This is a genomic window from Kitasatospora sp. NPDC041917 (assembly GCF_055589745.1).
Genome location: NZ_JBVJBI010000040.1, coordinates 1 through 57,671, shown reverse-complemented (window position 1 = coordinate 57,671; position 57,671 = coordinate 1). Strand labels below are relative to the sequence as shown.

Annotated in this window: 47 protein-coding genes, 1 rRNA gene, 1 pseudogene and 3 riboswitches; of the genes and pseudogenes, 21 read left to right on the top strand and 28 right to left on the bottom strand. The window is 73.3% G+C overall.

Annotation, left to right across the window (positions count from 1 at the left end; all coding sequences use genetic code 11):
• The first annotated feature begins 8 nt into the window (after positions 1–8).
• Genes ACZ6EM_RS32870 through ACZ6EM_RS32860 form a run of 3 tightly spaced genes read left to right on the top strand, consistent with a single transcriptional unit; the run spans position 9 to position 4,011 of the window.
• Complete coding sequence (locus ACZ6EM_RS32870; protein WP_401048902.1) at positions 9–1,532, top strand: APC family permease; 1,524 nt, start codon at positions 9–11, stop codon at positions 1,530–1,532.
• Entirely contained in the window at positions 1,529–2,824 is a 1,296-nt protein-coding gene (locus tag ACZ6EM_RS32865; protein ID WP_465773965.1) for a CaiB/BaiF CoA transferase family protein, read from the top strand. The genes ACZ6EM_RS32870 and ACZ6EM_RS32865 overlap by 4 nt, the downstream gene beginning before the upstream one ends.
• A gap of 26 nt (positions 2,825–2,850) precedes the next feature.
• A complete protein-coding gene (locus ACZ6EM_RS32860) occupies positions 2,851–4,011 on the top strand; it encodes an acyl-CoA dehydrogenase family protein (RefSeq protein ID WP_465773974.1) in 1,161 nt (386 codons plus the stop codon).
• 137 nt (positions 4,012–4,148) lie between these two features.
• On the opposite strand, the gene ACZ6EM_RS32855 is transcribed toward ACZ6EM_RS32860, so the two are convergent.
• The 5 genes from ACZ6EM_RS32855 to ACZ6EM_RS32835 form a co-directional block, all read right to left on the bottom strand.
• Positions 4,149–5,201: an ABC transporter permease gene (locus ACZ6EM_RS32855; RefSeq protein ID WP_465773964.1), complete on the bottom strand. Its 1,053-nt coding sequence runs from the start codon at positions 5,199–5,201 to the stop codon at positions 4,149–4,151.
• A 192-nt stretch (positions 5,202–5,393) separates the two neighbouring features.
• Positions 5,394–6,998, bottom strand: coding sequence for an alpha-amylase family glycosyl hydrolase (locus ACZ6EM_RS32850; protein ID WP_452178256.1), 1,605 nt, complete (start codon positions 6,996–6,998; stop codon positions 5,394–5,396).
• 206 nt (positions 6,999–7,204) lie between these two features.
• Positions 7,205–7,933, bottom strand: a complete 729-nt coding sequence (locus ACZ6EM_RS32845) for a bifunctional 4-hydroxy-2-oxoglutarate aldolase/2-dehydro-3-deoxy-phosphogluconate aldolase (protein WP_465773963.1) — start codon at positions 7,931–7,933, stop codon at positions 7,205–7,207.
• Positions 7,930–9,576, bottom strand: coding sequence for an N-acyl-D-amino-acid deacylase family protein (locus ACZ6EM_RS32840; protein WP_401048840.1), 1,647 nt, complete (start codon positions 9,574–9,576; stop codon positions 7,930–7,932). The genes ACZ6EM_RS32845 and ACZ6EM_RS32840 overlap by 4 nt, the downstream gene beginning before the upstream one ends.
• Positions 9,576–10,877: a type III PLP-dependent enzyme domain-containing protein gene (locus ACZ6EM_RS32835; RefSeq protein ID WP_401048842.1), complete on the bottom strand. Its 1,302-nt coding sequence runs from the start codon at positions 10,875–10,877 to the stop codon at positions 9,576–9,578. The genes ACZ6EM_RS32840 and ACZ6EM_RS32835 overlap by 1 nt, the downstream gene beginning before the upstream one ends.
• A gap of 230 nt (positions 10,878–11,107) precedes the next feature.
• Between ACZ6EM_RS32835 and ACZ6EM_RS32830 the strand changes: the two genes are divergently transcribed.
• From ACZ6EM_RS32830 to ACZ6EM_RS32815, 4 genes are all read left to right on the top strand, one after another.
• Positions 11,108–12,247: a sugar kinase gene (locus ACZ6EM_RS32830; RefSeq protein WP_401048843.1), complete on the top strand. Its 1,140-nt coding sequence runs from the start codon at positions 11,108–11,110 to the stop codon at positions 12,245–12,247.
• A 31-nt stretch (positions 12,248–12,278) separates the two neighbouring features.
• A complete protein-coding gene (locus ACZ6EM_RS32825) occupies positions 12,279–13,028 on the top strand; it encodes an IclR family transcriptional regulator (protein WP_359907796.1) in 750 nt (249 codons plus the stop codon).
• Between the two features lie 34 nt (positions 13,029–13,062).
• Complete coding sequence (locus ACZ6EM_RS32820) at positions 13,063–13,491, top strand: RidA family protein (RefSeq protein WP_359907799.1); 429 nt, start codon at positions 13,063–13,065, stop codon at positions 13,489–13,491.
• 128 nt (positions 13,492–13,619) lie between these two features.
• Positions 13,620–14,339, top strand: coding sequence for a DUF2470 domain-containing protein (locus tag ACZ6EM_RS32815; RefSeq protein ID WP_465773962.1), 720 nt, complete (start codon positions 13,620–13,622; stop codon positions 14,337–14,339).
• A 63-nt stretch (positions 14,340–14,402) separates the two neighbouring features.
• On the opposite strand, the gene ACZ6EM_RS32810 is transcribed toward ACZ6EM_RS32815, so the two are convergent.
• Positions 14,403–15,953 (bottom strand): APC family permease, encoded by a 1,551-nt coding sequence (locus ACZ6EM_RS32810; RefSeq protein WP_465773961.1) that lies wholly within the window; start codon positions 15,951–15,953, stop codon positions 14,403–14,405.
• 387 nt (positions 15,954–16,340) lie between these two features.
• Complete coding sequence (locus ACZ6EM_RS32805) at positions 16,341–17,333, bottom strand: M23 family metallopeptidase (RefSeq protein WP_380551407.1); 993 nt, start codon at positions 17,331–17,333, stop codon at positions 16,341–16,343.
• Positions 17,334–17,335: 2 nt separating this feature from the next.
• A riboswitch (cyclic di-AMP (ydaO/yuaA leader) is annotated at positions 17,336–17,473 on the bottom strand.
• Positions 17,474–17,827: 354 nt separating this feature from the next.
• Here ACZ6EM_RS32805 and ACZ6EM_RS32800 point away from each other — a divergent pair.
• Positions 17,828–19,369 carry an MFS transporter gene (locus ACZ6EM_RS32800; protein ID WP_465773960.1) on the top strand — a complete coding sequence of 514 codons (1,542 nt, stop codon included), beginning with the start codon at positions 17,828–17,830 and terminating at the stop codon, positions 19,367–19,369.
• Between the two features lie 7 nt (positions 19,370–19,376).
• On the opposite strand, the gene purB is transcribed toward ACZ6EM_RS32800, so the two are convergent.
• Positions 19,377–20,816 (bottom strand): adenylosuccinate lyase, encoded by a 1,440-nt coding sequence (gene purB / locus ACZ6EM_RS32795; RefSeq protein ID WP_359907812.1) that lies wholly within the window; start codon positions 20,814–20,816, stop codon positions 19,377–19,379.
• Positions 20,817–20,925: 109 nt separating this feature from the next.
• On the opposite strand from purB, the gene ACZ6EM_RS32790 reads away from it, so the two are divergent.
• On the top strand, positions 20,926–23,055 hold the full coding sequence (locus tag ACZ6EM_RS32790) for a HelD family protein (RefSeq protein ID WP_465773959.1): 2,130 nt from the start codon (positions 20,926–20,928) through the stop codon (positions 23,053–23,055).
• Positions 23,056–23,104: 49 nt separating this feature from the next.
• Here ACZ6EM_RS32790 and ACZ6EM_RS32785 read toward each other — a convergent pair whose 3' ends face one another.
• From ACZ6EM_RS32785 to ACZ6EM_RS32775, 3 genes are all read right to left on the bottom strand, one after another.
• Entirely contained in the window at positions 23,105–23,560 is a 456-nt protein-coding gene (locus ACZ6EM_RS32785; protein ID WP_359907818.1) for a MarR family winged helix-turn-helix transcriptional regulator, read from the bottom strand.
• A gap of 82 nt (positions 23,561–23,642) precedes the next feature.
• On the bottom strand, positions 23,643–24,059 hold the full coding sequence (locus tag ACZ6EM_RS32780) for a DUF3037 domain-containing protein (RefSeq protein WP_401048041.1): 417 nt from the start codon (positions 24,057–24,059) through the stop codon (positions 23,643–23,645).
• Entirely contained in the window at positions 24,056–24,811 is a 756-nt protein-coding gene (locus tag ACZ6EM_RS32775; protein ID WP_359907824.1) for a HipA family kinase, read from the bottom strand. Before ACZ6EM_RS32775 ends, ACZ6EM_RS32780 begins: the two co-directional genes overlap by 4 nt.
• Positions 24,812–25,015: 204 nt before the next feature.
• Between ACZ6EM_RS32775 and ACZ6EM_RS32770 the strand changes: the two genes are divergently transcribed.
• Positions 25,016–26,374 (top strand): NAD(P)/FAD-dependent oxidoreductase, encoded by a 1,359-nt coding sequence (locus ACZ6EM_RS32770; protein WP_452178247.1) that lies wholly within the window; start codon positions 25,016–25,018, stop codon positions 26,372–26,374.
• 80 nt (positions 26,375–26,454) lie between these two features.
• Here ACZ6EM_RS32770 and ACZ6EM_RS32765 read toward each other — a convergent pair whose 3' ends face one another.
• Complete coding sequence (locus ACZ6EM_RS32765) at positions 26,455–27,654, bottom strand: GDSL-type esterase/lipase family protein (protein ID WP_401053769.1); 1,200 nt, start codon at positions 27,652–27,654, stop codon at positions 26,455–26,457.
• A 273-nt stretch (positions 27,655–27,927) separates the two neighbouring features.
• Positions 27,928–29,265: an aminotransferase class I/II-fold pyridoxal phosphate-dependent enzyme gene (locus tag ACZ6EM_RS32760; protein WP_452178245.1), complete on the bottom strand. Its 1,338-nt coding sequence runs from the start codon at positions 29,263–29,265 to the stop codon at positions 27,928–27,930.
• A gap of 34 nt (positions 29,266–29,299) precedes the next feature.
• Between ACZ6EM_RS32760 and ACZ6EM_RS32755 the strand changes: the two genes are divergently transcribed.
• From ACZ6EM_RS32755 to ACZ6EM_RS32730, 6 genes are all read left to right on the top strand, one after another.
• Complete coding sequence (locus tag ACZ6EM_RS32755; protein WP_452178244.1) at positions 29,300–29,971, top strand: pyridoxamine 5'-phosphate oxidase family protein; 672 nt, start codon at positions 29,300–29,302, stop codon at positions 29,969–29,971.
• Positions 29,972–29,985: 14 nt separating this feature from the next.
• Positions 29,986–30,735, top strand: a complete 750-nt coding sequence (locus ACZ6EM_RS32750; RefSeq protein WP_401045551.1) for an FMN-binding negative transcriptional regulator — start codon at positions 29,986–29,988, stop codon at positions 30,733–30,735.
• A 117-nt stretch (positions 30,736–30,852) separates the two neighbouring features.
• Positions 30,853–32,265 (top strand): sugar porter family MFS transporter, encoded by a 1,413-nt coding sequence (locus ACZ6EM_RS32745; protein ID WP_401045554.1) that lies wholly within the window; start codon positions 30,853–30,855, stop codon positions 32,263–32,265.
• Positions 32,266–32,322: 57 nt separating this feature from the next.
• The gene (locus ACZ6EM_RS32740; protein WP_387688261.1) at positions 32,323–33,024 is read left to right on the top strand and encodes a dienelactone hydrolase family protein; all 702 of its coding nucleotides are present in this window, start codon (positions 32,323–32,325) and stop codon (positions 33,022–33,024) included.
• Positions 33,025–33,133: 109 nt separating this feature from the next.
• Entirely contained in the window at positions 33,134–34,402 is a 1,269-nt protein-coding gene (locus ACZ6EM_RS32735; RefSeq protein ID WP_401045559.1) for an MFS transporter, read from the top strand.
• 100 nt (positions 34,403–34,502) lie between these two features.
• Positions 34,503–35,030: an HAD domain-containing protein gene (locus tag ACZ6EM_RS32730; protein WP_359907848.1), complete on the top strand. Its 528-nt coding sequence runs from the start codon at positions 34,503–34,505 to the stop codon at positions 35,028–35,030.
• Here the strand turns inward: ACZ6EM_RS32730 and ACZ6EM_RS32725 are convergent.
• Complete coding sequence (locus tag ACZ6EM_RS32725) at positions 35,008–35,796, bottom strand: CPBP family intramembrane glutamic endopeptidase (protein ID WP_380352367.1); 789 nt, start codon at positions 35,794–35,796, stop codon at positions 35,008–35,010. The two genes, ACZ6EM_RS32730 and ACZ6EM_RS32725, sit on opposite strands and share 23 nt — an antisense overlap.
• Before the next feature lie 106 nt (positions 35,797–35,902).
• Positions 35,903–37,408 carry a glutamate-cysteine ligase family protein gene (locus ACZ6EM_RS32720; RefSeq protein ID WP_401045569.1) on the bottom strand — a complete coding sequence of 502 codons (1,506 nt, stop codon included), beginning with the start codon at positions 37,406–37,408 and terminating at the stop codon, positions 35,903–35,905.
• 378 nt (positions 37,409–37,786) lie between these two features.
• Between ACZ6EM_RS32720 and ACZ6EM_RS32715 the strand changes: the two genes are divergently transcribed.
• Together ACZ6EM_RS32715 and ACZ6EM_RS32710 are read left to right on the top strand one after the other, a co-directional pair.
• The gene (locus ACZ6EM_RS32715; RefSeq protein WP_401045563.1) at positions 37,787–38,359 is read left to right on the top strand and encodes a hypothetical protein; all 573 of its coding nucleotides are present in this window, start codon (positions 37,787–37,789) and stop codon (positions 38,357–38,359) included.
• A gap of 456 nt (positions 38,360–38,815) precedes the next feature.
• Positions 38,816–39,007: a DUF5999 family protein gene (locus tag ACZ6EM_RS32710; RefSeq protein ID WP_188300053.1), complete on the top strand. Its 192-nt coding sequence runs from the start codon at positions 38,816–38,818 to the stop codon at positions 39,005–39,007.
• Positions 39,008–39,127: 120 nt separating this feature from the next.
• On the opposite strand, the gene gcvP is transcribed toward ACZ6EM_RS32710, so the two are convergent.
• Positions 39,128–42,028, bottom strand: coding sequence for an aminomethyl-transferring glycine dehydrogenase (gene gcvP, locus ACZ6EM_RS32705; protein WP_380352369.1), 2,901 nt, complete (start codon positions 42,026–42,028; stop codon positions 39,128–39,130).
• Between the two features lie 103 nt (positions 42,029–42,131).
• A riboswitch (glycine riboswitch) is annotated at positions 42,132–42,264 on the bottom strand.
• A gap of 1 nt (position 42,265) precedes the next feature.
• Positions 42,266–42,369, bottom strand: a riboswitch (glycine riboswitch).
• Positions 42,370–42,595: 226 nt separating this feature from the next.
• Here gcvP and ACZ6EM_RS32700 point away from each other — a divergent pair.
• The 3 genes and pseudogenes from ACZ6EM_RS32700 to ACZ6EM_RS32690 form a co-directional block, all read left to right on the top strand.
• A pseudogene (locus tag ACZ6EM_RS32700) lies at positions 42,596–42,979 on the top strand (PRC-barrel domain-containing protein); the annotation flags it as partial.
• 147 nt (positions 42,980–43,126) lie between these two features.
• Positions 43,127–43,846 carry a DUF2382 domain-containing protein gene (locus ACZ6EM_RS32695; RefSeq protein WP_465773973.1) on the top strand — a complete coding sequence of 240 codons (720 nt, stop codon included), beginning with the start codon at positions 43,127–43,129 and terminating at the stop codon, positions 43,844–43,846.
• 201 nt (positions 43,847–44,047) lie between these two features.
• Positions 44,048–45,544, top strand: a complete 1,497-nt coding sequence (locus tag ACZ6EM_RS32690) for an MFS transporter (RefSeq protein WP_465773958.1) — start codon at positions 44,048–44,050, stop codon at positions 45,542–45,544.
• A 141-nt stretch (positions 45,545–45,685) separates the two neighbouring features.
• Here ACZ6EM_RS32690 and ACZ6EM_RS32685 read toward each other — a convergent pair whose 3' ends face one another.
• The 12 genes from ACZ6EM_RS32685 to rrf all read right to left on the bottom strand — a co-directional run.
• Positions 45,686–47,101, bottom strand: coding sequence for a DNA polymerase IV (locus tag ACZ6EM_RS32685; RefSeq protein ID WP_380548855.1), 1,416 nt, complete (start codon positions 47,099–47,101; stop codon positions 45,686–45,688).
• 66 nt (positions 47,102–47,167) lie between these two features.
• Positions 47,168–47,890, bottom strand: coding sequence for a SanA/YdcF family protein (locus ACZ6EM_RS32680; protein WP_465773957.1), 723 nt, complete (start codon positions 47,888–47,890; stop codon positions 47,168–47,170).
• Between the two features lie 94 nt (positions 47,891–47,984).
• Complete coding sequence (locus ACZ6EM_RS32675) at positions 47,985–48,629, bottom strand: MerR family transcriptional regulator (RefSeq protein ID WP_401046369.1); 645 nt, start codon at positions 48,627–48,629, stop codon at positions 47,985–47,987.
• A 223-nt stretch (positions 48,630–48,852) separates the two neighbouring features.
• A complete protein-coding gene (locus ACZ6EM_RS32670) occupies positions 48,853–49,329 on the bottom strand; it encodes a bifunctional nuclease family protein (RefSeq protein ID WP_224276619.1) in 477 nt (158 codons plus the stop codon).
• 97 nt (positions 49,330–49,426) lie between these two features.
• Positions 49,427–50,122: a transcriptional regulator FtsR gene (gene ftsR, locus ACZ6EM_RS32665; protein WP_359915026.1), complete on the bottom strand. Its 696-nt coding sequence runs from the start codon at positions 50,120–50,122 to the stop codon at positions 49,427–49,429.
• 179 nt (positions 50,123–50,301) lie between these two features.
• Positions 50,302–51,183, bottom strand: coding sequence for an FHA domain-containing protein (locus tag ACZ6EM_RS32660; RefSeq protein ID WP_359915009.1), 882 nt, complete (start codon positions 51,181–51,183; stop codon positions 50,302–50,304).
• Positions 51,184–51,412: 229 nt separating this feature from the next.
• On the bottom strand, positions 51,413–52,525 hold the full coding sequence (locus ACZ6EM_RS32655; RefSeq protein ID WP_465773956.1) for a DUF881 domain-containing protein: 1,113 nt from the start codon (positions 52,523–52,525) through the stop codon (positions 51,413–51,415).
• A 109-nt stretch (positions 52,526–52,634) separates the two neighbouring features.
• Positions 52,635–52,967, bottom strand: coding sequence for a small basic family protein (locus ACZ6EM_RS32650; RefSeq protein WP_030062488.1), 333 nt, complete (start codon positions 52,965–52,967; stop codon positions 52,635–52,637).
• Positions 52,964–54,052, bottom strand: coding sequence for a DUF881 domain-containing protein (locus tag ACZ6EM_RS32645; RefSeq protein ID WP_465773955.1), 1,089 nt, complete (start codon positions 54,050–54,052; stop codon positions 52,964–52,966). The genes ACZ6EM_RS32650 and ACZ6EM_RS32645 overlap by 4 nt, the downstream gene beginning before the upstream one ends.
• 192 nt (positions 54,053–54,244) lie before the next feature.
• Positions 54,245–56,740 (bottom strand): sugar phosphate nucleotidyltransferase, encoded by a 2,496-nt coding sequence (locus ACZ6EM_RS32640; protein ID WP_401046365.1) that lies wholly within the window; start codon positions 56,738–56,740, stop codon positions 54,245–54,247.
• Positions 56,741–56,864: 124 nt separating this feature from the next.
• Positions 56,865–57,485 carry a CDP-alcohol phosphatidyltransferase family protein gene (locus tag ACZ6EM_RS32635; RefSeq protein ID WP_465773954.1) on the bottom strand — a complete coding sequence of 207 codons (621 nt, stop codon included), beginning with the start codon at positions 57,483–57,485 and terminating at the stop codon, positions 56,865–56,867.
• A gap of 99 nt (positions 57,486–57,584) precedes the next feature.
• Positions 57,585–57,671 (bottom strand): 5S ribosomal RNA (rrf, locus tag ACZ6EM_RS32630); the annotation flags it as partial.

Below are 57,671 nucleotides of genomic sequence, written 5' to 3'. Positions count from 1 at the left end.
AGCAGGTCATGACCGATGCCAGTGCACGTGCCACCGTCCACTCCCCCGACCCGGACGCCGAACGGCTGGCCGCCCTCGGCTACACCTCCGAGTTCAAGCGCGACATGAGCCTCTGGGCGAACTTCTCGCTCGGCTTCACCTATCTCTCCCCCGTCGTTGGCGTGTACACACTCTTCGCCACCTCACTTCAGACCGCCGGGCCGCCGATGGTCTGGAGCTTCCTGATCGCGGGCCTCGGCCAGCTGCTGGTGGCCCTGGTGTTCAGCGAGGTGGTCGCCCAGTTCCCGGTGGCCGGCGGGGTGTACCCGTGGGCGCGCCGGCTCTGGGGCCGCACCTGGGGCTGGCTGACCGGCTGGACCTACCTGCTGGCACTGATGTCCACCATCGCGGCCGTCTCCTACGGCGCCGGCCCGTACGTGGCCGCCCTGCTGGGCGTCGAGCCGAGCACCGCGACGACCGTCTGGTGCGCACTGGGCCTGCTGGCGCTCGCCACCGTGATCAACCTCGGCGGCACCCGGGTGCTGTCGGCGGCGGCCGTGTTCGGCTTCGCCGCCGAGTTGCTCGGCGCCCTGGCGGTCGGCGCCTGGCTGCTGCTGACGCACCGCTACCACGGCCTCGGCGTGGTCCTCGACCGCTTCGGCGCGGGCGGCGACGGCGACTACGCCGACGCCTTCCTGGCCGCCGGGCTGATCGCGGTCTTCCTGTTCTTCGGCTTCGAGGCCTGCGGCGACGTCGCCGAGGAGGTGCCGGACCCGGGTCGACAGATCCCCAAGTCGATGCGGCGCACCATCTACGTGGGCGGCGCTGCGGCGATCGGGGTCAGCCTGGCCCTGGTGATGTCGATCCAGGACATCGGCGCGGTGGTCTCCGGCGACGACAAGGATCCGGTCGCCAAGGTGCTGCACGACGCCTTCGGCGCGGTCGGCGCCCGGGTGGTGATCGGCGTGGTGCTGATCTCCTTCCTGTCCTGCGTGCTCAGCCTCCAGGCGGCGGCGAGCCGGCTCGCCTACTCCTTCGCCCGGGACCGGATGATCGTGGGCAGCCGGCTGCTGGCCACCGTCTCGGACCGGCTGCGGGTGCCGCCGTACGCGCTGCTGCTCGCCGCGGCGCTGCCCGGTGTGATCATCGTGGGTGCCTCGGCGCTCTCCGAGGGTGCCCTCACGAAGATCATCTCCTTCTCCAGCATCGGCATCTACCTGGCCTTCCAGATGGTGGTGCTGGCCGCCCTGCGGGCCCGGCTGCGCGGCTGGCGCCCGAGCGGGGACTTCCGGCTCGGCCGCTGGGGCCTGGCGGTGAACATCGGCGCGCTGGTCTACGGCGTCGCCGCGATCGTCAACATCTGCTGGGGCCGCACCCCGGACGCCGCCTGGTACGACAACTACCTCGTGCTGCTCTCGGCGGTGGTCGTGCTCGCGGCCGGCGGCCTCTACCTCCTGCTGGCCCGCCCGCACCTGCGCGGCGACGCCCCCTCGGGCGACGCGACGGCCGCGCCCGGGGCCACCTCCGCCGAACCGGCCCGGGGGCGGGCATGACCGGACTCCCGCTGGACGGCGTCCTGGTCGCCGACTTCGGCCGGGTGCTCGCCGCGCCCTACCTGACCATGCTGCTGGCCGACCTCGGCGCCGACGTGATCAAGGTCGAGCAGCCCGGCACCGGCGACGACACCCGCGCCTGGGGCCCGCCGCACGCCCAGGGCGAGGCCACCTACTTCCTCTCCGTCAACCGCAACAAGCGCTCCCTCACCCTCGACCTGCGCGAACCGGCCGACCATGCCCGCGCCGTCGAACTCATCCGCCGCGCCGACGTGCTGGTGGAGAACTTCCGCCCCGGCACGATGGCCCGCCACGGCCTCGACCCCGACCGCGCCCAGGCCCTCAACCCGCGGCTCGTCTACTGCTCGATCACCGGCTTCGGCCCCGGCAAGGGCGCCGAACTGCCCGGCTACGACCTGCTGGTGCAGGCCGTCGGCGGTCTGATGTCGGTGACCGGCCCGGCCCCCGGCGAACCGGTGAAGACCGGCGTCGCACTGGTGGACGTGCTGACCGGGCTGCACGCGGCGGTCGGCGTGCTGGCCGCACTGCGCGAGCGCGAGACCACCGGCCGGGGCCAGCTGGTGGAGCTGAACCTGCTCTCCACGCTGCTCTCCGGCCTGGTCAACCAGTCCGCCGGCTACACCCTGGCCGGCGCGGTGCCGGGCATCCTCGGCAACCGCCACCCGTCCATCGCCCCCTACGAGGTGTTCACCGCCGCCGACCGCCCGCTGGTCGTCGCGGTCGGCAACGACCGGCAGTTCGCCGCGCTCTGCCGGGGCGTGGGCGCCCCCGAGCTGGCCGCCGACCCCCGCTTCGCCTCCAACTCCGACCGGGTCGCGCACGTCACCGTGCTGGCCCGCGAGCTCACCGCCCGGCTCGAACGCCGCACCGCCGCCGAGTGGTTCGCGGTGCTCACCCCGCTCGGCGTGCCCTGCGGCCCGGTCAACGACCTGGCCGAGGCCTTCGACCTCGCCGACTCGCTCGGCCTGCGGCCCCGGGCGCCGCTGCCCGGCCCGGACGGCCGCCCGCTGGACCTGGTCGCCAACCCGATCGGCCTCTCCCGCACCCCGCCCCGCTACCAGTTGCCCCCGCCCCGGCTCGGCGAGCACACCGCCGAACTCACCGCCTGGCTGGACACCCCGCACGACCGGCCTCCGCACGGCGGGTCTCCCTACGAGCAGCCTCCGCACGACCGGCCTCCGCACGGCGGGTCTCCCTACGAGCAGCCTCCGCACGACCGGCCGCCGCACAACCCTCCCCCGCACGACCAGGACTTCGAGGACCGCCCATGAGCACCCCGCACGGCACCGGCACCGCCATGTCCGACCCGCTCGACCTGATCGACTTCGCCACCCTCCTCACCGAGGAGGAGCGCGAGATCCAGGCCACCGTCGCCCGGTTCCTCGCCGACCGGGTCCGCCCGCACCTGCCGGAGTGGTTCGACAACGCCCACTTCGCCCGCGAACTCGCCCCCGAACTCGGTGCGTTGGGCCTGCTCGGGATGCACCTGGAGGGCTACGGCTGCGCCGGCACCAACGCCGTCTCCTACGGCCTGGCCTGCCTCGAACTGGAGGCCGCCGACTCGGGCTTGCGCAGCTTCGTCTCGGTCCAGGGCTCGCTCTCGATGTACTCGATCCACCGGTGGGGCTCGGAGGAGCAGAAGCAGGAGTGGCTGCCCGGGCTCGCCGCCGGCACCGCGATCGGCTGCTTCGGCCTCACCGAGCCGGACTTCGGCAGCAACCCGGCCGGGATGCGCACCCGCGCGGTGCGCGACGGCTCGGACTGGATCCTCGACGGCACCAAGACGTGGATCACCAACGGCGGCATCGCGGACGTCGCCACCGTCTGGGCGAACACCGAGGACGGCGTGCGCGGCTTCCTGGTGCCGCGCGGCACGCCCGGCTTCACCACCCGCGACATCGGGCGGAAGCTGTCGCTGCCCGCCTCGGTCACCTCCGAGCTGCACCTGGACGGCGTCCGGCTGCCCGCCGAGGCCCGACTGCCGGGCGCGAAGGGGCTGCGCGGCCCGCTGTCCTGCCTGAACGAGGCGCGGTTCGGCATCCTGTTCGGCGCGGTCGGCGCGGGCCGGGACTCGCTCCAGGCGGCGCTGCGGTACGCGGACTCGCGGGTCCAGTTCGACCGGCCGATCAGCGGTTTCCAGCTGACCCAGCGCAAGTTCGCCGACATGGCGCTCGCGCTCGGCAACTCCGCGCTGCTGGCCGTCCACCTCGGCCGGCTCAAGGACGGCGGGCGGCTGCGGCCCGAGCAGGTCAGCGTCGGCAAGCTCAACAACGTGCGGGAGGCGCTGGCGATCGCCCGCGAGTGCCGCACGGTCCTCGGGGCCAACGGCATCTCGCTGGAGTACTCGCCGATCCGGCACGCCAACAACCTGGAGTCGGTGCTGACCTACGAGGGCACCAGCGAGATCCACACGCTGGTGGTCGGCCAGGCGCTCACCGGGCAGGCGGCCTACCGGTAGGGACACCCCGGGCGCGCCCCCTCCCCGGGCCGCGCCGAGGCCCGCGTCCGGCTTGTCCAGAGCCGGGCGCGGGCCGCCCCGTTCCCACCCGGTGCCGATGCCCGTGGCGCCGGGTGGAGTCTCTCCGGGGAGTCCGGTCAGACCGCGACCGTCTCCTCCATCTCCTCCTCGGCCTCCTGCGGCGTTTCCACCGGACGGCGCCCACGCCCCTCGTACATGGCCGCGGCCACCAGGGCGGCCCCGCCGAGCAGCAGCCAGACCAGCAGGGTCACGACGTGCCCGCCGAGGCCCGCGCCGCCGTCGAAGTACATGATGCTGCGAGCGCCCTCCAGGAAGCCCGCGCCCGTCCAGAAGCCGTGCAGGCCTCCGAAGAATCCGTTCTGCAGTTCGGGCCGGTAGATGCCGCCGGAGGAGGTGAAGTTCAGCATCACGAACAGCACCATCAGGGCCAGCGTGGTCCACTTCTTCAGGAAGCTGTGCAGGCCGATGCCGATCAGCACGATGCCCGCCGAGTAGAGCCAGCCGAGCGCCCAGATCGCCGCGCAGTCGTGGTCGACCACGTGGAAGACCGGCCCGGCGGTGACGATCCCGATCACGCTGACCACCAGCGAGACGGCCACTCCGACCAGTGCCCGGATCTTCACACTCAGCCCCGCGCCGGCCGCGCCGATCGCCGCGACGCTGGCGTAGGAGCCGATGCTCAGCGCGACCAGCAGGAAAAACAGGCCCTGTCCGGTCGGGTCGCCCTTGGCCGGGGTGGTCAGGTCGGTCACGTGCAGCGGCACGCCCTGCCTGTCGGTGACGTTGGTGAACACCGCGGTGGCGGCCACCACGGAGGTGTCCGAGTTGCCCTTGGCGACGATCAGTTCGGGGCTCTTGGCGTCCGGGACGAAGGCGCCCACCAGGTCCCGGTCGCGCAGTTGCTGCTCGGCGGCGGCCCGGTCGTCCACGGTGCGGACGTCGAGCGCGTCCCCGGCCTTGCCCTGGATCGCCTGCGCCAGGCCCTGCGCCTGCGGCGTGGTGCCGACCACGGCCACCTTGAGGTGGTGCGGCTCGGGCTGGTGGAAGGCGCCCTGGTAGGCGAGCGCCATGCCCAGGCACATCAGCAGCGGGGTGATCAGGTGGGTGGCCAGGTGCTTGAGCGAGTGCCCCAGGGTGGGCGCTGCGGCGGGGTTCCGGGGTGTGCTCATGGCGTTCGTACCGTCCTCCGGTGGTGTTCTCTCGATGAGGAGAAGGTGGGAAATGCAACCAATGCAGGTGGTAAATGCAACCATCTATCGATGCAGCTTACAACTATCCGACATCATTCGGAAGCCCGGCCGCCGACCGGCCACCGCCCGGCCGGCGACCGACCGGCGGCCAGGCCCTGCCCGGGGCGACCGTCAGCCCAGCTCGAACACCCCGTACGAGAACCCGTCCGCCCGCAGCTCCCCGTCCACCAGCCGCACGCCCTGCACCTCCAGCGGCCGGACACCCCGCGCCCACCGGTCACCCTCCGGCAGACCCGGCAGCCGTACGGACGCCGGCTCCCGGCCCGGGTTGACCGCCACCAGGTACCGCCCGGCCCGGGTGTACACCAGCGGGTAGCCGGCGTGGCGGACCTCCAGCCCACCGGCCGCACCCAGCCCCGGGTGCGCCCGGCGCAGTGCGATCAGCCGCCGCACGGTGTGCAGCAGCGAGGTCGGGTCGGCGCGCTGGGAGAGCACGTCCGGGCGGTGCGGGTCCGGGTCCACCGGCAGGTACAGCCGCTCGGGCGGGGCGCTGGAGAAGCCCGCGGTCGGGCCGGGCGTCCACTGCATCGGGGTGCGCGAGCCGGCCCGGTTGAACCGCGGGCCGAGCACGCTGCCCTCGGTGTCGGGCAGGCCCGGCAGGTAGCGCATACCGATCTCGTCGCCGTAGTAGACGGCCGGGAGGGTGGGCCAGGTGAGCAGGAAGGCGAAGGCCGGGGCGAGTTGCTCCGCGCCGCGCGGGCCGGTGGCCAGGCGGGAGAAGTCGTGGTTGGCGGTGGGCAGCACGATGTGCCCGCCGCCCTCGGTGAGTTCGGCCGCCGAGCGCCAGGCGTCCAGGAAGGGCTGCGGGGTGCCGCGGCCCTCGGCCTCGAAGTAGCAGGCCTCCTGGTGCCAGAACTCCTCGACCGTCCCGCCGTTGTTGTTCCAGAGCGAGCGCAGCGGCAGGCCGTGGTCCTCCCCGCCGAAGTGCAGGAAGAAGTCCGCATGGAAGCCCGCCGCGACGGCGGCGGCCGGGTCGCCCCACTCGGCGAGCAGGGCGGCCTCGGGGTGGCCGCGGTCCAGCCAGTCGCGCAGCTCGGTCCAGAGCTTGGCGGTCTCCACCTTGCCCGGGTCGTCCTTGACCAGCGAGTACGCCATGTCCACCCGGAAGCCGGACACCCCGAGGCCGAGCCAGTGCGCCATGATCGCGCGCAGCGCCGCCCGGTTGGCGCGCGGGCCGTCCGCGTCCACCGCCTGCCGCCAGGGCTCCTCCGAACTGCTGCGCGCATAGCCGAAGTTGAGCGCCGGCTGACAGTCGAAGAAGTTCGGCCGGTACCAGCCGGGGCGGCTGCCGGGCGAGGCCACGAAACCGTCCACCGGGCGGTCGGACCAGATGTAGCGGTGGTCGGACGGGTCCTCGGCGGAGGCCAGGAACCAGGGGTGGCGGTCGGAGGTGTGCCCGGCCACCAGGTCCAGCAGGACCCGGACTCCCCTGCGGCGGGCGGCCTCGACCAGGGCCACCAGGTCATCGGTGCCGCCGTAGCGCGGGGCGGGGGCGAGGTAGTCGGTGACGTCGTACCCGGCGTCGCGGAACGGCGAGGCGAAGCAGGGGTTGAGCCAGACGGTGTCGATGCCGAGCCAGGCGAGGTGGTCCAGGTGCCCGGCGATGCCGGCGAAGTCGCCGATGCCGTCGCCGTCGGAGTCGGCGAAGCTCTGCGGGTAGATCTGGTACAGCACGGCGTCGGCGAGCCAGTCGGGGCCGGGGCGGGTCGAGGTCATGGGGGGTTCCTCCTGCCGGGGTCCGGGGGCCCGGGGCTGGCCGGGCGGGGCTGAGCCGGGACGGGCTCGGCCGGGGCCGAGCCGGGTGCCCCCGATTCTCGTCCAATCCCGGCCGTCCCGACAGCCCGCCTCGCCCCGTCACCGCCTTCTTCACGGGGCCCGCACCCGCGCCGCCTTCTTCACGGGACCCGCGGCGACGGCGCCCCCTACGAGGCCGCCGCCGCGCAGGCCGACGTGAACGCCCGGGCCCGCCGGGTGATCTCCGCCCAGTCCCCCGCCGCGACCACGTCCGGCGGCACCACGTCCGTCCCCGCGCAGACCGCGAGCGCGCCGTGCGCCAGGAACTCGGCGGCGTTGCCCGCGTTCACCCCGCCGGAGGCCACCAGCGGCACGTCGGGGTAGGGGCCGCGCAGGTCCTTGAAGTAGCCGGGGCCGAAGGCCCGGGCCGGGAAGATCTTGACGGCGACGGCGCCGAGGTCCACCGCGTGCGCGACCTCGGTCGGGGTGAGCGCCCCGAGCACCACCGGCACCCCGGCGGCGGCCGCCGCCTCGGCGACCTCGGGCCGGCAGCCGGGGGTGACCAGGAAGGCCGCCCCCGCCTCGACCCCGCGCCGGGCCTGCTCCGCGGTCAGCACCGTCCCGAGGCCGACCCGCCAGCCGGCCTTCGAAGCCTTCAGTAGATGGTCCGTCACATTCGGTGTGGTGCAGGTGAATTCGGTGAGGTTGATGCCTCCCTCGGCGAGGGCGGCGCAGAGCGCGGCGGCGTCCGGGATCCGGGGTGCGCGGACCACCGCGATCACCGGTTCGTCGCGCAGGAAGGAGCAGCCGGTAGCGGCGGCGGAACCGGTCGCGGAGAGATCGGCGGTCGCGGACGGACCCGTCTCGGACGGACCGGCCGGGGCCGGGAGATCGGTCGGGGCGGAGAGCTCGGTCATATGGCCAGGGTTCCTCGATCGGTGCGGCGCAGGGCGCGCCCGGGGCGGGCGCCGGTGGTGCGACCCTGCCGGACGACGGCGGTGCCGTTGACGTACACGTACTCGATGCCCTCGGCGGGCAGCCGGGGGCGCTCGAAGGTGGCGGCGTCCCGGACCTTCCCGGGGTCGAGGAGCACCAGGTCGGCGTGGTGGCCGGGGGCGATCCGGCCGCGCCGGTCCAGCCCCAGCCGGGCTGCCGGGCGGCCGGTCATCCGGGCGATCGTCTCCTCCAGCGTCAGCACGCCCAACTCCCGGCTGTAGTGGCCGAGGTAGCGGGGGAAGGTGCCCCAGGCCCGCGGGTGCGGCCGGGCCCCGACCAGCAGTCCGTCGCTGCCGACGGTGTGGGCGGGGTGGCGCATGATGGCCCGGACGTTCTCCTCGTGCCCGACGTGCTGGAGGATCGTGGTGGAGAGTTCGTCCCGGCGCAGCAGGTCCAGGAACACCTCGGTGCCGGTCCGTTCCTCCTCCTCGGCCAGTTCCGCGACGGTGCGGCCGACCGCGCCGTCGAGCGCGGCCGAGCGGACGCCGGAGATCTGGATCGTCGTCCAGTCGGTGACCACGCCGTGGCAGCCGTCGCTGCCCTTCTCCTCCACCTCGTACCGGATCCTCGCGCACTGCGCGGGGTCGGCGAGCCGTGCCAGCGTCGCGGCCGGGCCGCCCTCGGTGGCCCAACTCGGCAGCAGGGCGGCCAGGGTGGTGGATCCGGGCAGGTAGGGGTAGCTGTCCAGGGTGAGGTCGACGCCGTCGGCGAGCGCCCGGTCGAGAAGCTCCAGCAGCTCGCCGGCCCGGCCCCGGTTGACCCCGAAGTTCATCGTGGCGTGGGTCAGGTGCAGCGCGCAGCCGCTCCGCCGGGCGATCTCCACCATCTCCGCGTAGCCCTCCAACGCCCCGGCGCCGTAGGAGCGTTGGTGCGGGGCGTGGAAGCCGCCGTAGGCCGCGACGACGGTGCACAGCTCGATCAGCTCGGCGGTGTCGGCGTACATCCCGGGGGTGTAGCTGAGGCCGCTGGACATGCCGACCGCGCCGTCCAGCAGGCTCTTCGCCAGCACCTGCCGCATCCGGTCGAGTTCGCCCGGGGTGGGCGGACGGTCGGCCCAGCCCATGGCGAGCATCCGCAGCGTTCCGTGCGGGACGAGGTAGCAGGCGTTGACGGCCGTTCCGGTGCGGTCGATCCGGTCCAGGTAGCCGGCGACGTCCCGCCAGTCCCAGTCGAAGCCGTCCGGATCGCCGTTCCAGCCCGCTGTCTGGCGGCGCAGCGCGGGCAGCGTGACGTCGTCCACCGGGGCGTAGGACAGGCCGTCCTGGCCGAGGACCTCGCAGGTGACGCCCTGGGTGACCTTGGCCGGGTGCTCGGGTTCGAGCAGCAGGGCGAGGTCGGAGTGGGCGTGCATGTCGATGAAGCCGGGGGCCAGCACCAGGCCGTCGGCGTCGACCTGGTCGGGCGCGTCGAGGCCCTCGCCGATCTCGGTGATCAGACCGTCGGCGATCCGGACGTCGGCCCGGTAGCGCTCCGCGCCGGTGCCGTCCACCACGGTGGCGCCCCGGAAGACCGTCGCGCCGCCGCCGTCCCGCCCACCCCTGGCGACCGTTCTCTCCCCGGGCATCAGAAGAACGTCCTGACCAGGCCGGTGACCTTCGGCTCGGCCGCGTCCGCGGAGTCCAGCACCGGGATCGCCGTCCACTTGTCGAAGGCGGTGCACGGGTGCGAGACGCCCAGCCGCAGCACCGCGCCGATCGGCGCGAGGTCGCCCGCGTCGCGCAGGAAGGCGTGCTGGTCGTTGAGCGCGGTGATCCGCGCCGCCGTTCCGGTCAACTCCACTCCGCCGCGCACCCGTTGCGGCTCGGGCAGGCCCTCGTCGAAGGGCAGGTCGCGCTTGCCGGCGTCCAGCAGCGCGAGCTGCGGCTCGGGCCGGGACACCACCCGGGCCCAGCCGTGCAGCGCACCGCGGAACGGCGTCCGCCCACCGTCCCGGGCGAGCGGCGAGATGCCGCGGTAGAAGCCGTCGTCGTGGGCGATGTACGCGCCCGAGCGCAGCACCGTGAACGCCTCCGGCAGGTCCGCCAGCTCCTCGACCACCAGGTCGAAGTAGGCGCTGCCGCCGGCCGAGACCACCGGCCGGGTGCCGTCCGGGTAGGCGCTCGCCAGCCGGCCGTGCAGGTCGCCCAGCTCCCGCAGGTAGCGGCGGACGGCGGCGAGTCCCTCGGCCGAGGCGTCGTGCGCGATCGCGCCCTCGTACCCGCCGACGCCCGCCAGGCGCAGGGTGGGGGCGCGCAGCACGGCGGCGGCGACCTCGACGGCAGCGTCCACGCCGCGGGCGCCGGTCCGTCCGCCGGGGCCGCCGAGCTCGACCAGCACCTCGACCGGCCGCTCGGCGCCGGCGGCGCGCAGCGCCTCGTCCATCAGCCGGACGCTCTCGGTGGAGTCGACCCAGGACAGGAAGGCGAAGTCCGGGTCGGCGGCGAGTTCGTCGGCGAGCCAGGCGAGGCCGGCCGGGTCGAGCAGGGTGTTGGCGAGCAGGATGCGCTGCACCCCGAAGGCCCGGGCGACCCGCACCTGGGGCAGGTTGGCGAGGGTGATGCCGTGGCTGCCGGCGTCGAGCTGCGCCTGCCAGAGGGCGGGCGCCATGGTGGTCTTGCCGTGCGGGGCGAGCGCGACGCCCGCCTTGGCGCACCAGTCGGCCATGGTGCGGACGTTGTGGTCGACGGCGGCGCCGTCGAGGGTGAGCATCGGGGTGCCGAGCGAGGAGAGGGTGGGGCCGGTGACGAGCCATTCCCGGGTGCTGCGGCCCCACGACTGCGGTGGAGCGGCCTTGAACCGCCAGTCGAGCGGTTCGTCGGCCAGGGCGGCCACCGCGCCACGGGCGATGCCCGGTCCGGTGACACTGCTTGCGAAGGTCTGCTCCACCGTGTTCCTCCATCCGCACAGGTTGCAACATGCGCAACGAGGGTTGCACATGCTGGCAACACGGTTCTAGCATCGGCGCCGGATCAAGGTCAACGGACCCGACTCCCGGTCAACGGGGTCGGCTCACGTGAGCGCTCTCGGACGACGCGGCACTCACACGCTCACACGCAGCGGAGTCGGCCCGGTGGGCCCGCTCTCGACGGAACGGCCGCAGACGAGGAGCCCCGCACATGCCGCGACAGGACACCCAGGGCCCGACCCGCCCCGGTCCTCCCCCGACGGCCGTGTGCGTGGGCGAGTCGATGGCCGTCCTGCTGCCGGACCGCCCGGGCCCGCTGGAGTCGGTGGAGAGCTTCCGGCTCTCGGTCGGCGGAGCGGAGTCCAACGTGGCGGGCGCACTGGCCGCCCACGGCGTGCCGACCGCCTGGATCAGCCGGGTCGGCGACGACGGCTTCGGCCGCCGGCTGCTCGCCGAGGTGGCCGCCCGCGGCGTGGACGTCTCGGCGGTCGCGGTCGACCCGCACCGCCCGACCGGCCTCTACCTCAAGGAGGTCGGCGGAAGCACCGGCGACCACCACGACCTCGGGCCCGGCCGCAGCAGGCTGCACTACCACCGGCGCGGCTCCGCGGCCGCCGCGCTCTCCCCCGACCTGCTCGCCGACCCGGCCGCCGCCGCCCTGCTGGCCGGCGCCCGGCTGCTCCACCTGTCCGGGATCACCGCCGCGCTCTCCGACGACTGCCTCGCCCTGCTGCGCGCCCTGCTCGCCGACCGCCGCCCGCACCGCCTGGTCAGCTTCGACCTCAACTGGCGCCCCTCGCTCTGGCGCGAGCGCGACCCGGCCGTGCTGCCGCCGCTGCTGAACGCCGCCGACCTGCTGCTGCTCGGCGCCGACGAGGCCGAGGCCGCCTTCGGCACCGGCGACCCGGCCGCCCTGCGCCGCCGCTTCCCCGCCCCGGCCACCCTCGTGGTCAAGGACGCCGCCCGCCAGGTGACCGCCCTGGAACGGGACGGCACGGCGGTCACCGAGCCGGCCCTCGCGGTCGAGGTGGTCGAGGCGACCGGCGCGGGCGACGCCTTCGCGGCCGGCTACCTGGCCGGCACCGTCCGGGGCCTGGACCAGCGGCGCCGGCTGCGGCTCGGCCACCTGAGCGCCGCCTGCGCGCTGACCGCCCACGGCGACCAGGCCGAGCTGCCGGACGCCGCCGTGGTGGCCGCGCTGCTCGACGCCTCCCCCGCCCAGTGGGCCGCCACCCGGGTCACCGCGGAGGGCATCACCGGCCCGGCCCTGCCCACCGACGGCGCGCGCCCCGCCGACCGCACACCGTCCGCCGGACCGCCACCGTCCGCCGACCGGGCCCGGGCACAATGAGCGGGAACCCCGGCCCTCGAAGCGGAGCACGATGAGTCAGACCGTCACCCGCGCCCTGCGCATCCTCGCCGAGCTCGGCGAGGGCGAGCGTTCCCTCGACCAGCTCGCCGAGGTGCTCGGCGTCCACAAGACGACCGTCCTCCGACTGCTCCAGAGCCTCGAAGAGGAACGATTCGTCTATCGCGACGCGAGCTACCGCTACCACCTGGGCGCCGGCCTCTTCGCACTCTCCGGCCTGGCCCTGGAGCAGCGCGGCGTGCGCCGGATCGCCGCCCCGCACCTGGCCGAGCTGAACGCCGCCACCGGCCAGACCGTGCACCTGGCCGCCTACGAGGGCGGCGAGGTGGTCTACATCGACAAGTTCGACTCCCGCCACCCGGTGCGGATGTACTCCCGGATCGGCCTGCGCGCCGCCCTGCACAGCGCCGCCGTCTCCAAGGTGCTGCTCGCCGACCTGCCGCTGCCCGAGCGGCGCCGGGTGGTGGCCGGGATCGACTTCACCCCGCACACCGCGCGTACCCTGACCACCCCCGAGGCCCTGCTCGCCGAGCTGGAGAAGGTCGCCGCCCAGGGCTGGGCGCAGGACCACGCCGAGCACGAGGCCTTCATCAACTGCGTGGCCGCGCCCGTCCGGGACGCCAGCGGCCGGGTGGTGGCCGCCGCCTCGATCTCCGTTCCGGACGTCGTCCTGCCGTACGAGCAGGTGCTGGACCTGCTCCCGCAGCTGCTCGCCACCACCCGCGCCGTCTCGGCCGACTGCGGCCGCCCCGACCACAACTGACGAACCGTCGACACAGTTAAGGAATCCGAATCCCATGACCTCCGAGCACCTCCGGAACGGCGAGAAGACCGAGATCCGCACCGACGGCGCCCCCGCTCCCGCCTGGATGTTCTCCCAGGGCGTCCGCAAGGGTCCGATCCTCCAGGTCTCCGGCCAGGGCCCGCAGGACCCGGCCACCGGCGAGTACCTGCACCACGGCGACGTGAAGGCGCAGACCCGCCGCACCCTGGAGAACGTCAAGGCCATCGTCGAGGCCGGCGGCGCCACCGTCGAGGACGTGGTGATGTTCCGCGTCTACCTGACCAAGCGCGCCGACTTCCCGCTGATGAACGAGGTCTACGCCGAGTTCATCGACGAGAACATCAAGCCCGGCGGCGTGAAGCCGTGCCGCACCACCGTCTTCGTCGAGCTGCCGCAGGAGCCGATGCTGGTCGAGATCGACGCCCAGGCCGTCGTCGGCTGACGCACCGCCGCACCGAAGGGCCCGGACGCCGCAGTCGCGTCCGGGCCCTTCGCCCGTCCGGCGGCCTGCTTGCCACACCCCCACCCGCACATTAGGTTAGGCTCACCTAATTAACTGGAGGTCCGTCCATGAGCCTGCCCACCGGCGACACCGAGGTCCCCGAGCCCACCACCGCCGAACGGATCCACAGCCTGCTCGGCACGACCTCCTCACTCACCGTCCGCGCCCTCGGCGAGCACCACCACCTGAACACCCCGGTCTCCGTGCACGGCTCCCGGCTGCGCCTGCGCACCGCCCTGGACGACCCGCTCACCACGGCCGTCATCGGCGCCGCCGACGGTCTCGCCGTCGTCCTCGACGTCACCGACAACGCCCCCGTCGCCGTCCGCGACCGGGTCCGCGCCCGCCTCACCCTGGCCGGCCGGCTCCACCTGGCCCACCTCGCCGACGACGGCCTCGGCGTGCACCTGCGGGTGGACATCGCCCACGCCGTCCTCGCCACCCCGTACGGCACCGGCGCGATCACCGCCGCCGACCTCGCGCTCGCCGGCCCCGACCCGCTGGCCCGGCACGAGGCCGCGCTGCTCACCCACTTCGCCGACGACCACGCCGAGGCGCTCGACGTCCTGACCCGGCTGCTCGACCCGGCCGTGCTCACCCACGACCCCGAGGTCCGCCCGCTCGCCCTGGACCGCTACGGCCTGGTGCTGCGCCTGGACCACCCGCACGGCCACCGCGACGTCCGCCTGGTCTTCCCCGAACCGGCCCGGGACACCGAGGACTTCGGCCACCGGATGCACGCGCTGCTGGCCGCCGCCCAGTACGGCCTGCCGGTCCACCGGCGCTGAACCCGGCGCACCGCGAGCGCCGGCCGGTCACCCCTCGACCGCGCCCCAGCACCACCCGCCCGGTCACCGCTCGACCGCGTCCTCCAGCACCACCCGCCCGATCCGCGCGTACAGCTCCGGCCGCCAACGGCGCACCGCCAGCGCCAGCCCGACCCCGCCCGCGAACACCCCGATCACCAGGTACGGGATCAGCCGGAACAGCAGCGTGTGCGCCGCCGCCCCGGCCGCGGCGTCCTTGTTGAGCACCAGCAGCACCACCACCCCGGCCATCGCCACCCCGCCCACCAGCGGTGCGGCCAGCGTCCGGAACCAGTGCGCGGTCTCCGGGTGCCGCCCCCGCACGTGGAAGTACCCGACCACGGCGAAGGAGCAGAGCGTCTGCACGACCAGGATCGCCATCGTCCCGAGCAGCGCCAGCAGCGTGTACAGGTGCACGTACGGGTCCATCCCGGCCGCCAGGAACCCCGCCACCAGCCCCACCGCGATCACCGACTGCACCACCGAGGCGACGTGCGGCGAACCGTGCCGCGCATGGGTGCGGCCGAGCGCCGGGTGCAGCAGCCCCTCCCGGCCGATCGCGTACAGGTACCGGGCCGCGCACTGGTGGAAGGCCATCGCGCAGGCGAACGAGCCGGTGACGACCAGCCATTGGAACACCTTCACCGCCCAGGCCCCCAGGTGCGCGCCGAGCGGGTCGAAGAACAGGCTGTTGCCGTCCTTGCCCGGCACGGCGCCGCTCGCCACCGCGACCGCCCGCCCGACGCCGTTGCCGGACACGATCATCCAGGACACGAAGACGTAGAGCAGCCCGACACCGATCACCGACACCAGCGTCGCCCGCGGCACCACCCGCTTGGGGTCGCGGGACTCCTCGCCGTACATCGCGGTGGACTCGAATCCCACCCAGGACCAGAACGCGAAGAACAGGCCGAGCCCGGCCGCCGCCGCGCCCGAACCCCCCACCCCCCTCAGCGCGTTCAGCGGGTTCACGGCCTCGACCACGATCCCGTCCGGCCCGCCGCCGGAGAACAGCACCGCGAACGAGACCGCCCCCAGCACCCCGATCTCCAGCACCAGCGCGACCCCGAGCACCTTGGCCGTCAGGTGCAGGTCGAACCAGGCCATCACCCCGATCACCGTCGCCCCGAACAGCGCGTACCAGCCCCAGCCCAGGTCCACCCCCAGCTGCGAACGGACCAGTCCGCGCAGCGAGTACGCGAAGAAGCCGAGGGCCGAGGCCTCGGTGACGACGTACGCCAGCACCGCGAGCAGCCCCGAGGCCATCCCGACCACCCGGCCCAGCCCGTGCGAGACGTAGCCGTAGAACGCGCCGGCCGCGGTGATGTGCCGGGCCATCGCCACGTACCCGACCGAGAACACCGTCAGCACCACGGTCGCCACGATGTACGCGGCGGGCGCGCCGGCGCCGTTGCCCTGCCCGACGATGATCGGCAGGTTGCCCGTCATCGCGGTGATCGGGGCGGCGGTGGCGAGTGCCATGAACACCACGCCGACCAGGCCGACCGAGTCCGCCTTCAGCCGGTCGACGCCGCCCGTCCCCGGCCGCTCCCGCCCGGCCCTCTCCCCCGCCACGTCCCCGCTCCGGACCGCCATCCGGCCTCCTCGCCTCCCGGACCCGCCCGACCGCCGGACCGGCCGGACGCTGACCGTCCGACAGCATGGCGCGCCGGAGCAGCCCAGCGATCGGGCCGACGGCCCGCCGGAGCAGTCGAGTTGACGCCACGTTCGACCGGTCGAACGACGCTCCGGAACCCGCCGGACGGCCGGGGCACGACCGGACGGGCCCGGAAACGGCAGCGGCCGGCCCGGCCGCACGAGGAGGTCCTCGTACGGCCGGGCCGGCCTGGGCGTGTCCCGCGCCCATGTCCGCCGTGCGGCGATCACCCGGTCGAGCGGTCACCCGACATGACCATCCCGGAGGATCGATTCGCCCCGCAGCAGCGGTGGTTCCGAAAACCCTCGGGGCTCAGCGGCCCCGGGTCAGAGCGCGACGCCGTGCGCGCGCAGGTAGGCGACCGGGTTGATGTCCGAGCCGTACTCCGAGCCGTTGCGGATCTCGAAGTGCAGGTGCGGGCCCGTCACGTTGCCGGTGGCGCCGGAGAGGCCGATCTGCTGGCCGACGGTGACGGCCTGACCGATCCTCACGCCGATCGAGGAGAGGTGCGCGTACTCGGCGTAGTGGCCGTCGGCGAGCTTGATCTCGACCTCGTTGCCGTAGGCGCCGCCGTTGCCGGCCTTGACCACGACGCCGTTGGCGACGGCGCGCAGCGGGGTGCCGGTGGAGGCGACGAAGTCCTGGCCGGTGTGGTGGCCGGAGGCCCACATCGAGCCGGCCACGCCGTAGGCGGTGCCGAGCTTCGGGTTGGCCAGCGGGGCGACGAAGCCGGAGGTGGCGGCGGCGACCGGAGTGGCGGTCACGACCGCGGCCGGAGCGGCGACCTGCAGCTGGGTCTGGAGCTGGGCGGAGGGCTTGGCGGCCTCGGTCTTCACCTGGACCTGGGCCTGCGGCTTGGCGGCCTGGGTCGCCGGAGCGGCCGGCTGGGCGGGCTTCGCCGGGGCGGCCGGCTTGGCCGGGGCGGCGTCGGCGGCCGGCGCGGCGGCGTGGCCCGACAGCGCGAGCTGCTGGCCCGGGAAGATCAGGTTCGGGTTGGCACCGACGACCGAGCGGTTCTGCTCGTACAGCGCGTGCCAGCCGCCCTCGACGTTCTTGGCGTCGGCGATCTTGGACAGGGTGTCGCCGCTGACGACGCGGTAGCTCTCCTGCGCGGCCGGGGTGGCCGGGGCAGCGGCCGGCGCGGCCGACTTGGCGTCCGTGGAGGCGGCGGCCTGCGCGGCCGGGGCGGCCGGAACGGTGTGGGCCTGGGCGCTCACCGCGGTGACGAGCGGGAGGGCGAAGGAGACACCGGTGACGGCGGTCGCGATGCCGATACGGGCGGCGCGGGGCAGGGCGATACGACGAGCCTGAGCAGGCATGGAATTTTCCTCTCCGACGCCTGCGAGGTGAGCTGTCGGGTTCGGGCTGGAGTTGCCCGGCCGCATGCGCGGCTTCACCCCTAGCCGGTCCTGGACGCCCGCGCCCTGAGGCGCGAACTCCGGTCCGGCGACTTACCTGTGGGTCCCCCGCTCCTGCCGTACAGAGTTCGTTTCGAACCACCGGGCAGCGGCAGGACTCGGCGTTCCACCCGGTGGATCCGTCCGGACTGGCCGGGCGGTCGCTGAACTAAAACCCATCCGTTCGGGTGAAGCAATGTCGATCTCTTGAAAGGGCAACCATCTCCCCCGTTCCGGTGACCCTCCGCAGACCGGGCCCCACGGTGCGTACACAACCCATTCACCCCCCGCCACTGATCCACGACCCTGCGCCGAGATCGGCGACGGACCGCAGTCACCCGTTCACGCACCGCCGACCGTCAACACACCCACCGGTGACCCTTGTCACGTGCGCCCCGGCAGCGCAGGATTCGCCCGTGGCCACCTCCGAGGCCGGCACCCTGCGCCTGGGCACCGCGCAGGGTCGCTGGGTACTACTGGCGACCGTGCTCGGCTCCAGCATGGCGATGCTCGACGGCACCGTGGTGAACGTCGCCCTGCCCCGGATCGGCGCCGACCTCGGCGCCTCCCTGGCGTCCCTGCAATGGACTCTGAACGCCTATCTGCTCACCCTGGCGGGCCTGATCCTGCTCGGCGGCGCGCTCGGCGACCGGTACGGGCGGCGCAAGGTCTTCCTGATCGGCGTGGTCTGGTTCGCCATCGCCTCCGCGGCCTGCGCCGCGGCGCCGAACATCCACGTGCTGATCGCCGCCCGCGCCGTCCAGGGCATCGGCGGGGCGCTGCTCACCCCCGGCTCGCTCGCCATGCTCCAGGCCGTCTTCCACCCCGACGACCGCTCGGCCGCGGTCGGGCTCTGGTCCGGCCTCGGCGGGGTGTCCGCCGCGATCGGCCCCTTCCTCGGCGGCTGGCTGGTGGACGGCCCCGGCTGGCGCTGGATCTTCCTGTTGAACCTGCCGCTCGCCGCCGCCGTGATCGCGGTGACCACCCGGTCGGTGCCGGAGACCCGGGACGAGGCCGCCACCGGCCGCTTCGACGTGCTCGGCGCCGTGCTCGCCGCCCTCGCGCTCGGCGCGATCACCTACGCGCTGACCGCGGCGGGCGAGGGCCTGTCCCCGGCGGTCTGGGTCAGCGGGGTGATCGGGGTGGTGCTCGGCGTCGCCTTCGTGGCCGTCGAGCGCCGGGCGCCCGAACCGATGCTGCCGCTCGGGCTGTTCTCCTCCCGGCTGTTCACCGCGGTGAACCTGGTCACCCTGTGCGTGTACGCGGCGTTCAGCGGCGTCTTCTTCCTGCTGGTGGTGCAGCTCCAGATCGTGTCCGGGTTCTCGCCGCTGGTCTCGGGCTTCGCCCTGGTGCCGATCACCGTGCTGATGCTGGCGCTGTCCGCGCGCGCCGGGCGCCTCGGCAAACGGATCGGCCCGCGCGTCCCGCTGACCGTCGGCCCCCTGCTGTGCGCCGCCGGGGTGCTGCTGATGCTGCGCATCGGCCCCGGCTCCTCGTACTGGGTGGACGTGCTGCCCGCCGTCACGGTGATGGGCTGCGGGATGACGCTGCTGGTCGCGCCGCTGACGGCGACCGTGCTGGCCGCCGTCGAGGTCCGGCACGCCGGCATCGCCAGCGGGGTCAACAACGCCGCCGCCCGCGCGGCCGGCCTGCTCGCGGTGGCCGCCCTGCCGGCGCTGGCCGGGCTGAGCGGCGACGCCTACCGGGTGCCCGCCGCAGTCGACTCCGCCTTCCACACCGCGATGCTGATCTGCGCGGGCCTCCTGGTGGCCGGCGGGCTGATCGCCTCCGCGACCGTACGGGGCAATGTGCTCGCCCCCGAGGAGCAGCCGGTGGCCGAGCCGAACTGCGACTGGCCGTGCGGACCGACCGCCCCGCCGCTCGACCCCGGCCACGTCCCCACGACGCGCGAGGGCCCCGCCACCGGTCCGGCGGCAGGGCCCTCGACTCTGAACTGACCGAGCGTCAGAGGATGTCGGCCGGCGCGTACTTGGCGGCCTCCGGGTAGGCGGCCGCGACGGCCTCCACCTGGCGGACGACCTCGGCGACCTGGGCACCGGCCGCGCCGGTGAAGGACAGCCGGTCGGCCAGCAGCGCGTCCAGCGCGGCCCGGTCCAGCGGGATCCGCTCGTCGGCGGCCAGCCGGTCCAGCAGCTCGTTCTCCCGGGCGCCCGCACGCATCGCCAGCGCGGAGGCGACGGCGTGCTCCTTGATGACCTCGTGCCCGGTCTCCCGGCCGACGCCCGCGCGCACCGCGCCCATCAGCACCTTCGTGGTGGCGAGGAACGGCAGGTAACGGTCCAGCTCGGCCTCGATCACGGCGGGGAAGGCGCCGAACTCGTCGAGGACGGTCAGGAAGGTCTCCAGCAGGCCGTCGAAGGCGAAGAACGCGTCCGGCAGCGCGACCCGGCGCACCACCGAGCAGGAGACGTCGCCCTCGTTCCACTGGTCGCCGGCCAGCTCGCCGGTCATCGAGGCGTAGCCGCGCAGGATGACGGCCAGGCCGTTGACGCGCTCGCAGGAGCGGGTGTTCATCTTGTGGGGCATCGCGGAGGAGCCGACCTGGCCCTCCTTGAAGCCCTCCGTGACCAGCTCGTGGCCGGCCATCAGGCGGATGGTCTTGGCCAGGCTGGACGGCGCGGCGGCCAGCTGGACGAGGGCGGTGAGCACCTCGAAGTCCAGCGAGCGCGGGTAGACCTGGCCGACGCTGGTCAGCACGTTCTCGAAGCCGAGGTGCCCGGCGACCCGGCGCTCCAGCTCGGCCAGCTTGTCGGTGTCGCCGCCGAGCAGGTCCAGCATGTCCTGGGCGGTGCCGACCGGGCCCTTGATCCCGCGCAGCGGGTAGCGGGCGATCAGCTCCTCCAGGCGGCGGAAGGCGACCAGCAGCTCGTCGGTGATCGACGCGAACCGCTTGCCCAGGGTGGTGGCCTGCGCGGCCACGTTGTGCGAGCGGCCGGCCATGACCAGCTCGGAGTGCTGGGCGGACAGCTTGGCCAGACGCACCAGGACGGCCACCGTGCGGTCGCGCACGTGCTCCAGGGACTGGCGGATCTGGAGCTGCTCGACGTTCTCGGTCAGGTCCCGGGAGGTCATTCCCTTGTGGATCTGCTCGTGCCCGGCGAGGTCGCTGAACTCCTCGATCCGGGCCTTGACGTCGTGGCGGGTGACCCGCTCACGGGCGGCGATCGAGCCGAGGTCGACCTGGTCGATCACCCGCTCGTAGTCGGCGACGGCGGTGGCCGGCACCTCGACGCCGAGGTCCTGCTGGGCCTTCAGGACGGCGAGCCACAGGTGGCGCTCGAGGACCACCTTGTGCTCGGGGGACCACAGCTGGGCCAGGGTCGCCGAGGCGTACCGGGAGGCCAGGACATTGGGGATCTGGGGCTTCGCGCTCACGCTTCGCAAGAGTAACAGCCGAGGTCACGCCGAACGTCGGCGGCCGGGGTAGGATGGGTCAATTGAGCGCCTTTCAGATGGCGCACCGCAACCTTCTCACCGCAAGGATACCACACCGATGAGCGAACATCCAGCGGCCGCGGGAAACCCCGGCGACGCCCTCGCCACGGCCCTGCGCACCGAGCAGGCCCGCCTCACCCGGCTCTACTCCCGGCTCGACACGGTGCGCGAACGGGCCCGCCGCGTCGCCGACGGCGCCCACGACGGAGCCACCCCCGGCGGCACCCACCAGGCCCGGCTGGAACGCGAGGTGCGCGCCCGCGAGGCCGCCCGCCACGCGGCCCGGCTGGACGCGGTCGAACGCGGCCTGTGCTTCGGCCGCCTCGACGAGCGCGACGGCACCGTCCACTACATCGGCCGCACCGGCCTGACCGACGACGCGTACGAACCGCTGCTGCTCGACTGGCGCACCCCGGCCGCCCGCCCCTTCTACACCGCGACCCCCGCCCGTCCGGGCCCGGTCGTGCGCCGCCGCCACCTGCACACCCGGGGCCGCACCCTCACCGGTCTGGACGACGAGGCGCTCGACCTCGCCGGGCTGGACGAGTCCGGCCGGCGCGGCCTGGTCGGCGAGGCCGCACTGCTCGCCGCCCTCGGCCGCGAGCGCACCGGCCGGATGGGCACCGCCGTCGCCACCATCCAGGCCGAGCAGGACCGGGTGATCCGCTCCCCGCTGCCCGGCGCCCTGGTGGTCCAGGGCGGCCCCGGCACCGGCAAGACGCTGGCCGCCCTGCACCGCGCCGCCTACCTGCTGTTCACCCACCGCGCCGCACTGGAGCGCCGGGGCGTGCTGGTGATCGGCCCCAACCCCGGCTTCCTGCGGTACATCGACCAGGTGCTGCCCGCCCTCGGCGAGACCGAGGTGGTGCTGCGCACCGTCGGCGAGCTCCTCCCCGGCGTCACCGCCACCCGCACCGACGCGCCCGCCACCGCCCTGGCCAAGGGCGGCCCCTGGATGGCCGGGGTGCTCCGCCGCGCCCTGGCCGCCCACCAGACGGCCCCCGACGACGGCCTGGACCTCGGCGACGGGCTGCGGGTCTCCGCCCGGGCCTGCGCCGAGGCCCGGGACGCCGCCCGCGGCCTGCGGCTGCCGCACAACCGGGCCCGCCGCTTCTACCTGAGCACCCTGCTCGACGCCCTCGCCATCGCCCAGGCACTCACCCTCGGCCGCCCGTACGACGACGAGGAGGCCCACTACGCCCCGCGCGAGCTGTGGGAACGGCCGGACGTCCGCGCCGCGCTCGACCCGCTCTGGCCCCGGCTCACCGCCCGGCAACTGATCGAACGACTGCTCACCGACCGAGAGTTGCTCACCGAGACGGCCCCCGACCAGGCATCCGCCCTGCTCCGCCCGCCCGGCTCGGGCTGGACGGTCGAGGACGTCCCACTGCTCGACGAGGCCGCCGAACTCCTCGGCACGACAGGGGAATCCACCCCGACCGACGACGACCCGGACGAACTCGCCTTCGCCCAGGGCGTGCTGACCATCACCGGGCAGACCGACGACGCCCTGCTGGACTCCGCCGCCCTCGCCGAGCGCTTCCGTGACAACGGCCCGTACCGCTCCACCGCCGAACGCGCCGCCGCCGACCGCACCTGGGCGTACGGCCACGTCGTCGTGGACGAGGCCCAGGAGCTGTCCGCGATGGCCTGGCGCGCCGTCCTGCGGCGCGTCCCGACCAGCTCGCTCACCATCGTGGGAGACCTCGCCCAGACCGGATCGCCCGCCGGCGCCCGCAGTTGGGCCGACATGCTCGACCCGCACCTGCCCGGCCGCTGGCGCGAGGAACGGCTGACCGTCAACTACCGCACGCCGGAGCCCGTCATGGCCCTCGCCACCGCCGTGCTGCGCACCGCCCTGCCCGACCACCGGCCGCCCGGGTCCATCCGCCCGGGCACCGAGCGGCCCCGCGCCGTCCCCGTCCCGGACGGCGACTTCGCCGCGGCGCTCACCCGGCTGCCCGGCGGCCCGGGCACCCTGGGCGTGATCGCCCCGGCCACCCTGGCGGCCGAGCTGGACGCGCTCACCGTCGCGGACGCCAAGGGGCTGGAGTTCGACGCGGTGGTCGTCGTCGAGCCGGCCGGACTCGCCCCGCGCGACCTCTACGTCGCCCTGACCCGGACCACCCGCTCACTCAGCCTGCTCCACCACCGGCCGCTGCCACCGGAACTCGCCGGGCTGCTCTGACCGGGACGGCGCGCGGGCGGCGCGGGCGGCGCGTTCTCTTCTGCGCGCGCTACTGCGCGCCGCCCGTACGGCCGGCCAGCACCGGCAGCACCTGGGCGCAGATGGAGTGCAGCGCGATCCGCTGCTCGTCGTCCATCGCCTCGAAGGCCTGGTGGGTCCGGGCCATCTCGCCGCGGATGCGGTTGAGGATCTCCCGGCCCTCGGCCGTGATCACCACGATCTTCACCCGGCGGTCCCCGGCCGCCGCCTCCCGGTTGGCCAGACCCAGCGACTCCAGCCGGTCCACGATCCCGGTGACGTTCGACGCGTCGCAGCCCAGCCGGCCGGCCAGCGCCCGCATCGGCACCGGCTCCTGCACCGCGCCCAGCGCCTTGGCCTGCGAGGAGGAGAGCCCGTGCCGGGCCGCGGCCGCCGCGAAGTCCTGGAAGTACGCGGCACCGACGGCGGCCAACGCCTCCATCAACTCGGCGTTGGTCGGTACGGTCGTCGTCGCTGTCGAACCCATGGGGCCAGCGTACGGCCAGGTGCTTCAGTATCTCAAGCTTTGACCAGGGCAACCGTCGACGAACCGCCCCGGCCCCCAGGTGTCAGAGCACCAGTTGGTCGAACAACCGCCGCAGCTCCGCCTCCGGATCCGCGGTCAGCCCGGTGTGCACGGACCCCGGCTGGACGATCGCACTGCGCGGCGCGGTCAGCCAGCGGAACCGCTGCCCGGGGCTGTCCCCCGCCGCCGGACCGGCCTGCGGCCCGCCGTGGCAGACCGCCTCGATCCCGTGCAGCGCCCGCCGCACGCCCTGGACGTCCGCCACCGGGTCCAGCGCCAGCAGCCGGGCCTGGTCCAGATGGGTACGGGCCGCCAGGTGCGAGCTCTGCCGGCAGTACAGCAGCACCCCGACGTTGACGCACTCGCCGCGCTCGACCCTCGGCACCGCGCGGATCACGGCGTACTCGTAGTCGTGCAGTTCGACGGTGGCCGGCAGCGCGGACAGCGCGGGCTCGGTCATGCGGGCACCTCCGGCAGCCAGTCGCGCGGACCGGCCAGTCGCTCGGTCAGCTGGGCACGGTACGCGGCGCGCACCTCGTCGGGCGAGTCGAAGCCGAACTCGTCCACCAGCCAGACCTCGGGGATCTGCGCCACCGCGCCCTCGATCGCCGCCTCGGCGAGCGGCGCGAGCGCCTTGTCGGCCGCCGCCAGGTCCGGCCGGGCCCGCAGCAGCGCGTGGTCGGAGGCGTCGTACGGACGGCGGACCCAGGACGCGGCGCCCGGCCAGTTGTGGTGGAAGATCAGGCTCGCGCCGTGGTCGATCAGCCGCAGCCCACCGGTGGCCACCAGCAGGTTGGGGTTGCGCCAGGAGCGGTCGACGTTGCCGATCAGCGCGTCGAACCAGAGCACCTGCCCGGCGAGCTCCGGCTCCACCTCGAAGCAGAGCGGGTCGAAGTTGAGCGCGCCGCTGACGAAGGCCATCCCGAGGTTGGTCCCGCCGCTGGCCCGCATCTGGTCCTGGACCTGGTGGTCCGGCTCGCTGCGCGCGAGCACCGGGTCCAGGTCGATCGTCACCAGCTCCGGCACCGGCAGCCCGAGCCGCCGGCCGAGTTCCCCGGCCAGCACCTCCGCGACCAACGCCTTGCGGCCCTGCGCCGCACCGACCCATTTCAGCGCGTACAGCCGCCGATCGTCGGCCTCGACCAGGCCCGGCATCGAGCCGCCTTCTCGCAGTGGCGTCACGTACCGGATCGCCGTCACCTCGGGTAGCACGGCCGACAGCCTATCGGTGTCACCGCCCCACCCGCTCCGACCCCACCGCCGCGCCGCCACTCTCCCCCCACCCGCCCCGCTGCTCCCCCACCGCCGCACCACCGCTCTCCCCCACCCCCACGGCCCCACCCCGGTGGCAGCCCCCGCTGCTCCGTGCGAGTGTGGCGGACAGTAATGGGGACCTTCACGGCAAAGGGATGAGCGATGGAACGACCTCGGATCCTGATCGTGGGCGGTGGCTTCGCCGGCCTGGAGTGCGCCCGCCGACTCGAACACAAGCTGTCACCGTCGGAGGCCGAGATCTCGCTGGTCACGCCGTTCAGCTACCAGCTCTACCTCCCCCTCCTCCCCCATGTCGCGGCCGGCGTCCTGACCCCGCAGTCCGTGGCCGTCTCCCTGCGCCGCTCGCTGCGCCGCACCCACATCGTCCCCGGCGGGGCCATCGGCGTGGACCCGGCCTCCAAGGTGTGCGTCGTCCGCAAGATCACCGACGAGGTGGTCGCGCAGAAGTACGACCACCTGGTGCTCTCCCCCGGCAGCGTCACCCGCACCTTCGACATCCCCGGCCTCACCGACTACGCCCGCGGCATGAAGACGCTCGCCGAGGCGGCCTACGTCCGCGACCACGTGATCGCCCAGCTCGACCTCGCCTCCGCCACCCTGGACCAGAAGGAGCGCGAGTCCCGGCTCCAGTTCGTGGTCGTCGGCGGCGGCTACGCGGGCACCGAGACGGCCGCCTGCCTCCAGCGCCTGACCACCGCCGCCGCCCACCGCTACCCGCGCCTGGACGCCCGGCAGATCAAGTGGCACCTGATCGACATCGCCCCGAAGCTGATGCCGGAGCTGGGCGATCCGCTCGGCGAGGCCGCCCTGGAGGTGCTGCGCGAGCGCGGCATCGAGGTGTCGCTGGGCGTCTCGGTGGCCGAGGTCGGCGCCGAGACCGTCAAGTTCACCGACGGCCGGGTGCTCCCCTGCCGCACCCTGATCTGGACCGCCGGCGTGGCCGCGAGCCCGCTGATCGGCACCCTGGACGCCGAGACGGTCCGCGGCCGGCTCGCCGTGACGGCGGAGATGCGGGTGCCGCAGTTCGAGGGCGTGTTCGCGATCGGCGACGCCGCCGCCGTCCCCGACCTCGCCAAGGGCGACGGCGCGGTCTGCCCGCCGACCGCCCAGCACGCCGCCCGCCAGGGCCGCGCGGTCGCGAACAACCTGATCGCCTCGCTCCACGGCCGCCCCCTGGAGCCGTACTACCACAAGGACTTGGGCCTGGTCGTCGACCTCGGCGGCAAGGACGCGGTCTCCAAGCCGCTCGGCGTGGAGCTGCGCGGGGTGCCCGCCCAGCTGGTGGCGCGCGGCTACCACCTGATGGCGATGCGGACCAACGCGGCCAAGTTCCGGGTGGGCGCCAACTGGCTGCTCAACGCGACCGCGGGCGACGACTTCGTCCGCACCGGCTTCCTCGCCCGCCAGCCCGCCCGCCTGCAGGACTTCGAGTACACCGACGCGTACCTGACGAAGGACCAGGTCCGCGCGCACGCCCAGTCGCTGCTCGCCAAGGGCTGAGCGACGGCCGTACGGCGCCCCCGCGGCCGAGGCTGCGGGGGCGCCGTGTCACAGGGGTCGGCGCGCCGTCGGGCGCGCGGTCACCGAGCGGTGAGGTACATCCCGCCCGCGTCCTGCCCGGCCGTGTTGCGGCACGCGTAGTCACCGCTCGGACGCGCCCACAGCAGCGTCAGGCAGCGCCCGACCGCCTGCTGGCCGTAGTAGTTGGGGTGCATCGACTCCTGCAGCACGCCCTGCGTGGAGTTGAGCCCGCCGTCCAGGAAGCGCGCCCACTCGCTGGTGGTCGCGGACGGGCCGGTGCTCGCGGTCGGCTGCTTGGTGGCCGTCGAACAGACCTCGCGGCCCTGCAGCATGTCCGACAGGTCCAGGAACTGCGCGCCCTTGGCAGCGGCGACGCCCGCCAGCGCCCGGGAGATCTGCGGCACCATGGAGTCGCGGGCCCAGTCGGCGTCCCCGTCCCAGAACGGGCAGCCGCCGGTGTTGGAGCGGGTCCAGCCGCTCTCCGGGTAGCGCATCTCGGCGCTGCGCGGGATCGGCGACGGGTAGGACTGCAGCACCAGGCGGTAGTCCGACTGCGCGTAGCCGGCGTCGGCCATCACCGCGCGGACCTCGTCGACCGCCTTGCCGACCCCGGCCATCGCGGCGGGCATCCTGTCGTCGATCTGGGACTGCGCGGAGTAGTGGCAGTAGGAGTACCAGACCAGGTAGTCCTTCACGCAGGTGGAGATGACGTCCGAGAAGCCCAGGTCGTTGCCGCCGATCGACAGGGTGATCAGCTTGACGTTGTTCTGCCGTGCCACGGTGGCGAGTTGGTCGGCCTGCGGGGCCTCGCCCTTGAGCGACTGGCCGCCGTTGGAGGCGCGGAAGACGTTCGCGCTGACGGCTCCGGAGCAGGCCAGGTCGATCTCGTTCTGGGCCCCGGTCGAGGCGCTGAGCACCTCGGAGACGTCCGAGCGGTCGCATCCGCTCGCGGCGGTGGCGCCGTAGACCCGCGAGGCGTCGTACGCACTGCCGGTCCAGGCCCGGTCGGTTCCGTTGCGGCTGCCGCTGGTGCCGGCCGAGTTGCCCTTCCAGCGGCCGGCCTCGCCGGAGATGTAGCTGTCGCCGAGCGTGACGCTGGCGGTGGGCCCGGACGGCACGGCGGCCGGTGCGGCCGGTGCGGCGGAGGCCGGCGAGGCGACGGCCAGGCCCGCGACGACGAGCGGGAGCGCGAGGGCTGCGGCCAGCAGCCGCCGGCCGGGACGACGGGTACTGCGGGTGCTGCGGGTGTTGCGGGTCATGCTCGAACGGTTCTCGGGCACTGCGGAACTCCTGCGGCTCGATCCTCCCGAGGAATGGGGAACGGGAGGATGCCTGGGTGAGGGTGGGCCGCCGGCCGGTGGCGCGATGAAAGATGACATGCCCGCGCTCGCCACCGCTAGGCATCTGCGGGAGGTTTCCGCTTTTGTTACCGCCGGGTTCAGACCAGGCGGGCGGGCGACGACCGGATGCCGCCCGCGGTTCACGCCCGCCACACCTGCCCCACCCGGCCCACGGCGCACCGGCCCACGGGCTCACACCAGCCGCGACCCGCCCCCGCCCGCCCCCAGCACCGCCGCCAGGTCCTCCGCCAGCTCCCGCGCCTGCGCCGCCTCCAGCCGCGCCGTGGTGAACCGCAGCCCGGGCGGCGACTGGATCCGGTACCGCGCGCCGGGCGCCGCGACCCAGCCACGCTGCACCAGGGCCGCCAGCACCGAGGTCTCGTCCGGCACCGGCACCCAGACGTTCAGCCCGCTCCGCCCGTGCGCCTCGATCCCACGGGCCGCCAGCTCGCCCAGCAGCGCGTCGCGCCGGGCCCGGTACGCGGCGGCCACCCGGTCCGCCGGCGCGGCGTCGCCGCGCCACAGCTCGGCGACGGTGCGCTGCAGCAGGTGGCTGACCCAGCCGGCGCCCAGCCGCATCCGGCCGGCCACCCGCCCGATCGTCTCCGCGTCGCCGACCGCCACCGAGACCCGCAGGTCCGGCCCGTACGCCTTGGCCGCCGAGCGCACCACCGCCCAGTTCCGGGTGCCGGGGCCGACCAGCGGGTGGTACGGCTGGTCGACCATGCCGTGCCCGTGGTCGTCCTCGATCAGCAGCACCCCGGGGTGCTCGGCCAGTACGGTCTTCAGCGCCTCGGCCCGCCGCGCGGTGAGCGCCGCTCCGGTCGGGTTCTGCGCCCGGCTGGTGACCACCACGGCCCGGACGCCCTCGGCCAGCGCGGCGGCCAGCGCCTCCGGCAGCGGGCCCTCGTCGTCCAGCCGGACGGGCACCTGCTTCAGGCCCAGCGCGGGCAGCAGGTCGAGCAGGCTGCCCCAGCCCGGGTCCTCGACGGCCACCGCGTCGCCGGGGCGCAGCCGGGCGCCGAGGATCCGTTCGATGGTGTCCAGCGAGCCGGAGGCGACGGCGATCGGGCCGCCGGGCAGGCCGTCGGCCTCGAAGGAGGCGCGGGCGAGCGCGAGCAGCTGCGGGTCGACGGCGGCGTGCCCGTACAGCACCGGGTCGGTGCGCGCGGCCTCGGCGGCGGCCGCGAGGGCCGGGGCGAGGTCGGGCAGCAGGGCCGGGTCGGGGTTGCCGGTGGACAGGTCGCGGGCGTGCGGCGGGACGGGGATGCGGATCTGGTCGCGCGGGGTGAGCGCGGGCCTGGGCAGGATGCGGCTGCCCTTGCGGCCGGCGGTCTCGATCACGCCGCGGTCGCGCAGCAGCCGGTAGGCCGCGGCGACGGTGTTGGGGTTGACGCCCAGTTCGGCGGCGAGGTCGCGCAGCGGGGGCAGGGCGGTTCCGGGGGCGAGTCGCCCGCTGCTCACGCCCTGCTCGATGTGGGCCGCGATTTCGCTGGCGCGTCGCCCCTTCAGCGGATAGTCTCCTAGCACAAAGCAAATTATGCACTAGTACGTAGAGGATGTCATGTCAGCCACCCCGGAAGGGTCGCCCAGCTACTCCCGCACCGCCAGGACCACCCCCACCCGCTACCGGGACCGGGCCACCTGGGAGCAGGAGGCGATCCACGCCATCCTCGACAGTGCCTACATCTGCCACCTCGGCTTCGTGGTCGACGGCGCCCCCGTGGTGCTGCCGACGATCTTCGCCCGGGTCGGCGGCCGGCTCTACGTCCACGGCTCCACCGGCAGCCGCCCGATGCGCAACGCCTCCGGCGAGCAGGGCATGCCGGTCTGCGTCACCGTCACCCAGGTCGACGCGCTGGTGCTGACCAAGTCCGCGTTCAACCACTCGGTGAACTTCCGCTCGGTGGTCGCCCACGGCACCGCGCACCAGGTCACCGACCCCGAGGAGCTGGACATCGCGCTCGCCGCCCTGGTCGACCACGCGATACCGGGGCGCTCCGCCGAGGTCCGTCCGGCCAACGCCAAGGAGCTCGCCGCGACCGCCGTCCTCCGGCTGGAGCTGGACGAGGTCTCGGCCAAGACCCGCGAGGACGGCGCCGACGACGACCCGGAGGACGCCGACCTGCCGTACTGGTCCGGCCTGATCCCGGTCACCGCGGTGCACGGCACCCCCGAGCCGCACCCCGGCACCACCGTCCCGCTCCCCGCGCACCTGCGCGGCTACCCCCGCTGACGGGAGGCGCACCCGTGCTGATCAGATCCTGGGACCGCGGCGACGAGGCCGAGTGGCGGGCCTGGCTCGCCGAGGGCCGCGACTTCGGCCTGCTCGCCGCCAACGGCGGCCCCGGCGAGGGCCCGGTGCTGGTCCCGACCCACTTCCTGCTGGACGTCGAACACGGCGAGATCCTGCTCCACCTCGCCGCGCCCAACCCGCTGCTGGCCGCCGTCCGGGCCGATCCGAAGGTCACCCTCGCGGTCACCGACGGCTACGCCTTCGCGCCGGGCCACTGGCGCGGCGCACCGGGCACACCCACCAGCTACTACGCCTCGGTCCACTTCCACTGCACCGCCGAGGTGGTGGAGTCCGCGGCCGGCAAGGCGGAGATCCTCAACCGCCAGCTGGCGCACTTCCAGCCGGAGACGCCGGAGGTCCGGGTGGTGCCCGGCGAGGGCGAGTTGGCCCGGCAGCTGCCCGGGCTGCGCGCGCTCCGGCTGACCGTCGACGAGGTGCGGGCCAAGTTCAAGTACGACGACAAGAAGCCGGCCGAGGCACAGTACGCGATCGCCGACCGGCTCGCCGAGCGTGCCGGCGGCCCGGGGCGCGGCCGGGACCAGTACGCCGCCGCCCGCGCCCAGTTGCTCCGCCGTCACCGGCGGCGCACCGACGGACCGCGCACCGCACCGCAGGGCCCCGCCGGCCCCCTGGACAACGCCCCGCACTCCGACCTCCCGCGCACCAGCGGACGGCGCACCGACGGGCCGCACGCCACCGGCTGACCCCGGATCACCCGGTCGGCCGCCAACTCGGGCAGGTCGGCCGCCGCGCTGCTCGAATGTGAGACGAGCCCTGCCCACTCGGCGTCGGAGCGGGCCCGTCGACCCCCGGGAGCGCGCGTGTCCTCAGTCAACAGCCAACGGGCGGCCGGCGAGGCCCACCTCGGCCACGTGGTGTTCATCTCGGCGGCCGCCGCCATGGGCGGCTTCCTGTTCGGCTACGACAGCGCGGTGATCAACGGTGCCGTGACGGGCATCCAGAAGCACTTCGCGGTGGGCCACGGCACCACCGCCTTCGTGGTGGCCATCGCCCTGCTCGGCTCGGCCCTGGGGGCGGTGCTCGCCGGCCGGCTCGCCGACCACCTCGGCCGGGTCCGCACGATGCTGCTGGCCGCCGCACTGTTCGCGGCCAGCGGCATCGGTTCGATGTTCCCGCCGAACATCGAGACCCTCGCCGCCTGGCGCGTGGTCGGCGGCATCGCGATCGGCATCGCCTCGGTGATCGCCCCCACCTACATCGCCGAGGTCGCCCCGACCGCCTACCGCGGCCGGCTCGCCTCGTTCCAGCAGATGGCTATCGTGCTCGGCATCACCGTCTCCCAGCTCGCCAACTGGGCGCTCAACCAGGCCGCCGGCGGCGAGTCCACCAACCACCTCGGCGGCATCCAGGCCTGGCAGTGGATGCTCGGTGTCGAGGCCATCCCGGCCCTGGTGTACGGGCTGATGGCGCTCGCCATCCCGGAGTCGCCGCGCTTCCTGATCGCCGACCACCGCGAGGAGCAGGCCCGCAAGGTGCTGGCGGAGGTCGAGGGCGAGGGCGTGGACCTGGACGCCCGGGTGGCGGAGATCCGCTCGGTGCTGGAGTCCGCCCACAAGCCCCGGCTCAAGGACCTGCTCGGCGGCCGCTTCGGCCTGCTGCCGATCGTCTGGGTCGGCATCGGCGCCTCGGTGTTCCAGCAGTTCGTCGGCATCAACGTGATCTTCTACTACTCGTCCTTCCTGTGGCAGTCGGTCGGCATCAACGAGTCCAACTCGCTGCTGATCAGCCTCTCCACCTCGATCATCAACGTGATCGGCACGGTGATCGCGATGGCCCTGGTGGACCGGATCGGCCGCAAGCCGCTCGCCCTGGCCGGCTCGATCGGCATGGCGGCCGCGCTGGGCACCGCCGCCTGGGCGTTCTCCTACCGGGAGGGCACCGGCAGCACCGCCACCCTGGACAACACCCACGCCACCGTCGCCCTGATCGCGGCGCACGTCTTCGTGCTCTGCTTCGCCTTCTCCTGGGGCGTGGTGGTCTGGGTCCTGCTCGGCGAGATGTTCCCCAACCGGATCCGCGCGCTGGCGCTGTCCGTCGCCGCCTCGGCGCAGTGGATCGCCAACTGGGCGATCACCGTCAGCTTCCCGGACCTCGCCGACTGGAACCTCTCGGCGACGTACGTCATCTACGCGGCCTTCGCCCTGCTCTCCATCCCGTTCGTGGTCTTCTGCATCAAGGAGACCAAGGGCCGTGCCCTGGAGGAGATGGGCTGACCCGGCCCACCCCGCCGAACACCCGCCGCACGCGGCCCGACCCACCGAGAGGAAGCCATGCCTGACGAGGGCGGCTCCCGGCAGAACGTCACCTTCCCGAGCAACGGCCGCACCGCGCACGGCTACCTGGCCCGCCCGCCGCAGGGGGTCGGGCCGGGCCTGGTGGTGGTGCAGGAGTGGTGGGGGCTCACCTCGCACATCGCCGACGTGGCCGACCGCTTCGCCGCCGAGGGGTTCACCGTCCTGGCCCCCGACCTGTTCGGCGGCGCCACCACCCACGACGGCGCCGAGGCCGCCCGGTTCAAGCGCGAGCTCCCGGTCGACCGGGCGGTGGAGGACCTGGCCGGGGCCGTCGACCACCTGCTCGCCCTCGACGGCGTGGTCGGCGACGCGGTCGGCGTGGTCGGCTTCTGCATGGGCGGCGGCTTCGCCCTGCTGCTGGCCGCCCGGGCCGGCGACAAGGTGGCCGCCGTGGTCCCGTTCTACGGCCTGCCGCCCGATCCGGACTTCGACTACCGCGGACTGACCGCCCATGTGCTCGGCCACTTCGGCGAGTTGGACGGCTCGATCCCGATGGCCGCCGTGGACGAGGCGGCGATCCGGATCGGCGAGGCCACCGACGTCCGCCCGGAGATCCACTTCTACCCGGCCGGGCACGCCTTCATGAACGACGAGAACCTGATCGGCACCCACGACCCGCTCCAGGCCCGGATCGCCTGGCGCCGGACCCTCACCTTCCTCTGGGGCCACCTCGGCTGAGGGGGCCAGCTCGGCCGATGGGGCCGGCTCGGCCGAAACCCCACGCCCCGGGCCCTCCGGGCGGGTAAACCGGATGGACACCCGTACGGCCCCACGGCATAGTCTCCGGGTGCCGACCCCACTCCCGTCCCCGCGCCGCTTCGCCTGGGCGAGCCGCAACTTCCGCATCCAGACCGCCGCCACCGTGATCAGCGGCCTCGGCAACGCCGGCGCCCCCATCGCCACCGCCTTCGCCGTGCTCGGCACCGGCGGCACCACCACCGAGGTCGGCTACGTCACCGCCGCCCGGCTGGTGCCCACCGTGCTGCTCATGGTGGTCGGCGGCACCCTCGCCGACCGGCTGCCGCGCCACCTGATCATGGTCGCCGCCAATGTGTTCAGCGGGGTCTCCCAGGCCGTCCTGGCCGCCCTGGTGCTGACCGGGGAGGTCCGGCTCTGGCAGATGCTGGCGCTCTCCGCGGCCGGCGGGGCCGGCTACGCCCTCTACTCCCCCGCCTCCGGCGGCATGATCATGCAGGCCGTCCCGCAGGAGCACGCCGCCCGCGCCTTCGCGGTCTTCCGGATGGGCCTCAACGCCTCCCAGATCGGCGGCGCCGCCCTCGGCGGCGCCCTCACCGCCGCCGTCGGCCCCGGCTGGGTGCTCGCCCTGGACGCCCTGTGCTTCCTGGCCGCCGCCGCCCTCCGCTTCTTCCTGGAGCCGGAGCAGGGCCCCGCGTCCACCGGCACCAGCATGCTGCGCGATCTGCGCGAGGGCTGGCGGGAGTTCGCCTCCCGCCGCTGGCTCTGGGTGATCGTGCTCCAGTTCTCCGTGCTGGTCGCCTGCATCAACGCGGTGGAGTCGGTGTACGGGCCGACCGCCGCCAAGGAGCGGCTCGGCGGCGCGGGCGCCTGGGGCCTGGCGATGTCCGCCTACGGCGTCGGCCTGGTGGCCGCCGGCGTGCTGATGACCCGCTGGCGGCCCCGCCGGATCCTGCTGGTCGGCAACTGGGGGGTCTTCCTGTTCGGCGTGCCCGCCGTGGCCCTCGCCGCCGAGGTGCCGCTGCCGCTGCTGGTCGTCGCGATGTTCCTGTCCGGCGTCGGCGTCACCGTCTTCAGCGTCAACTGGATGGTCGCGCTCCAGCAGGAGATACCCGAGGAGATGTTCTCCCGGGTGTCCGCGTACGACGAACTCGGCTCCTACTCGCTGGCCCCGGTCGGCACGGCGCTGGCCGGCCCCGCCGCCGTGGCGCTCGGCCTGTCCGGCGCGCTCTGGGCGTGCGCCGTCGCCTGTCTGGTGCTCAGCGCGGTCGTCCTGCTGGACCCACAGGTCCGCCGGCTGAGCCGTCGGAGCACGTCGGACGCACCGGTGCCCGTCGGCGAGCCCGCGCCCACCCCGTGAGCGCCCCGTGCGCCCCGCGTGCGCCCGCCCGCGGGCAACCGGAGGTGTGCGAGGGTCGTCCGAACAGGCAGGAAACACCACCGCATCCGAGGGGCCACCGGTGCCGAAGCCACTGCTGTTCCTGGACGTCGACGGCGTCCTGAACCCGGTCTGCCCGCACCCGGACGCCGGGTTCGACGCCCACACCCTGTTCGGCTACACCGTCCTGCTGTCCGCCCGGCACGGCGCCTGGCTGCGCGAGCTCGCCGGAACGTACGACCTGGTCTGGGCCACCACCTGGGAGGAGCACGCCAACACCCACATCGCCCCCGCGATCGGCCTGGACCCGCTCCCCGTGGTCACCTTCACCGGCTACGTCCCGCAGCCCGGCGACCCGCGCGTCCCGCTGATGGAGCTGTTCTCCGCCGCCAAGTGGGCCCCGCTGCTGCGCTACGCCGACGGCCGGCCGTTCGCCTGGGTGGACGACGTCATCCCGCCGCGGCTGGTCCGCCGCTCCCAGTGGCGCCGGGACCGCCTGCTGCTGCCCGTCGACCCCGGCCAGGGCCTGGAACGCCGGCACGTCGACCGGCTGCTCGCCCGTCCGCCGCGCGGCCAGGCGCTCTCGCTCAAGGGGTCGGAAGCCAGCTGACGTGCCCGGCCAGCAGGGCGTACCCGACGAAGGCCACGGTGTCGATCAGCGCGTGCGCCGCCACCAGCGGCATCACCCGCCCCCAGCGCCGGTACAGCAGGCAGAACACCACGCCCATCACCATGTTGCCGATCAGCCCGCCGACCCCCTGGTACAGGTGGTACGAGCCGCGCAGCACCGAACTCGCCACCACCGCGGCGGGCCACGACCACCCCAACTGCCCCACCCGGCGCAGCAGGTAGCCGAGGACGACGACCTCCTCCAGGATGGCGTTCTGCCAGGCCGACAGCACCAGCACCGGTACCCGCCACCACACGTCCGGCAGCCCGGACGGCGCCACCGTGAGGTTGTACCCGGCCGCCTGCGAGGCCAGGTAGAGCGCCAGCCCCGACCCGCCGATCGCGGCCGCGACGGCGGCGCCCCGCCCCAGGTCGCGCAGCTTCTGCCCGAGGTCGAAGCCCAGCACCCGCAGCGTGACGCCCTCGCGCACCAGCAGGTAGCCGACCAGCACCACCGGCATCAGCCCGCGGCCGATGTAGTACAGCTGCCAGACGAGGTCCAGCCAGGGCCGCCCGGGCGCCCGCGAGCCGTTCAGCGTGGCGACCTGCTGGCCGAGCTTGAGCGGTTCGGTGAGCGAGCCGGTGAAGCTGATCAGCGCGCTGATCCCGCTGGCCCCGAGGGAGAGGCCGAGGACGATCAGCAGTTCCGCGCCGAACAGCCGACGGGTGGGCTTCGCGGTCTCCGGCGCGGTCGGGACGGTGGTCACGGGGGCTCCAGCGGAGGGGCGGTCGCTCCGGCCGTCGGCCGACCGCCGGAGCGATCATCCTGACACAGCCGCCGGGACGCCCCGGCGGGGAGGCGGGTTCCGGGGGTCAGCCCACCGGCCAGGTGTGCACCGGCTCCCCGCCGCGCATGTGTTCGGCGTAGCGCCTGGTCATCGCCGCGAGCGCGGCCGGCCGGTCCATCCCGTACTGCTCGCGCAGCCGGTGGAAGGTCGCGACCTGCCAGGACGCGCCGTTGGCGCGGCGCAGGCAGCGCTGCTCGATGATGCCCAGGTAGCGGTCCCGGTCGGCGGGCTCCACGCCCCACTCGTCGAGGCCCTGGTGGGCCATCGGCAGCAGCTCGTTCAGCACCAGGTCGACGGCGGACACGGTCTGCAGCCCGCCGCCGCGCCCGGCCCGCCCGGAGCGCGGCCACTGGAACACCGCGTCGATGCCGTACCGGGCGCCCTGCTGGAAGTTCTCGTCCGCCCGTTCGAACGGGAGCCGGGTCCAGATCGGCCGGGGCTGCTCGGCGAGCACCCGCACCAGCCCGTAGTAGAAGGCGGCGTTGGCCAGGGTGTCGGCCACCGTGGGCCCGGCCGGCAGGGCCCGGTTCTCCACCCGCAGGTGCGCCACCCCGCCCGCGATGTCGTAGACCGGGCGGTTCCAGCGGTAGATGGTGCCGTTGTGCAGCCGCATCTCGGCGAGCCTGGGCGCGCCGCCGGAGGCCAGCACCTTCAGCGGGTCCTCGTCGTCGCAGATCGGCAGCAGCGCGGGGAAGTACCGCAGGTTCTCCTCGAACAGGTCGTACGCCGAGTCCACCCAGCGCTCGCCGAACCAGGTGATGGGGCGCACGCCCTGCGCCTTGAGCTCCGCCGTCCGGGTGTCACAGGCCTGCTGGAAGAGCACCGGACGGGTCTCCCGCCACAGCTCCCGCCCGAACAGGAACGGCGAGTTGGCGCCGAGCGCGAGCTGCGGCCCGCAGATCGCCTGGGCCGCGTTCCACACCGAGGAGAACCGCTCCGGGGTCACCTGGAGGTGCAGCTGGAGCGAGGTGGCGGCGGCCTCGGCCACCATGGTGATCGACTCCAACTGGAGGCGCTCGACCCCCTCGATGTCCAGGGCGATGTCCTCGCCGCGGGCGGCCAGGATCTGGTCGCTGAGCAGGCTGTACCGCTGGTTGTGGCTCATCGCGTCGAGCCCGGTGTGGGCGTGTTCCAGGGTCGGCAGGATGCCCACCATGACGATCCGGGCGCCCGCCTCGGCCGCCCGCCGGTCGGCGTAGCGCAGCCCGGTGTCGATCTCCTCGCGCAGTTCCTCGAAGACGTGCCCGCAGAGCCGGTGCGGCGTGATGTTGACCTCGATGTTGAAGCGGCCCAGTTCGGTCTGGAAGTCGCTGGAGCCGATCGCGCTGAGCACCTGCGCGTTGTTCATGGCCGGCAGGCCCTGCTCGTCGGCCAGGTTGAGCTCGATCTCCAGGCCCATCACCGCCCGCGGCCGGTCGAAGCGGTCCTCGCGGAGCATCCGTCCGAGCGCTTCGAGACACGCGTGGAGCTTGCGCCGGTACAGGTGTCGGTCCGCCAGTTCCGCGCGAGTCGCCACGACCTTCTCGCCCACGGTCCCCTCCTCCAGAGCCACCCCGTCGAGCACCCGGTCGACCGACCGTGCAACCATCATGCCCACCTCGAAGATCGATACCCGAATGCGCCTACTGGCTTGCATTGCAAGGCATCTGACGGAAAATCAGACGAACTGTAGACTTGCCCGGCGCCACAGCCTGTGATAAACAGATCACCCTGTGCATCTGTTCGAATTGGTACAGCGCTCCGGCCGGTCCGCCTCGCCCCGAAGGCCCTCGTCGACGGCGGCGACCGCGCCGGCACCGCGATCCTGCACAACCGGACACTGCCGGGCCCCGTCACCGAAGACGCGTCGCCCGCCACGCCGGTATGCCGCACTCGCACGCCGATCTCGCTTGGAGAGGCGGACCCCGCCATGACTCTGCAACCCCCCCAGCCCCCGCCGAGCGCACTGCGCGCGGTCCTGGGCGCGCTCGACTCGGAGACCGCGCTGCGCCAGCCCGCCGCCGCAGCACTGCGTCATCCGACCGGCCCGCTGCTCCCCGCCCACCCCCTCGCGGTGCACGTCCTGACCGGCGGGCGCCCGGAGCTCCCGGCCGCCCGCCGCACCGGCTGGCGCTTCCTGATCAAGGACGGCGCCGAGGTGGCCGCCGCCGCCGAGGTGGTGCAGAGCGCCGAGGGCCACACCTTCTCCCACTTCACCGCGGGCCCCTACCTCGACTCGACGGTCCGGGCGCTGCGCGAGGCCTGGCAGCTCGCCCAGACCTCCCGGACCCGCCAACAGCCGCGGCTGCTGACCTTCCCCGGCCAGTACGCCACGGCGCTGTGGCTGCACAGCCCCGACGGCGACCCGGCCGCCGACCTGCTGATCCCGCTGGCCCCGGCCCCGCTCGGCGTCACCGCGCACCGCGCGTGCCCGGCCGCCGAACTGCTGCCACTGCTCGCCCGCGCCCCGCTCGCCAGGCCGCTGCTGCTCGGCTCCTCCTGACCCACCGACGCCCCCTCGGGCCGCCGGGCCCACCCGCCCGGCGGCCCGAGGCCGTACCCGCGCGCCCGCACGGCGCCCCGCGGTCCCCGGCCCTGCCGGCACACCCGCCCCCGCGGCTCCTCACCCGAACGGCGACCACCCGTCCGGGCCATCCGGCATGGCCTCATCGGGCCATACCCCGACTCACCCACTGGTGCGCCTTTTCCCGTCGGCCCCACCTGAACGGGTGATCTCTACCCGGGAGTTGTGGCGCATGTCACGAAATCCCTGCGCGCGGGTCCCGGGATGCCGACACTGGGAACCAGCGTGGAAGGACCCCCTGTCCTACCCACTTGAACGCCGGTCCACACTTGGCCGGCGTGCGGACAGGATCCGACCACCGCGGCGGTTCCGGACGGCACGGCCTCCGGCGACCGCACCACGGGGAGGATCGCAGAGCGAAGCGAGGGTACGCGTATGTGCCAGCACCGTCCTGAGTGCCCATCGGCCGAGTCCGAGGACCGCGAGGCGGCCGCGTCGGTGGCCCGCCATCCGGAGCAGGGCTGGAGCCTGCTCTGCAACGGCGTCGTCCTGTTCGAGGACACCGGAGAGCTGCTGCCCGACGGCCGGGTGATCGCCCCGCGCCGCCCCGTCGCCCACGCGGCCTGACCACCCGTCCGGCCGTACGGCGGGGGCAGCCGCCGACTCGACGGCACCACGGGCAGGGCCCCGGCGGAAACTCCGCCGGGGCCCTGTCGCGCGGGTCGGACCTCCGAGGGCCCGGTCCGGTCAGACGCCGTACTCGTCCAGCGGCGGGCAGGAGCAGACCAGGTTGCGGTCGCCGTAGGCGCCGTCGATCCGGCTCACCGGCGGCCAGTACTTGTCCGCCGGGTTCACGCCGGCCGGGAAGACCGCCTCCTGCCGCGAGTAGCCGTGCGCCCAGTCGCCGGCCAGCGTGGCGGCCGTGTGCGGGGCGTTGCGCAGCGGGTTGTCGTCGGCCGCCCACTCGCCCGAGCCGACCTTGTCGATCTCGGCCCGGATGGTGATCATCGCGTCGCAGAACCGGTCGATCTCGTACAGGTCCTCGGACTCGGTCGGCTCGATCATCAGCGTGCCGGCCACCGGGAAGGACATCGTCGGCGCGTGGAAGCCGTAGTCGATCAGGCGCTTGGCGATGTCGTCCACCGTCACGCCCGTCTCCTTGGTCAGCGGGCGCAGGTCGATGATGCACTCGTGCGCGACCAGCCCGCCCGGGCCGGTGTAGAGCACCGGGAAGTGCGGCGCCAGGCGCTTGGCGATGTAGTTGGCGTTCAGCACCGCGACCTGGGTCGCGCGCTTGAGGCCCTCGCCGCCCATCAGCCGGACGTACGCCCAGGAGATCGGCAGGATGGCCGCCGAGCCCCACGGCGCGGCCGAGATCGGGCCCACGCCGGTGGCCGGGCCGGCCTCCGCCTGCAGCGGGTGGTTCGGCAGGTACGGCGCCAGGTGGGCGCGCACCGCGACCGGGCCGACGCCCGGGCCGCCGCCGCCGTGCGGGATGCAGAAGGTCTTGTGCAGGTTCAGGTGGGAGACGTCCGCGCCGAACTTGCCCGGCTTGGCGAGGCCGACCAGGGCGTTCAGGTTGGCGCCGTCCACGTACACCTGGCCGCCGGCCTCGTGCACCAGGGCGCAGATGTCGGTGATCTGGGTCTCGTACACGCCGTGGGTGGACGGGTAGGTGACCATCAGCACCGACAGGTTGTCGCGGTGCTGCTCGATCTTGGCCTTCAGGTCCTCGACGTCCACGTCGCCGTCGACCAGGGTCTTCACCACGACCACCCGCATGCCGGCCATCACGGCGGAGGCCGCGTTGGTGCCGTGCGCGGAGGACGGGATCAGGCAGACGTCGCGCTGGGTGTCACCGTTGGCGTGGTGGTAGGCGCGGACGGCCAGCAGGCCGGCCAGCTCGCCCTGCGAGCCGGCGTTCGGCTGGATCGAGACGGCGTCGTAGCCGGTGACCTCGACCAGCTGCTGCTCCAGCTGGCGGATCAGGGTGAGGTAGCCCTGGGCCTGGTCGATCGGCGCGAAGGGGTGCAGCTGGCCGAACTCCGGCCAGGTCACCGCCTCCATCTCGGTGGTCGCGTTGAGCTTCATGGTGCAGGAGCCCAGCGGGATCATGCCGCGGTCCAGCGCGTAGTCCCGGTCCGACAGGCGGCGCAGGTAGCGCAGCATGGCGGTCTCCGAGCGGTGGCTGTGGAAGACCGGGTGGGTCAGGTACTCGTCCTCGCGCAGCAGCGCGGCGGGCAGCGCGTCGGCGGTCTCGGGGACCTCGACCGGCTCGACGCCGAACGCGGCCCAGACGCCGGCCAGGTGCTCGCGGGTGGTGGTCTCGTCGGTGGAGACGGAGATCCGGTCCGCGCCGTCCTGGAACAGGTTGATGCCGTTGGCACGGGCGGCGGCGGCGATCTCGGCCGCGCGGCCCGGGACGACGGCGGTGACGGTGTCGAAGAACTCGCCGTGCAGCAGCTCGACGCCGCCGGCCCGCAGGCCCTCGGCGAGGGCGGCGGCGTAGCGGTGGGTGCGGCGGGCGATGTCGGCCAGGCCGTCGGGGCCGTGGTAGACGGCGTACATCGAGGCCATCACGGCGAGCAGCACCTGGGCGGTGCAGATGTTGCTGGTGGCCTTCTCGCGGCGGATGTGCTGCTCGCGGGTCTGCAGCGCCAGGCGGTAGGCGCGGTTGCCGTCGACGTCGACGGAGACGCCGACCAGGCGGCCGGGCAGCGAGCGGGCGTACTCGGCGCGCACCGACAGGTAGCCGGCGTGCGGGCCGCCGAAGCCCATCGGCACGCCGAAGCGCTGCGAGGTGCCGCAGGCGATGTCGGCGCCCAGCGAGCCCGGGGACTTGAGCAGGGTCAGCGCGAGCAGGTCGGCGGCGACGGCGACGATCGCGCCCAGGCCGTGCGCCTGCTCGATCACCGGGGTGAGGTCGCGGACCACGCCGGTGGCACCCGGGTACTGGAGCAGCACGCCGAAGACGCCGCGCTCGGCGATCTCGGCCGGGATGCCCTCGGACAGGTCGGCGACGACGACCTCGACGCCGGTCGGCACGGCGCGGGTGTTGATCACCGCGACGGTCTGCGGCAGGGTCTCGGCGTCGACCAGGAAGACGCCGCCCTTGACCTTGGTGACCCGGCGGGCCAGCGCCATCGCCTCGGCGGCCGCGGTGCCCTCGTCCAGCAGGGAGGAGCCGGAGGTCGGCAGGCCGGTCAGGTCGGAGACCAGGGTCTGGAAGTTCAGCAGCGCCTCCAGGCGCCCCTGCGAGATCTCCGGCTGGTACGGGGTGTAGGCGGTGTACCAGGCCGGGTTCTCCATGACGTTACGCAGGATCACCGGCGGGGTGAAGGTGCCGTAGTAGCCCAGGCCGATCATCGGCTGGAGCACCTGGTTGCGGCCGGCCAGCTCGCGCAGTTCGGCGAGGACCTGGGCCTCGGACCGGCCCGCGGGCAGGTCCAGGGCGGTGATGGAGCGGATCGCCTCGGGCACCGCGGTCCCGGCGAGCTCGTCCAGCGAGCCGTAGCCGACGGACGCCAGCATCTTCTCCTGCGCGGCGGCGTCGGGGCCGATGTGGCGGTTCTCGAAGGGGCTGGCCAGCTCAAGCTCGGTGAGGGTCGAGGCGCCGGTGGGGCGTCCCGCGTTCGGCTGGGCGTTCATGGTGGTCGAGGCCTCCTGGTCACGGACCGGCGGGGGTACGCACGCCGGCCGGCTCCACCGCTGCGGGCAGCGGACGAGCCTGGGCGCGCGGACCCGACAGGCCTCCCCCTCTGTCATCGGGACCTGAGAGCTTCACCCGCACGGAGCGCTGTGGGCGCTCCGCCGGCTTGCACCGTCGGTGAGGGTGGTGATCGCCGGCTTCCGTGCCGACGCTCCTGCCCTGCTTTCCAGAGTGACCTACCCCACACGGTACGGATGCCTGAGAGATTCCGGGGAGGAGTTGCTCCTTCGGCGCTCCGACCAGCGGTTTTCGTGATCGGAGACTCTCCCGAGCGGGCTCTGCGGTCGCCGCCCAGGGTACCAGCGGGAGGCCCCCCGATCACGGGTGTGTCTGGTCACTGGAGGTCTACGCGCGTCCCCCGGACGGTCCAGCGCCGACCCCGGACGGCGCACCCGGGGTCGCGCTCGTCCGATTCATGGCTTTTGGTGTGAAGTGGCGGACGGAATCGGGTGCTCCGGCCGCCTTCCTGCGGGAGTTCCGCAGGTTCAGCGCGCGGGAGGAAAGAAGTGCAGACGGACATCGACCCCCGGGACCTCATCGGCCACAAAGCCGTCGACCGCAACGGAGACAAGATCGGCACGGTCGACGAGGTCTACCTGGACGACGCCACCGGCCGGCCCGAGTGGGCCGCGGTCCGGACCGGCATCTTCGGCCGGGACGCCTTCGTCCCGCTGACCACGAGCGAGTTCGCCGGCGACGAGCTCCGGGTGCCGTACGACAAGTCGCTGGTGAAGGAGTCGCCGGACTTCGGCGTCGGCCAGCACCTGTCCCCCGCCCAGGAACTCCAGCTCTACCGCTACTACGGGCTCGACACCCCGATGGACAGCCGCCCGAACGGCGAGAACGGGAGCCGGCCCAGGCAGCCCGACCTCGACTTCGGCACCACGGCGGCGGCCGCCGCCACGACGACCGCGGCGGCCCCGGCCAAGTCGCTCACCTTCCACACCCCCGAGCGGTCACCCGAGCACTCCCCCGAACCCCCACCGGCCAGGACCCCCGCTGCCGCCGACACCACCAGGAGCGCCCCGGAGGCCGACATGCGGACCCTCAGCACCCCCGCGGCCCCCACGGCCTCCCCGCCGGCCGAGCCCGGCTTCGCCGCACCCGCCGCACCCGCCGCCACCACCGCCTCCACCGCCCCTGTCGTGGAGCCGAAGCCGCAGCCCGCCGCCACGCCCGTCCCCACGCTTGCCCCGATGGCCACCACCACCGCGGCCGCGACCGTCACCGCCGCCGCGAACGCCGACGCCTCCTCGTCCGCCCCCAGCAGCCCGGTCGAGGTCACCTGCCGCGAGGAGCGACTGGAGATCACCACCGAGTGGCACACCCTCGGTACCGCGAAGCTGCGCAAGTACGTGACGACCGAACAGGTGGAGCGCCGCATCCCGGTGGTCCGCGAGCGCGTCCGGGTCGAGCGGACGCCGATCAGCGACGCCGAACGCGCCACGCTCACCGAGAAGGAGATCTCCGAGGCCGTCGAGGAGGTGACCCTCCGCGAGGAACGCGCGGTGGTGCGCAAGTACCTCGCCCCCGTCGAGCGGGTCCGCCTGATCGTCGAGCGGTACACGACCGAGGAGGTGGTCCGGGAGGAACTCCGCCGCGAGAACGTCGAGGTCCACGACGCCACCGCCACCCGGCCCACCGCCTCGGCCACCCCCGCCCCTTCCTCCGCCCCGCCCTCCAGCGCGTCCCCCGACGTGGCCCGTGACATGGCCCACGAGGCGCCCCGGCCGGCCGGCCTGCGGCCGCTCGTCTGACCGCGGGGGCAACGCCCCGCGACCAGGGCCCCGGACACCGTCCGGGGCCCTGGTCGCGCGCCCGACCGGGCGCCCGACCGCCCTTGTCGCGTACCCGACCGTTCGTCTTTGCCAAAGCTTAACCACTCGATATTTGACACTCTGAAGTATCTCCCTGCATGGTTACTTCAGTTCATTCACTATGTACGGGAGGAAGCAACCGTGAGTGAGGCACCACAGCCCACCACCGCGGCCGAGAAGCAGAGCAGCGCCCGGGTCCTGCCGGCCCTCATCCTGGCGATGCTGTCGTTCAGCGTGGTGCAGACCGCGGTCGTCCCGATCCTGCCCTCGCTGGCCAAGGAACTGAGCGTCTCCGCCTCCAGCATCACCTGGCTGATGACCGCCAACCTGCTCTCCGCAGCCGTGCTGACTCCCCTCCTGGGCCGCTTCGGCGACCTCCGGGGCCGCAAGCCGATGCTGCTGATCTCGCTGGCCGGCCTGGTCGCCGGTTCGGCGCTGGCGGTCAGCACCCACTCCTTCACCTGGCTGGTCGTCGCCCGTGTCCTCCAGGGCGCCGGCGGTGGCGTCCTGCCGCTGGCGATCAGCATCGTCCGGGACGAGCTGCCCAAGCGGAAGGTGACCGGCGGCGTCGCCGCCATCAGCGCCTCGATGGGCGTCGGCTCCGGCCTCGGCCTGGTCGCCACCGGCCTCCTGCTGGAGCACTGGGACTACAAGTCGATCTTCTGGATGGGCCTGGTCTTCGGCCTGATCGCGATCGCCCTGGTCGCCTTCCGCGTCCCGACCGACCCGGTCACCGACAAGGAGGGCGGCGCCGACCCGCTCGGCGCCCTCACCCTGGCCGGCTGGCTCTCCGCGCTGCTGGTCGCGGTCAGCCAGGGCAACCACTGGGGCTGGACCTCCACCAAGACGCTCGGCCTGTTCGCCGTCGCCGCCGTGGTCGCCCTGGTCTGGGGGATCATCGAGACCAAGGTCGCGCACCCGCTCGTGGACATGAAGATGATGGCCCGTCCGGCCGTCGCCTTCACCAACGTGGCCGGCCTGCTCATCGGCTTCGGCATGTACGGCTCCTTCATGGTCATCAGCAACTTCGCCCAGACCCCGGAGAAGCTGACCCACTACGGCTTCACCGCCAGCGTGCTGCACGCCGGCCTCCTGCTGCTGCCGTCCGCGATCGGCTCGATGGTCGCCGCCCCGGTCGGCGCCCTGCTGATCGCCCGTCGCGGCCCGCGTCTGCCGCTGGTCCTCGGTGGCGTCCTCGGCGCCGTCGCGATGGCCTACCTGGCCGTGCGCCACGGGCACGAGGGCGACATCTACACCGCCTCGGCGATCTTCGGTCTCGGCGTCGGCCTCGCCTTCGCCGCGATGCCGGCCTACATCAACGGCGCCGTCCCGGTCGAGCAGAGCGGCATCGCCAACGGCATGAACTCCGTGCTGCGCACGGTCGGTGGCGCGATCGGCACCGCTGTCATGGCCGCCATCCTGACCGGCGACACCATGAAGCTGCCGCCGCAGATCCCGCTCTCGCTGCCCACCCTGGACGCCTACAAGCATGCGTTCTGGACCGCGGCCGTCATCTGCGCCGTCGCCGGCGTCGTCCCGTTCCTGATCCGCGGCGGCACCGCGGCCGCCACCGCGACGGTCGCCGGCGGCGCGGCCCAGCAGGACTCCAGCCCCGAGCTGGTCAAGACCGACGCCTGACAGGGCGTCCGGCCCCCGCGCTCAGGGACAGGGCGCGGGGCCCGGCCTCCGTACGTCGCGAGGGCATCACGAACGTACGGGGTCCGGCACGGTGATCGGCCCCACCCGGTACTCCCCCACCGGGTGGGGCCGCTTCGCGTTTCAGGCGCCCTCCGCCGGACCGCCGCCCTCGTCCGGCGCTCCATCCGCCCCCTCGTCCCGGCGCAGCGGCAGCGGCCGGGAGGGTTCGAGCGCCGGGTCGTCCACCGCGAAGGTCCGCACCCGCCCGCGCTCGCTCCACGGCGTCTCGAACCGTACGGTGACCCTCCCGACGCCGCTGCCCTGCACCCAGCCCGGTCCGTACTCCGCGTGCCGGACGTCCTGCCCGGGCATCCAGCGCCGCACCACGACGGCCTCCGGCTCCTCCGCGGCCTCCTCGGTCTCGGCCGCCGCCTCCGCGTGCTCCGCGGCCTCCTCCCGCAGCGCCTGGGCGAACAGGTCCTCCTGGGTGTAGTCGGCGAGTTGGGCGACACCCACGCCGAGCAGCCGGACCCCGCCGGTGATGTCGACCTGCTCGGCCAGCCGGCGCGCGGTCGCGGTGATCACCGTCTCGTCGTCGGTGGGCCCGCCCAGCGTCTCCGAGCGGGTCAGCGTCGAGAAGTCGAACCGCCGGACCTTGAGCACGACCGTCCGTCCGGAGCGCCCGGCCGCCCGCAGCCGCCGCACGCACCGCCCGGCCAGCGCCTCCACCTCGCGCAGCACCCGCTCCCGGTCGGCCAGGTCCACCTCGTAGGTGTCCTCCACCGACACGGACTTGGCGTCCTGGTCGGCGATCACCGGCCGTTCGTCCAGCCCCGTGGACATCTGGAAGATCCCCGCGCCGTGCGCCCGCCCGACCAGCTGCACCAGCTCCGCCTCCCCCGCCTCCGCGAGGTCGGCCACCGTGTTCAGCCCGGCCCGGCGCAGCACCTGCTCGGTGGCCGGCCCGATCCCGGGCAGCGCCCGCACCGGCATCGGGCCGAGCACGGCCCGCTCCTGCCCGGGCTCGACCATCACCAGCCCGTCCGGTTTGGCCTGCTCGGAGGCGATCTTGGCCATCAGCTTGGACCCGGCCGCCCCGACCGATCCGGTCAGCCCGGTCAGCCGCTGGATGTCCGCCCGCAGGTCCTCCGCCAGCGCCAGCACCAGCCGCTCGCCGGTCTCGTGGTCCGCCTCCAGCAGCGCCGGTCCGTACGGACCGGCCTCCAGGTCCACGAAGGCCTCGTCCAGGCTGAGCGGCTGCACCAGCGGGGAGAGCTGCCGCAGCAGCCCCATCACGATCTCGCTGTTCTGCCGGTAGGCCTCGAACCGCCCCGACAGGAAGGCGGCGTTGGGGCAGAGCCGGCGCGCCTGCGCCATCGGCATCGCCGAGTGCACCCCGAACCTGCGCGCCTCGTACGAGGCCGTGGAGACCACCCCGCGTCCGCCGAGCCCGCCGACGACCACCGGCTTGCCGCGCAGGCTCGGCTTGGCCGCCTGCTCCACCGCCGCGAAGAAGGCGTCCATGTCGAGGTGGATGATGCTCGGCAGAGATCGCACCCGCCGATCATCGCGTACGGGTCCGACAGTGCGTGCGAACCCGGCCGGACGGCCCGCGCCCGGGGGCTACCGCTTCGCCGCCTCCGCCAGCGCCTTCGGGATGCCGTCCTCCTGGGGCCCCAGGAACAGCGGGTCCGGCCGCAGCCAGGCGTTGGCCGCCGCCTTGCCCGCCCCGGCGACCTCCCGCAGCCCGCCGTACAGCCAGGTCGCGTCGTGCAGCTCCGGCACCCCGACGGCGTAGGAGCGGATGCCCGCCGCCTCGCACAGGGCCAGCGCGCGGCGGACGTGGAAGTCCTGGCTGACCAGCACCGCGTGGTCCACCCCGAAGATCCGGCGCGCCCGGGTGCAGGAGTCCCAGGTGTCGAAGCCCGCGTAGTCGCGGACCACCCGGTCCTCGGGCACCCCGTGCTGGGTCAGGTAGGTGTACATCGCGTCGGGCTCGTCGTACTCGACCCGCCCGTTGTCCCCGGTCACCAGGATCGCCTGCACCTTCCCCTCCCGGTACAGGTCCACCGCCGCGACCAGCCGGTGCTCCAGGTACGCGGAGGGCTTGCCCTGGTACAGCCCGGCGCCGAAGACCACGGCGACCGGCGCGGAAGGTGCGCTCTCCACCGTGCCCACCCGGTCCCCGGCGGCGAACCACACCCAGGCGCTCGGCGCCAGCGCGAGCGAGCAGAGCACCGTTCCGGCCTGGAACACCCTCCGCTGCGTCCGCCGCTGCCGCAGCCGCGTCCTCAGCAGCCCGGCCCTGCGCCGCAGCAGCCCCGATATCCCGGTGCCGACCTCCACGTGCCCTCCCTCGATCCCGTCAACCAGGCAACACGACGAGGCCGCGGGTCCGAACGGTTCCCCGTCCGGGCCCGCGGCCCCGTCGAACGCCTGCTCAGACCGCCCGGTTGCGCCGCTGGGCCAGCTCGTCGGCCGGGTCGTGCCCGACCAGGGTCTCGCCGGTGTCGGTGCGCTCGGCGTGCAGCCGGCCGAGGGTGAGTTCCAGCTCCCGCCAGACCGCTCCCACCGCGATGCCGAAGACTCCTTGACCGCCCTTCAGCAGGTCCACCACCTGCTGCGGCGTGGTGCACTCGTACACCGTCGCGCCGTCGCACATCAGCGTCAGCCCGGCCAGGTCGGCCTGGTCGGCGGCCTGGAGGTGGGCGACCGCCACCCGGATGTTCTGCAGCGAGACACCCGCGTCGAGCAGCCGCTTCACGATCTTCAGCAGCAGGATGTCGCGGAAGCTGTAGAGCCGCTGGCTGGTCGACGGGTACGCGGTGCGGACGCTGGGCTCCAGCAGTCCGGTGCGGGCCCAGTAGTCCAGCTGGCGGTAGGTGATGCCGGCCGCCGCGCAGGCCGTCGGGCCGCGGAAGCCGAGCAGGTCGGACGTCGGGGCCAGCCGCTCGATGGCCGGCTGGCCCGGTTGTACGGCCGGGAACCTGCCCATCCGGGGGAGATCCGTGACGGTGCGAGCGGTGCGCGGCATGTGCACGGCGCACCGGCCTCCTGCGGCCGCGTCATCGCCGGTGCTGCTCATGCCTGCCTCCGTCCACTTGTGCTGCGGGCAACCCGACTGCGGGCATCGGCCACCCGGACAGCCACTCCTGACGGTAGGCAGTCCCCTATGACCCGTCAACGATCGCCACGCCGGGTCAGACAAACCACATCACTCAGGAGAGTGGTTTTTCGTGCCCCTAGTGTGGGTAGATGGACGGATTTTGGCAAAACGGTCGGCCACACGGCCGCACGGCCGGTCCCCGCTACTGCGGACCGCTGCCCCCGAAGTCCTCGGGCGACACCTGGTCGAGGAACTCGCGGAACTTCTCGACCTCGTCCTCCTGCTCGTCCGGGATCGCGATGCCCGCCTCGGCGAGCACCTCCTCGCTCCCGTAGATCGGTGTGCCGGTGCGCAGCGCCAGCGCTATGGCGTCGGACGGCCGGGCGCTCACCTCGACCCCGCCGGAGAACACCAGCTCGGCGTAGAACACGCCCTCCCGCAGGTCGGTGATCCGCACCTCGGTGAGCTGCTGGCCGAGCGCCTCCAGGACGTCCTTGAAGAGGTCGTGCGTCAACGGGCGCACCGGCGTCATGCCCTGCTGGGCGAAGGCGATCGCGGTCGCCTCGCCGGGGCCGATCCAGATCGGCAGGTAGCGATCTCCCCCGACCTCCCGCAGCAGCACGATCGGCTGGTTGGAAGGCATCTCCACTCGGACACCCACGACGTCGAGCTCATTCACACACGCAACCCTATGGCTCCGCTCCCGGATATGAAAGCGCAGAGCCGACGCCGCTGGTCAGCGCGGTGCAGCCGGTGCCGCCGAAATACCACGGCCGCTATCCGCGGGACCGCAGACCGGCCTGGACCATCGCCGCGTGCAGCCGCACCGACAGGGTCGCGAGTTCCCGGGCGGTGGCCTCCGCGTGCGCCCTGGTCTGCGGGTTCCGGTGCCGGCGCAGCGGCGCCACCACCTGCTCCACCAGCGCGATCTCGCGGTCCGCCGCGGCCTTCATGGCGCGCAGGTGCCGGGGCTCCAGGCCGTACCGGCCGAGCTCCGCGACCAGTCGGGCCACCTGGAGCGCCTCGCCGTCGTAGCCGCCGTCCGGGCCCGCGGCGACCAGCCCGTAGGACTCCCACTCGGCCAGCTCGGGTTCCCCCGCCTCGGCCGCCGCGAGCAGCTCGGCACGCCCCAGCCGGACGCCGGAGGGCACCTCGCCGGCGGCCACCAGCTCCCGGTCCGCCTCCTCCAGCGGCCCGGGCCGGGTGTCGGCGGCGGAGGGCAGCGCGGGAGGGTTCTCGCCGCGCTCGATCGCGTCCAGGTGCTCCCGGATCACCCGCAGCGGCAGGTAGTGGTCCCGCTGCATGCGCAGGACGTAGGCCAACCGCTCGACGTCGGCCGGGCTGAACTTGCGGTACCCCGAAGGCGTGCGCTGCGGCTCGACCAGCCCCTCCGCCTCCAGGAAGCGGATCTTGGAGATGGTGACCTCGGGGAAGTCGTCGCGCAGGAAGGCCAGCACCGCGCCGATGCTCAGCAGTTCGTCACCGCCGCGCCGCCGCCCGGCGGGCCGCTCGCTCCGGAGCGGCTGCCGCGGGCCCGCGACCACCCCGCGCCCGCCGCGGTCCGCCTGCGGACCGGACGGGATGGGGGTGGCCGCCCCGAGAGAAGAGGAAGGGGTATTCGTATTCACTCGGGCTCCTGCCGACGTCGCTTTCAGTACCCCCGGTTGTGGCCGGCGAAGAACACCAGCCGGTACTTCCCGATCTGCACCTCGTCGCCGTTGTTCAGCGACACCTCGTCGATCCGCTCCCGGTTCACGTAGGTGCCGTTGAGGCTGCCCACGTCCGCGACGCTGAAGCCGGCCGGGGTGCGGCGGAACTCCACGTGGCGGCGCGAGACCGTGACGTCGTCCAGGAAGATGTCACCCTGCGGGTGACGACCCGCCGTGGTGATGTCCGAGTCCAGCAGGAAGCGGCTGCCGGAGTTCGGACCGCGCTGCACGATCAGCAGGGCCGAGCCCGGCGGCAGCGCGTCGATCGCCGACAGCACCTCGGCCGACAGGGCCGGCGTGGCGCCGGTGCCGGTCGTGGTGGTGGGGTCGTACGACTCCAGGCCGGAGATGGAGATGGTCGACGTGGTCTCCGCCGCCCCCTCCGGGAGCAGGCCGCCGCGCAGCGCCGTGCCGCAGTTGGAACAGAACCGGGCCGAGGCCGGGTTCTGGTTGCCGCACCTGGGGCACGGAGTGGGGCCAGCCATGTTCACAGCCTCCTGGCGCGGCACACCCGACGGGTTGTGCCCGGCGTACGGATCCGGGGCAAACCCTCCACCAGAGGTTGAGGGTCCTGACGGGAAACCTATGCGCGGCTCACCGGAGGGGTCAACCGACGCGCCGTAGCCCGCCGGATTCCCCGCGTACTGGGCGGCGCCGCCGTCCCGGTACAGCTGCTGACCTGCGTACGGCGCGGCCTCGGGGGCCGGACGCATGCCCGGCACTGCGGGCTCGTCCTCCGGTCGGCGGTGACGCGCGGTGGGCGCCTCGACGGCGGCCGCGTCACGGCCCTTGTTGCGACCGAACAACTTCGAGAAGAAACTCACGGGCGAATCCCCTTGCGTGTGACAGACCCGCCCGCGGGGCAGGGTGAGAACCTCGGACATGCTGCGAGCCCGGTCGTTGCGGCTCGGGATCGCCGGAGCGGTACTCCGGCGGTCGGTACTGCGGTTGTTGCTCCGGAGCGTACTGGTGCGAACCAGTCTCGCCCATGCGACGGCGGCGTCCCCCGGCGGGTGCCGCCCGCACTTGACGGGCCGTTCGTCGGGCGCCCCGTCACTTCGGAGCCGGCTTGGCGTACTGCGGCGACTTCGGGTCCACGAGGGCGTCGACGACCACCTTCTGCTGCTGGGCGATCGTCGCCCGCGCCTGGTGGCTCTCCAGCGTGCGGACGACACCTCCCGGGATGTTCAGCGCGGGTGTCAGATCCTGCGGGTTCCCCACGACCGTGAAGCGGTAGGGCTGCGAGACCTTCTTCCCGTCGATCTGCACTCCACCGCCCGACAGGTCGGTGAAGTAGGTGTTGACCACCACGCGCACGTCGTTGATCTGAATCGCCTCCGCCCCCGCCGCTCGAAGTTCTTGCAGGGTGTCCAGCAGCATATCTGCCTTCACCTGCCCTTGGGGATCATCGACCGTGAGTACGATGCCCGGACCAGTGGCTTTGACGGTACCGGCGAGCACACCGAGCTCCGTCACCTTCTTCCTGGTCTGCTCCTGGGCCTCCTTGGCCTGGTTGGAGCTGTTCTCCAACTTCGCCAGGGACTGCTCCAGCTCCGCCTTCTCCTGCTGGAGACGCTGCTGACGGCTGTCCAGTTCGTCGAGGATCCGCACCAGGTCCTCCTGGCGGGCCCCGCGCAGCTGGCTGTGGTGGTCGTTGGTCGACCGCACCTGGATCGCCAGCCCCAGGCCGAGCGAGAACAGCAGCAGCGCCACCACCAGCTGGCCGCGCGACAGCCGCGGCGGCCAGAGCGCCGCCTTCAGTCGCCGCCGGCCGGTGTTCCGGTCCGATGCGGGCTCGGGCTCGGGCGCCGCTTCCGGCTCGGCCTCGGGCTCGGCCTCGGGCTCGGCCTCGGGCTCGGCGCCAGGCGCGGGTACCGGCTCGGACTTCGCCTCGGCGACGGGCCCGGCCTTCGCCTCCGGCGTCGTGCCGGCTGTCATCCCGGCCACGGGTGCCGGCCCGACGACCTTCGTGAGCCGCAGCGTCGGCTCGGGCGCCGGATCGGCCTCAAGCTCAGCCTTAGCGTCAGACTTCTCCTCTTGGGCCTCCTCGGCGGCGGTCCCCGCGGCCGAGGAGGCGGCCACGGCCGGGTCCTCCGGGCCTTCCGGGCCGGACTCCCCGTCCGCCTCCGGCCCGGGGGTGCCCACGGCCTTCTCGGCGGGCTTCACAGCCGCCTTGACACCGACGACCTCCCGAGGTTCCCCGCCCGGCTTCCCGGCGGCCGGACCGACCCCCGCCGCCTCCGGCCCCTCCGCCACCGCCTCCTCGCGGCGCGGCTCAGGCACGGAAGACATGGCGCCGGATCGCGGCCGCGTTGGAGAAGATGCGGATGCCGAGGACGACGACCACACCGGTGGACAGCTGCGAGCCGACCCCCAGCTGGTCACCAAGGAAGACGATCAGTGCCGCGACCACCACGTTCGACAGGAACGAGACGATGAACACCTTGTCGTTGAAGATCCCGTCGAGCATCGCCCGGACACCGCCGAACACGGCGTCCAGCGCCGCCACCACCGCGATCGGCAGGTAGGGCACGACGGCGTCCGGCACCTCGGGTTGGACGAAGAGGCCGACGACCACCCCGATCACAAGACCCAGTACGGCAATCACGGTCTGGCTGCTCCTGTCCCTGTCGTGGTCTTGGTGGGTCCGGTCGACGGACGCCGCTTGGTGGTGGGAGTGCCGCCGGGCCCGGCCGACGAGGCCGATGCGGAAGACGGGGCCGATGGTGAGACGGGCGCGGCGGGGCTCTCCTGGGTTCCGGATCCGGTCGGCGGCGTACCGCCCGGAGTCGTCGGGGAGGCCGCGGGCGAGGTCTCGGGCGTCACCGGCTGCGCGGTCCGCAGCGTCACCCCCACCGCCGCCGGCAGCGTCAGGTTCTTCTGCACGGAGAGCGTCGACTTGATGCCGTACTGCTCCTGGAGCAGCCGCAGGTACTGCCCGGCCATGTCCTTCTCGAAGGCGGTGAGGAGCTTCGAGCCGTCCCCGACCGCCTGGATGCTGTACGGCGGCACCAGCGGCCGGTTGTCCACCAGCACCGCCTCGCCGGCGGCCCGGATCGCGGACAGCGCGGTCAGCCGCTGGCCGTTGATCGCGATCGCCTCGGCCCCGGATCCCCAGAGGCCGTTCACCACCAACTGCAGGTCACGGTCCCGCAGCCGTCCGCTGTTGGAGAAGCCCTGCCCGGCCCGCGGGTCGACGTTGCCGCCGGCGCCCGTGCCCGTGGCGTCCTCCAGGACCAGCTTCAGGCCCGGCCCGGCGACCGGGCCGAGGCCCACCGCCCCGCTCAGCCCGCCGGGATCGCCGTCCCCCGAGGCGAGCGCCTGCTGCTGGGTGCTGTCGACCTTGAGCCGCAGCTCCTGCACCTGCTTCTGCAACTGGTCGGCCGAGGTGTTGCTGTCGTTGATCCGGTGGATCAGCGCGTCCCGCTCCTTGGCCAGCGACGGCTCGGCCTTGTGGGCGTTCACGGCGCCCACCGTCACCACCCCGCCGACCAGCGCCAGCCCGGCGCCGAGCGTGAGCAGCCCCTGCCAGGTGCCGGGTATCCGGCTGTCGCGGGCTCCGCCGCGCGCGGCGGCCGCCTCCGCATAGCCCTCGTCGAGGCTGTGGTCCATCACATTGGTCAGCAAGGACATCGAGGCGTCCGGACGGTTGTACCGTCCGTTCGGGGCACTCGGTGTCGGCGTCGCTGGCATGGAGACCATCGTCCCACGCCGCCGACGGGCCCCGTGCACGGCCCCTGAGCTGCACACACGCTGCACACATGACGGAAAGTGACGGATTGCTCCGAACAGTGTGAAAACGGACAGCGGGGCGCACGAATCACAGCGTGCGCCCCGCCGTTTCGAGGCAGTTCCGAGCCTCAGGCAGTGCTCAACCCCGGACGCTCACCGCCCCGCTCCGTCGACCACGGCAGCCCACTCGTCCAGCAGCGCCTCGGTGGCCTCGTCATCCGGGCCCTCCGCCCACAGGTGGGTGACCGCCTCGGCCGGGTCCGGCAGCACCAGCGTCCACCGCCCGTCGGCCTCGACCACCCGGACGCCGTCGGTGGTGTCCAGTCGACGGCTGCCGGCCGCCTCCACCACCGAGCGCATGACCATGCCCTTGGCCGCCCACGGCGTCGCGATGTCCCGGCGCCGGATGTGCGCCTGCGGAATCCGCGCGTCGATCTGGCTCAGCGTGAGCTGGGTCCGCGCCACCAGGCCGACCAGCCGGACGAACGCCGCGGCGCCGTCCAGCACCCCGCTGAACTCGGGCACCACGAAACCGCCGCGCCCGTCCCCGCCGAACACCGTGCCCTCGGCGGAGGCCGCCTTCGCGAGGTCGTCCGGCGTCGTCGTGGTCCAGATGACCTGGGTGCCGTGGTACGCCGCGACCTGCTCGGCGATCCGGGTCGTGGTCACCGGAAGTGCCACCTGTCCGCTGCGCCGCTCGGCCGCGACCAGGTCCAGCAGCACCAGCAGCGCCCGGTCGTCGTCGATCACCCGGCCGAGCTCGTCCACGAACGCGACGCGCTCGCCCACCGGGTCGAACCGGACGCCGAAGGCCGCCCGCGAGGAGGCGACCAGCTCGCCCAGCCTGGCCAGCCCGGCCCTGCGCTCCTCCGCGTCCTCCGTCGGCCTGGCCTCGTCCAGCCCGGTGGAGACGGTCAGCGCCTCCACCCCGAGCCGGCCGAGGATGCTCGGCAGGACCAGGCCCGCGCTGCCGTGCGCGGTGTCCACGACCACCTTCAGCCCGGCCTCCCGGACCCCGGTGGTGTCCACCGTCCGCAGCAGGTTGCCCGCGTAGGAGTCGAAGACGCTGGAGGGGAAGGTCAGGTCCCCGATCTCCCCCGGGAACGCCCGCCGGTACTCCTGACGTGCGTAGACCCGGTCCAACTTGCGCTGGCCCGCCTGCGAGAGGTCCGCCCCGCGCTCGTCGAAGAAGAGGATGTCCAACGAGTCCGGCACACCCGGCGTGGTCCGCAGGAAGATCCCGCCGGCGCTCCCCCGGGCCGTGTGCTGCCGGGCCACCGGCATGGGCACGTTCTCCAGGTCGCGGACGTCGATCGCGGAGGTCTGGAGCCCCGAGATCATCGCCCGTTTGAGCGCACGCGCACCACGCGAGTGGTCACGCGCGATGGTGACGGTGGCGCCCTTCTTCAGCGTCGTCGCGTACGCCCCCGCCAGCCGCACGGCCAGCTCCGGGGTGATCTCGACGTTCAGGATGCCCGAAACGCCGCGCACCCCGAACAGGTGCTCCTGACCGCGCGACTCCCAGATCACCGAGGTGTTGACGACGGCGCCGGCCTCGATGGTCTTGAACGGGTAGACCCGGACGTTCGCCCCGATGATCGACTCCTCGCCGACCAGGCATTCGTCCCCGATCACCGCGCCGTCCTCGATCCGCGCGGCCCGCATCACATCGGTGTTCTTGCCGACCACGCAGCCCCGCAGGTTGCTCTGCGGCCCGACGTAGACGTTGTCGTGCACCACCGCCCTGTGCAGGAACGCGCCGCGCTTGACGACCACGTTGCTGCCCAGCACGGTGTGCTCGCGGATCTCCACCCCGGCCTCGACCTTGGCGTAGTCCCCGATGTACAGCGGCCCGCGCAGCACCGCGTCCGGATCCACCTCGGCGCCCTCGGCGACCCAGACGCCCGGGGAGATCTCGAATCCGTCCAGCTCGACGTCGACCTTCCCCTCCAGGACGTCGGCCTGGGCCTTGCCGTAGCTCTCGTGGGTGCCCACGTCCTCCCAGTAGCCCTCGGCGACGTAGCCGTAGACCCGCTTGCCCTCCTTCAACAGCTGTGGGAAGACGTCACTCGACCAGTCGACGGACTCACCCGCCGCCACGTAGTCGAAGACCTCGGGCTCCATCACGTAGATGCCGGTGTTCACCGTGTCGGAGAAGACCTGCCCCCAGGTCGGCTTCTCCAGGAAACGCTCGACCCTCCCCTCGTCGTCCGTGATCGTGATGCCGAACTCCAGTGGATTCGGCACTCTCGTGAGACAGACGGTGACCAGAGCGTTCTTGCTGCGGTGAAAGTCGATCAATTCCGAGAGATCGAAGTCGGTCAGCGCGTCACCGGAGATCACCAGAAAGGAATCGTCCTTGAGCGCGTCCTCGGCGTTCTTGACACTCCCCGCAGTGCCCAGTGGCGTCTCCTCGTGGGCATAGGTCAGATGCATGCCCAGCTCTTCGCCGTCACCGAAATAGTTCTTGACCAGCGACGCCAGGAACTGCACGGTGACGACGGTGTCGGAGAGGCCGTGCCGCTTCAGCAGCCGAAGCACGTGCTCCATGATCGGCCTATTGGCGACCGGAAGCAGCGGCTTCGGCATGCTGGAGGTCATCGGGCGGAGTCGGGTGCCCTCGCCCCCTGCCATTACAACGGCTTTCATTACGGGTGCGTCCTCCTTCGCGGTGGTGGACCAACAGGTCCATCAAAGCGTTCCAGAAGGTTCTCTACCCGGAAGGTATCGTCCGACGCACCGATGAGGCGTGGGGCTTCTCTCAGATCACGTCTCAGACTGTGGACGCGGAGCCCGCGGTGCTCGCCCGGACGATCCGCCGCGCCTGAACCGCGTAAAGAATCGCGGCCCACCAGTACAGCGTCGTCCCCCACCAGATGAACCCCCAGCTCACCACCTCGGCCGGCCGGGCGATCCAGCTGTCCACGCTGCCGAGCAGCAGAAGCGGAAAGGCGTACATCAGATTGAAGGTCGCCGCCTTGCCCAGGAAACTCACCTGGAGCGGTCCGTAGCCGTGCCGGTTCAGAATCGGCAGCAGCGCGGCGATGAATACCTCACGGGCCAACAGGATCGCGGTGAGCCACCACGGCAGAATCTCACGCCAGGTCAATCCGACCAGCGTGGACAGCACATAGAGCCGGTCGGCCAGCGGATCGAGCAGCTGCCCCACCCGGCTGATCTGCCCCCACCGCCGGGCGAGCTTCCCGTCCAGGTAGTCGCTGATCCCGCTCAGCATCAGGATCAACAGCGCCCAACCGTCATTGTTGGGCCCGTCGAACACCGGCCACAGAATGAGCCAGAGAAAGAGCGGAACACCGACCAGCCGGCCCATGCTCAGCATGTTGGGGATGGTGAGGACGCGATCGGTCTGGACCCGCGTCTCCTGGACCTCCACCCGGGGGCCTCCTGTCCCGTGCTACGACAATTGCATGTTGACCCTACAACAGAGAAGCCCCCGACCGGTTCACCCGGCGGGGGCTTCTCTAGAATAATTGTTCGGCGGCGTCCTACTCTCCCACAGGGTCCCCCCTGCAGTACCATCGGCGCTGTAAGGCTTAGCTTCCGGGTTCGGAATGTAACC

Coding starts and splice junctions, on each gene's coding strand:
- ACZ6EM_RS32870 (WP_401048902.1), top strand. CDS start 9: ATGACCGATGCCAGTGCACGTGCCACCGTCCACTCCCCCGACCCGGAC.
- ACZ6EM_RS32865 (WP_465773965.1), top strand. CDS start 1,529: ATGACCGGACTCCCGCTGGACGGCGTCCTGGTCGCCGACTTCGGCCGG.
- ACZ6EM_RS32860 (WP_465773974.1), top strand. CDS start 2,851: ATGTCCGACCCGCTCGACCTGATCGACTTCGCCACCCTCCTCACCGAG.
- ACZ6EM_RS32855 (WP_465773964.1), bottom strand. CDS start 5,201: ATGAGCACACCCCGGAACCCCGCCGCAGCGCCCACCCTGGGGCACTCG.
- ACZ6EM_RS32850 (WP_452178256.1), bottom strand. CDS start 6,998: ATGACCTCGACCCGCCCCGGCCCCGACTGGCTCGCCGACGCCGTGCTG.
- ACZ6EM_RS32845 (WP_465773963.1), bottom strand. CDS start 7,933: ATGACCGAGCTCTCCGCCCCGACCGATCTCCCGGCCCCGGCCGGTCCG.
- ACZ6EM_RS32840 (WP_401048840.1), bottom strand. CDS start 9,576: ATGCCCGGGGAGAGAACGGTCGCCAGGGGTGGGCGGGACGGCGGCGGC.
- ACZ6EM_RS32830 (WP_401048843.1), top strand. CDS start 11,108: ATGCCGCGACAGGACACCCAGGGCCCGACCCGCCCCGGTCCTCCCCCG.
- ACZ6EM_RS32825 (WP_359907796.1), top strand. CDS start 12,279: ATGAGTCAGACCGTCACCCGCGCCCTGCGCATCCTCGCCGAGCTCGGC.
- ACZ6EM_RS32820 (WP_359907799.1), top strand. CDS start 13,063: ATGACCTCCGAGCACCTCCGGAACGGCGAGAAGACCGAGATCCGCACC.
- ACZ6EM_RS32815 (WP_465773962.1), top strand. CDS start 13,620: ATGAGCCTGCCCACCGGCGACACCGAGGTCCCCGAGCCCACCACCGCC.
- ACZ6EM_RS32810 (WP_465773961.1), bottom strand. CDS start 15,953: ATGGCGGTCCGGAGCGGGGACGTGGCGGGGGAGAGGGCCGGGCGGGAG.
- ACZ6EM_RS32805 (WP_380551407.1), bottom strand. CDS start 17,333: ATGCCTGCTCAGGCTCGTCGTATCGCCCTGCCCCGCGCCGCCCGTATC.
- ACZ6EM_RS32790 (WP_465773959.1), top strand. CDS start 20,926: ATGAGCGAACATCCAGCGGCCGCGGGAAACCCCGGCGACGCCCTCGCC.
- ACZ6EM_RS32785 (WP_359907818.1), bottom strand. CDS start 23,560: ATGGGTTCGACAGCGACGACGACCGTACCGACCAACGCCGAGTTGATG.
- ACZ6EM_RS32780 (WP_401048041.1), bottom strand. CDS start 24,059: ATGACCGAGCCCGCGCTGTCCGCGCTGCCGGCCACCGTCGAACTGCAC.
- ACZ6EM_RS32770 (WP_452178247.1), top strand. CDS start 25,016: ATGGAACGACCTCGGATCCTGATCGTGGGCGGTGGCTTCGCCGGCCTG.
- ACZ6EM_RS32765 (WP_401053769.1), bottom strand. CDS start 27,654: ATGACCCGCAACACCCGCAGCACCCGCAGTACCCGTCGTCCCGGCCGG.
- ACZ6EM_RS32755 (WP_452178244.1), top strand. CDS start 29,300: ATGTCAGCCACCCCGGAAGGGTCGCCCAGCTACTCCCGCACCGCCAGG.
- ACZ6EM_RS32740 (WP_387688261.1), top strand. CDS start 32,323: ATGCCTGACGAGGGCGGCTCCCGGCAGAACGTCACCTTCCCGAGCAAC.
- ACZ6EM_RS32715 (WP_401045563.1), top strand. CDS start 37,787: ATGACTCTGCAACCCCCCCAGCCCCCGCCGAGCGCACTGCGCGCGGTC.
- ACZ6EM_RS32710 (WP_188300053.1), top strand. CDS start 38,816: ATGTGCCAGCACCGTCCTGAGTGCCCATCGGCCGAGTCCGAGGACCGC.
- gcvP (WP_380352369.1), bottom strand. CDS start 42,028: ATGAACGCCCAGCCGAACGCGGGACGCCCCACCGGCGCCTCGACCCTC.
- ACZ6EM_RS32695 (WP_465773973.1), top strand. CDS start 43,127: ATGCGGACCCTCAGCACCCCCGCGGCCCCCACGGCCTCCCCGCCGGCC.
- ACZ6EM_RS32675 (WP_401046369.1), bottom strand. CDS start 48,629: ATGAGCAGCACCGGCGATGACGCGGCCGCAGGAGGCCGGTGCGCCGTG.
- ACZ6EM_RS32645 (WP_465773955.1), bottom strand. CDS start 54,052: ATGCCAGCGACGCCGACACCGAGTGCCCCGAACGGACGGTACAACCGT.
- ACZ6EM_RS32640 (WP_401046365.1), bottom strand. CDS start 56,740: ATGAAAGCCGTTGTAATGGCAGGGGGCGAGGGCACCCGACTCCGCCCG.